This window comes from Actinoplanes awajinensis subsp. mycoplanecinus (assembly GCF_001509495.1).
GTDB classification, from domain to species: Bacteria; Actinomycetota; Actinomycetes; order Mycobacteriales; family Micromonosporaceae; genus Actinoplanes; species Actinoplanes palleronii.
The window spans coordinates 56,764-113,973 of the sequence record NZ_LLZH01000167.1; the positions used below are offsets into that span (position 1 = coordinate 56,764).

Below are 57,210 nucleotides of genomic sequence, written 5' to 3' on the forward strand. Positions count from 1 at the left end.
GACATCGGGCGGTGGCGGCCCGGCACGGACGGTTCGGCGCTCGACCTGGTCGCCGCGGACCGGGCCCTGCGCCTGGTCGCCGACCCGAACACCGGCGACCGGCCGCACGTCGGCACGCAGGCGTGGGCGGCCGGGACCCGCGGGCCGCTGCCGGTCGTGCTGGCCGGGCCGGCGCCGTCCGACTGGCGGTACACCGACGCGCTGCTCGGGTCGTACGGTGAAAAGACGCCTGTCGCGGTGACCGCGAGTGTCGCGGCGCTCCCGGTGGTCGGACGGTCCGGGGTGATGATCGACCTGGATGCCACCCGGCGGCTGACCGCGGTGGCCGAGCCGGGCGGCCGGTTCCAGGTCTGGCTGGCGCCCGGCGCTCCGCCCGGGATCGTCGGCGCGCTGGTCGCGGCGGGCCTGACGGTCGGCACCGACACCACCGCCACGGCCCGTGAGGAGCAGCTCGGCGGGCAGGGACCGGCCGCGGTGGTGCGGTTCGCGCTGCTCGCCGGGGTGGCGGCGCTGCTGCTGGCCGCGGTGACCGTGGCGGTCGGGCTGACCGTGGAACGTCGCACGCTCGCCGAGCAGCTGGGCGCGCTGCGCCACCAGGGGCTGCCGGCCCGGGTCGCGGTCACCGTGGGGTACACCGGACCAGCCGTCCTGATCCTGACCGGCGTCCTGACCGGGGTGCTGGCCACCGTGCTGGGTGTGGCGCTGACCGGCAGCGCGGTGCCGCCGTTCACCGACGGCTGGCGGGTCCTCGCCGCGCCCTCGCCGCTGGCGCCCGGGGTGCTGGTGGCCGCCGCGCTCGGCGCCCTGTTCCTGCTGGGTCTGCCCGCGTGGTCGGCACTGCGCCCGCTGATCGGGGGAATCCGCCGGTGATCATGCTCGTGCTGGCGATGGTCTGGCACCGCCGCGGCCAGTCGGTCACCCTCGCGCTGCTCGCCCTGCTGGCGGTCGCGTCGGCGGTGGCCGCGCCGGCCTACCTGATCGCCGCGGACCGGGCGGTGGCCGCCGGCCAGATCGCCACCGCCGCGACCGGGGAGCTGAGCCTGACCGTCCGCGCCGTGCAGGACGCGATGACCGGCGACGGCCCCGGCGACGACTTCGCCGACCTGGGCGGGACCCTGATCGCGCTGCCCGGCTTCACGTACTACTACTCCGCGGAGACGCCCACGGTCGGGCTGGAGAAGACCGACCGCGACCCGACCCGGCTGGTCTTCCGGCAGGACGCCTGCTCCCACGTGCGGATCGTGGCCGGGCGCTGCCTGTTCGGCGAGGGCGACGTGCTGCTCGGCGAGCGGACCGCGGACCGGCTCGGCCTGGCGCCGGGCGCCGCGATCACGCTGGCCTCGGCCGTGCCGGACAACTCGGGCGGCGTCCCGCGGTTCGTGCCGGCCGGCGAGCCCAAGACCCTGACCGTCGCGGGGATCTACACCCCGCGCAGCCCGGGTGAGACGTACTGGGGGCGGCACGGCTACTTCGTCACCTCTCTCGGCTTCGCCGGCGAACCCGTGCTGACCACCTCGATGACGCTGCCCGCGATGGACGTGGTCCGCACCGAGATGGCGATCGACGGGATCGCCGCGCCCGGCGCCCTCGACGTCGACCGGCTCGACCGGCTGCGCGCCGAGCTGCGGCGCCTGGATGCGTCGGCCGCCGAGCTGGACCAGACCCTGCAGATCGACACCGACATCCCGCGGCTGCTGGACCGGATCGACGAGGGCCGGGCCGGGGCCGCGCTGCTGGTCCCGGTGCTGGCCGTGCCGCTGGTGCTGCTCGCCTGCTTCAGCATCCACCTGACCGTCGGCTACGGCGCCGAGGGCCGGCAGAGCGAGCTGGCCGTGGTCGCCCTGCGCGGCGCCCGGTGGTGGTCACGCTGGTGGCTGGCGACCGGGGAGAGCCTGGTCGCGGTGCTGGCCGGTGCGCTCGCCGGCTGCCTCGCCGGGCAGTTGCTGATCACCGCGGTGGTCGCGTTCCGGTTCCCCGGCGTCGGGCCGGCCGCCGACTGGTCGTCGCTGCGGTACGCCCCGATCGCCACGCTGATCGCGCTGCTCGCCGCGGTCGCGGCCCAGCGACGGCAGCTCACCCGGCCGGTCGCCGGGCTGCTCCGGCGGATTCCCGGCCCGGGCGCCGGGCGGGTGCCGTACGCCGAAGCGGTGCTGCTGGTCCTCGCCGTGGTGGCCGGCGCCCAGCTGGTCCTCTCCGGCGGCTCGCTCACCGGCGTCGGCCTGTTCGCCCCCGCGTTCACGCTGCTCATCCTGGCCCTGCTCGCCTCGCGGACGGTGCTCCCGGTGATCGGCCGGATCGCCGCCGGTGCGCTGCGCCGCGGCCGGCTCGGACCGGCCCTGGCCGGCCTCCAGCTGACCCGGCGCCCCGGCGCGTCCCGGCTGTTCGCGCTGCTGGCGGCGGCCGCGGCGGTGGCCGGGTACGCGGGCTGCGCGGTGGACACCGCGGTGCAGGGCCGGGACGCCCAGGCCCGGCTGAGCGCGGGCGCGGAACGGGTGCTCACCGTGCAGCCGGTCTCCGGGCGGCAGCTGCTCGACGCGGTGCGCGCCGCCGACCCGGCCGGGACGTGGGCGATGGCGGTCACCCAGCTGCCCGGCGGCGGGCTCGCGGTGGACAGCACCCGGCTGGCCGCGGTCGCGTACGGGCCGTTCCCCACGCTTGATCAGATTCGGCCTTCGGTGGTCGAGCCGGTGACCGTGACCGGGCCGGAACTCGCGATCGACGTGACCAGCGACAGCGATCGGCTGCGGCTGAGCGTGCTGGTCTCCTCGTCCGCCGGAGAAGCCTCGGTCGACGTCGGTGAGCTGCGCAGAGGGTGGCAGACGTACCGGCAGCGCCCGGAGGTCTGCCGGGCCGGCTGCCGGATCACCGGTGTCGAGATCGGCGGCTCCGGCCGGGCGCGGGTCACCGGCCGCGTGATCATCCACTCCCTCGGCGACCGTTGGCTCGCCTCCGAGCGCGGCACCCTCTCCGCGGCACCGGAAGGCGTCACGGTCCGGGCCGACGTCAACCCGGCCTACGCGGAGGTGGTCCGCTTGCGGCCCGCGGGAGTGCCGGATCCGCTCCCTATCGCGTACGCCGGGGAAGTACCCGTGGCGATCACCGGGCTGGCCGAGCAGCCGATCCCGGTGGCGGCGGTGGCGACCCTGCCGGTCGTGCCGTCCCTCGGCCGGCACGCGTACGTGGCCGACCTGAGCTACGCCGGCCTGCTCGCCGCCGGCACCAAGCGGGCCCAGCAGCCGCAGGTGTGGCTGAACGCCGCCGCCCCCGCGGACGCGCAGGCCCGGCTCGCCGCGCACGGGCTGACCGTGGTCGACGACACCGGGGCGTCGGCGATCCGGGACCGGCTGGACCGGCAGGGGCCGGCGCTGTCCCTCGGGTTCTACCTGCTGGCGGCGGTGCTGGCGACACTGCTCGGCACGGGAGCGCTGGTGCTCACCGTGGCGGTGGACCGTGGGCGGCGCGCCGAGGACCTGGTCGCCATGCGGGTGCAGGGTTTGCGTCGCGGGGTGGCCGGGCAGGCGACGTTCTGGACGTACCCGGTGCTGGTCAGCGCCGCGGTCCTGGTGGGCATGCTGGTCGGGCTGGCCGGGTGGTGGGCGACCGGGTGGGCGCTGCCGCTGGCCGGGGTGCACCCGCCCGACCTACCGTTGCCGGGCCGGCCGCGCGCCGGGGTGCTGCTCTGGTGGGGCGGGGGGATCCTGGCGCCGTACCTGCTGGCGGCCGTGCTCGGCGGCCGTGACCTGCAGCGCCGCCTATAGTCCAGCCTCGCCATTTGCGCAAGGGTCCAAAGACTCTGGGATTAATTGATCCAATCAGGGGTCCGGATCCGTTCTGTTCCACAACGAAGCTGTGTGAGCGCTGTGGAAGGGGTTCGTGTGCACGCCGTCGAACGTGGGTCACGCTGGCGTCGTCTGACGGGAGTCGCCGTCGCCGCCCTGGCATCAATCCTGCTGCAGCCGCACGCGGCCTCGGCCGTCGAACCGGGTGTGCCCGACCCGCCGAACCAGCTGATCACCGACACCGGTGAGGGTGACCTCTCCGACGCGGACAAGGACTTCGCGACGAAGGTGCGGCTCGCCGGGCTGTGGGAGATCCCGGCCGGCCAGATGGCCCAGCAGAAGTCGAAGGATCCGCGGATCCAGGCGATCGGCAAGGACATCTCCGCCCAGCACGTGATCCTGGACAAGATGGTCCGGGCCGCGTCGCGCAAGCTGGACATCCCGCTGCCCGACAAGCCCAACGCCGACCAGCAGAAGTGGCTGGGCGAGATGCGGGCCGCCGAGGGCACCGATTTCGACCAGATCTACATCGACCGGCTCCGGGCCGCGCACGGCAAGATCTTCCCGGCCATCGCGACGATCCGGACCAGCACCCGCAACGACACGATCCGCAAACTCGCGCAGCGGGCGAACCAGTTCGTGATGACCCACCTGACCCTGCTGGAGAGCAGCGGCATCGTCGACTTCGCCGCGCTGCCGACCGCACCGCCGCCGGCCGCGGCCACCAGCTCGGCCGCCGCGGCACCGGCCGCCCTGTCCGCGTCCGAGTCGTCGAGCCAGTCGACGTCCGCGCTGGTCAGTACGCCGGTCCTGATCGCCGTGGTGGTCGCCGCGTTCGGGATCGCGGCCTTCGCCAGCCGCCGCTTCCTCCCGGACACCCGCCGCCGTCGCCGCTACCGCAGCCCCTTCTGACAACCCGCACCCAAACTCCCCACGCAACCGGCTACCCCCCGTTGCGTGGGGACTTTCGGTTCGCTCCGCACCCAAAGTCCCCACGCAAGCGGTTAACTCCCGGTGCGTGGGGACTTTCGGCGCTGGAACTTCACACGCGGGGGTTGACCGGGACCACACGCGGACGTCGCCCGGAGGGGTCGGCGTTCTGGACGCGTAGCGGCCAGCCGAGCCCGCAGGGTCCCGGCGGGAGCGGCGGTCCGTACCCCGGCGGACGCACGACCGAAAGCTCTTGAATTTGATCTTCAGGGGGTTTCGGAGCCGCCCGGGACGAGCGTGACCTCGCCGTCGACGTGCTGGACGGTGAAGAGCGTGCCCGGCGGGTAGGAGCCGAGGACCTCGGGCGGCAGCTGGACCGTGCCGTCGCCGGCGACCACCGCGAAGTCCTGGCCGTCGCGGCCCTCGGCGCCGACCCGGCCGTCACGGATGGTGACCGCGCGGCCCAGGCGGGAACCCACCTCGTTGTCGTGGGTCACCACCACGATCGTCGTTTCACGTTCCGCGTTCACCGTTTCGAGTGCATCCAGGACCTCGTCGCGGCCCGCGGTGTCCAGCCGGCTGGTCGGTTCATCGACGAGCAGCAGCCCCGGGCCGGTCGCGATGCCGACCGCGAGCGCGGCGCGCTGACGGCCGCCCGGCGTCAGGTCGGCGAGTTTGCGGCGGCCCTGGCCGGGCAGGCCGACCAGGTCGAGGATGCGGTCCGGGTCGTCGAGCTTGATGCCGCGGGTGTGCGCGGCACGGCGCTGGGCGAGCCAGATGTTGCGGTGCAGCGTCGCGTAGGGCAAAAGGTTGCGCGCCGCGCCCTGCAGCACCACGCCGATCTCGGTGCCCCGCAGCCGGGAGATCTCGCTGTCGGCGAGTTTGCCCAGGTCATACGTGCCCACGTTGATCCGGCCGGCGGACGGGCGCATGAGGCCTGCGAGCAGCGCGATCAGGGTTGACTTGCCGGACCCGGACGGGCCGACCAGGGCGAGCGTCTCGCCCGGCGCGATGGAGAGATCGACCCCGGCCAGGGCCACCACGTCACCCGCCTCGGCGCGGTAGATGTGCACCACCCGCCGGCACGCGACTGCCAGTCCGTTCATGCCTGCACGGTAATCAAGGCGGACCGTCCTGACGACCCCACAGCAACGCCTCATACCATGTGCGCCTGTGCGCGACATCGCTGTTTTCACCGGATCCGCCCATCCCGAACTGGCCGCGGAGATCTGCGAGCACCTCGGTGTGCCGCTTCTCCCGACCAGGATCTCCCGGTTCGCCAACGACTGCATCGAGGTGCAGCTCGAGGGGAACTGCCGGGAACGGGACGTGTTCCTGATCCAGCCCCTGGTTCCCCCGACCCAGGAGCACCTCGCCGAGTTGCTCTTCATGCTCGACGCCGCCCGTGGCGCGTCGGCCGGCCGGATCACCGTGGTCCTGCCGCATTACGCCTACGCCCGCTCCGACAAGAAGGACGCGCCTCGCATCTCGATCGGCGGCCGCCTGGTCGCCGACCTGCTGACCACCGCCGGCGCCGACCGGGTCCTCGCCATGACCCTGCACTCGCCGCAGGTGCACGGCTTCTTCAGCATCCCGGTCGACCACCTGCACGCGCTGAAGGAGCTGGCCCATCACTTCCGCGGCTACGACCTGAGCAACACCGTGGTGGTCTCACCGGACCTGGGCAACGCCAAGGAGGCCGCGGCGTTCGCCCGGCTGCTCGACATCGACGTGGCGGCCGGCGCCAAACAGCGGTTCGCCGACGACAAGGTGGTGATCAGCTCGGTCATCGGTGACGTCAACGACAAGGACGTGATCGTCCTGGACGACGAGATCGCCAAGGGCAGCACGGTGTTCGAGCTGCTCGCCCGGCTGCGCGAGCGCAACGTCCGCAGCGTGCGGGTGGCCTGCACGCACGGGCTGCTCACCAACGACGCGGTGCAGCGGCTGGCCGCCGAGAAGGAGATCGAGGAGATCGTCTGCACGAACACGGTGCCGATCCCGCCGGCCAAGCGGCACGAGAAGCTGACCGTGCTGTCGGTGGCTCCGGCTCTGGCCGAGGCGATGCGGCGGATACACAACGGCGAGTCGGTCAGCGCCCTTTTCGTGTAAACCGTGGCCGGAATCCGGCTCGGTGATGAACTACCGGGCCGGATTCCGCCGAACACCCCTCACGCACGTCCCGTAACACGAAAAATGTGCACATGGGTGTCATGGCTTACCCCCTCCGGTACGCGCTCGCCGACCTTGCCCTCGCGCTCAGCCGCGCGGTGGCGGATCCGGCCGAGGTGCGGTCCACCGCGGCTCACGTCGCCGCCGACATGATCGGTGACGGCGCCGGCGTGCAACTGCTCCGCGACGACGGGCGGTACGAGGAGATCTCGTACCACCACGTGGAGGACGACCGCTCCGGTCCGCTGGCGCGGGTGCTGGACCGGGCCGGTCAGGCGCCCGACGACGAATACTCGACCACGCTCGCCGCCAGCCGTCGCCCGATCGTGCTGGCCGGTGACTCCGCGGCGGCCCTGGCCACCCCGGAGCACGGTGTGACCGCGGCAGTGCTCTGCCCGGTGATCGTGGACAACACGTACTGCGGGTATCTGATCCTGACCCGGCACACCCCGGACGCGTTCTACTCGACCCCGGAGGTCGAGCTGGCCCGGGACATCGCCGGTGAGCTGTCGCTCGCGGTGTCCAGTGCCCGCGCCCAGGAACGGCTGCGCGCCTCCGAGGAGCGGTACCGGCGGGTGCTGGAGACCATCCCGGAAGGGGTGCTGCAGCTCGACCCGGAGGGTGTCGCGACGTACGCGAACGAGCCGATCGGCGTGGTCCTCGGCATGCCCCGCAGCGAGCTGATCGGGGTGTCGCTGCGCGGCTTCCTGGACAACGTGGGGCAGAAGGAGCTGGAACGCCGGATCACCGAGTGCCGCCAGGGCCGGTCCACGGTCGGCGCCACCCGGATGATGCGCGCCGACGGCTCCCGGCGCAGCGTACGGATGAGCATGATGCCGATCCGGGACGACCACGGCGACTTCGCCGGTGTGCTCTGCATGATCACCGACACCACCGACCACATCGACGCGCGCGGGCTCAAGCGGCAGCTCGACCACCTGCGCCGGCTGGACAGCCTGGGCCAGCTGATCGGCGGCCTGTCACACGACTTCAACAACCTGATGACGGTGGTGGCCGGCTCGGCCGACATGATCCTGAGCAGTGTCGGGGAGGGCTCGCCGGAGGAGCAGCTGGCCAAGGACATCCTCGACGCGGTGTCCACCGGGCGGACCCTGACCCATCAGCTGCTCGCGTTCGGCCGCAGCGAGGGCAACCGGCCCGAGGTGATCCCGATCCCGGACCTGCTCACCGACGTGCAGTCGCTGTTCAGCCGGACATTGGGGGAGCGGATCGGCCTGGACCTGACGTTCGGCCCGGACGTCTGGCCGGTCAAGGCGGAACGCGGCCCGCTCGAGCAGGCCCTGGTCAACCTGGCCGCGAACGCCCGGGACGCGATGCTGCACGGCGGCATGCTGCGGGTGGCCGCCACCAACGAGATGGTCGCGCCCGGCCAGCTCGCCGAGGGCGCGCCGAACGGCAAGCTGGTGCACCTGGTGGTCACCGACACCGGCACCGGCATGGAGGACGAGGTCCGCAAGCGGGCCCTGGAGCCGTTCTTCACCACCCGGCCCACCGCGGCCGGGCTGGGCCTGGCCACCACGGCCGGCATCGTGCAGAACCTGGGCGGGCACATCGCGCTGGAGTCGAAGCCGCGGATGGGCACCACGGTGCACATCTACCTGCCGGCCGCCGAGGAGCGTCCGCAGCCGTCCGGCGAGCGCAAGGACAAGTCCGCGGTGATCGGCCGGGTGCTGATCGTCGAGGACCAGCCGGACGTGGCGCAGCTGGTCCAGCGCCTGATCGCGCCGGCCGGCTACGAGATCAGCGTGGCCACCGACGCGCTCACCGCGGTCACCCAGGTGGCCTCCGGCGCCCGCCCGGATCTGCTGATCACCGACGTGGTGATGCCGACCATGACCGGCCCGGAGCTGGCCGGGGCGCTGCGCACGCACCAGCCGGACCTGCCGGTGCTCTACATGTCCGGGTACACCGCGGCGTCGCTCGGCCCGCAGCTGCAGCTGGACGAGAACAGCATGCTGCTGGAGAAGCCGTTCACCAGGTCGACCCTGCTGGGTGCGATCCGCTCGCTGTGCGGCCCGCAACCGATGCCAGGAGCTGCGGCGAGCTGAGCAGAAGAGCGGAACGAGATCCACTGGGATCCGTGACGGTCGGGGTGTCGCTCGTGCCTGAGCGTGCGAATCTACGTCGGGGGACTTGCCAGACCTTCTGGACAAAACGCAGGATTCCGGGGCATTGCCGTCAGGCGAGAGGACCCCGGAGTGATGGAGGATCCCACGCAGGATCCCACCGACAGCGCTGAACTTGCCGGACGCTGGGTCGGAAATTCGTACCGCCTGGTCAGACCGATCGGGCAGGGTGCGACCGGCACCGTCTGGCAGGGCGAGGACCGCGCCACGAAGGAGAAGGTCGCGGTCAAGCTCCTGCACGAGAGCCTGTTGCGCCAGCCCCGGCTGGTCACCCGGTTCGTGCAGGAGCGGACCATCCTGCTGATGCTCCGGCACCGCAACGTGGTGCGTGTACGTGATCTGTTCAGCGTCGGGGAGACCCTCGGGCTGGTGATGGACCTGGTGGCCGGCGGCAGCCTGCGCGACCACCTGGAACGCGAACGGACCATGGCGCCCGCGGAGGCCGCCCGGCTCGCCGCGCAGGTCGCCGACGCGCTGGCCGAGGCGCACGAGCTGGGCATCATCCACCGGGACCTGAAACCGGACAACATCCTGGTGCTGGAGAAGAACGGCAAGCTGGAGACCCGGCTCACCGACTTCGGCATCGCCCGGATCCTCACCGTCCCGAGCATGACCACGCCGAACGCGGTCGTCGGCACCCCGCACTACATGGCGCCGGAGGCGTTCCACGGCGTCACGCCCAGCCCGGCCACCGACGTCTACGCGCTCGGCGTGCTGCTCTACGAGCTGGTCTCCGGGCAACCGCCGTACCTGAGCGACTCGGTGCCGGAGCTGATGCGGATGCACGCCGAGAGTCGCCCGTACCGGCGCAGCGGGGTGCCGGACGAGCTCTGGCGGATCATCCGCGCCTGCCTGTCGGCCAAGCCCAAGCAGCGTCCGGCCGCCCCCGCGCTGGTCCGGGAGCTGCGGATGCTGTCGCGCAAGCTGGCCGGGATCGCCCCGCTGCCGCCACCCCCGCCGCCGAGCCTGGCGGTGGCCGATCCGGACGACATGGCCGTCGAACCGCCCGAGCTGCGGTCCGCGATCCAGTTGCCCCGCGGCGGGCGGCACGCGGTGCCCCGGGCCCGCAAACGCAACGACGTTCCCGGTCATCGCTGGGCGCGGCCCGGTGCGGCGGTCGCGGTGATCGCCGGGGTGCTGATCGCCTCCGGCGTGGCGACGTCGGTCTGGCGCCGGCCGCCGCTCCCGGAGACGTTACCGAATGTAACCGCGATCTCCGTTCCTCCGCGCCCGGCCGCGGCTTCGGCCACGCCGCGCAAGACCAAGAAGAAAGTCAAACCCGCTCCGGTACGGACGAAGCGCGCCGTCCAGCCCCACCGCACCCGATCGCCCCAGCCCGAGCGGCAGGCGTACGGCCCCTGGGAATGCGCACAGGGCTTCGTCTTCGACCTGTCCACCCGCAGCCCGCTCGTGCCGCGCTCGTGCCACTCGGTCGGCCGGGGTGTGCAGTTCCAGGCCTCGCTGACCGCGCCGGCCGGTGGCCACGCCCGCATCGAGGTGACCCTGCGTGACGCCGACACGGGGCGTACCGTGGGCGGCCCGACCACCTGCGCCGACCTGACGTTCACCCCCGGCGCGATGACCAAGGCGTGCGGCCCGGGCGGCGCCAGACCCCGCAAAGGCCGCAGCTACACGGTGGTGATGGCGTACCGGTACGAGCGCGGCGGACGCACGTCGGCGAGCACAGCGCGGGGTCGAGTCTTCACGTGGTGACACAGCCCACTAAGATCCGTCGATACGCCGGGAGGGGGCTACCCGTCATGAGCTTCGATCTGTACGTCTGGCACGAGCCGGACCCGATCACACCCGTCATCGCCGAGAACAAACTGCGCCGGTGGCGCGAGGGGGAGGCCGGCGTCTTCCGGCCGCACCCCGCCGTACCGGAAATGCTCGCGGCCCTGCAGGGCCGATTCCCACCGAACGCCGGGGCGTGGACCGTCGCGCCCACCCCGTCCGACGCGATCCTGGCCCTGGCGGTCAGCTGGTCGCGAGCCGGCGAGGTCGGCGCGGCCACCGTCGCGCTGGCCCGCGAACACGGCCTGATCTGTTACGAGCCGCAGAGCCACCTGCTCAACCCGAACGCGGCCGGCCACGCGCCCGGCTTCACCCTGACGTCGGCGACCGGACCGGACATCCCGGACCCGTCGCCGGAGCGGATCGAGGCGCTGGTCGCCGCGCTCGGCCCGGAGAACCACTTCCTGATCCTGGAACGCTCGGACGGCTGGTTCGTCCAGGTGGGCTACGGTCCGGCGGCCGGCGCGGAACCCGGCTGGTACGCCCTGGAATACCGGGAGAGCGTGCCGGAGAAGCACTTCCGCACCGAGACGGTCGACGAGGTGGAAGCGGCCCGTCTGCTGATCGATTTCCAGGCCGGCTCGGACGCGTGGAAACGCCGCCACAAGTGGCGTCCGCTGTTCTGAGCTGCGCACACGCCGAAGCGCCTGTCCCCGGTGGGGGCAGGCGCTTTCGCTGTGCGCGGGGGTCAGCGGTTGCGGACGGCCTCGGCCAGCATCCGGACGAACTCCGGGTCGTCCTCGGGACCGATCGGCGCGGTCCGGGCGGTCCGGGTGGTCCGGGTGGTCCGGTTCACGGTCGGCGTGGCGCTGGCCCGGCCGGCCCGGAACCAGGCGATCGCCCCGGCGATCGGGCAGATCACGACGAGCACCAGCCAGGCGCCCCGCGGGAAGTGCCGCACCGCGGACCGCTCGGTGAGCAGGCAGTCGATCAGCGCGACGACGGAGAGCGCGACGGTCACCAGGAAGAAAAGCGTGTTCACTCGGGCCATGTGCAGGAATCCTGCCGCCGCCCGGCAGCAGCCCGGTTCCCCACGGGTTGCCGCTACGGTGCCATCCTTGCGGTTGGCGTGGCACGGACAGGGGGAGATGTGCCGCAGAATGAACGGCCGGGCTCGCCGGATCTTGCGTGGGGTACGACGCCCTCCTCGGCGGAACCACCCCTGATCCGGGACGCGCTTCACCGCCTGCACGCCGGCGAAGAGGCCGCGGTCCATGAACTACGTCGGCTCACCTGCGGTGACGGCCACACCCGGGCCTTCGGCGCCGCCGTCGTGCCGGCCCTGCTGGCGTTCGTGGAGAGTGGCCGATCACCGCTGCGGGGTGACATCCTGCAGCTGGTGGGCGATCTGGCGTGTGCCGACAGCGCCCGCTTCCCGCGCCGCGGCCACGTGCTGCGCCGGACTGAAGCCACGATCATTTTCGACGGGTGGGGAGACGTCGTGAACCGGGCGGTCGAGGAGGTTCGCCGGACCCTCGGGCGGCACGCCGACCGGCTGACGGCCTTCTTGGAGGATCATGACCCCGCGGTGCGGAGCGCCGCCGCGTACGTGGTCGCTGCCGCACTGCCCCCGCGATCGGCGATCACCGGTGCGGTCAGGGCCGGGCTGGACGTCGAGGGCGACACCGTCGTACAGATGAGTCTGGTCCTCGCCGTCGCGCAGCACGACCTGGAGCGTGGCCGGGCCGATGAAGCAGCGGCCTGGGCGTCGACGCTGTGGCCGGAACTCTCCGCGCCCGCCGGTGTCCGCGTCGGCGGAGCCCTTGCCTGGTTCGACCTGACCACGGAGCCCGCGCCACCGGCCCTGCGGATCCTGCTGGGCGACCTGCCGCCGCCGGTCACCGTCCGGATGCTGGAACAGCTGCCCTGGATCCAGCACGCGAGCCGGACCTGGTGGCGCGACCTGACCGCCGGCAACCATGCGCCGTCCTACCAAGGCCCCGAACCGTTCTGACCTGAACTCCCTCGCCCCTGGCCGGCTCGCTCGGGCCGTGCGGACGATGAGAACCCGCTCCGGCTTTCAAGCAGGCCTCGATACCGCCGCCAGCACCAGCCGGGGCCGCATCGCGGACTGCCACCGCCCCGGGAGCGCGGAACATCACGTGGCCGATGCCGTATCGGAGCCGCGCACCGCTCCCGGCATCCCGGAGCGGACCACCTGCCGGGACGACCGTGCCCGGCCGTGGGCCTTGCTGGCGTAGCGGCCCGCAACCGACCGCCAGCCCCGCCTGGCTGCCCGCCCGGCCACCCGCCAACCGCCAGCAGCGCCGGCCGGCCACCATTCGCGATCAGCTCAGGCCGCCCCGTGCCGTGCCGGTACCCGAAACCACCGCAAGCGCTCGCCGAATCAAGGCCCCGGCCGGCGAGCACCCACGGTCGGTATTCCGCCTCCGAAACCACGATGGCGGCTCGCCGGGCAGGACCAGCGAGCACCCATCGTTGTTAAACCGGCCGTGAGACGACCCTGAACGCCAGCCGGAACCTTGACCCACCCGCTAAATTGCACCCCGTGAACGGATCCGACGCGACCCGCGACCTCACCCAACCCCGAGAACCCCAACCACTCCTGCCCAACCAGCGCGGACTACGCCACTTCCAGCCCGTCCGCTGCGTGGTCACCAAGCACCGGGGTCGTTTCGGTCTCGAGGTCATGATCGTCGAGCCGGACCTCGGCCTGCCCGCGTTCATCGACTTCGTGCTGCTGGGCGACGGCCGGGACCACGTGGCCCCCGAGGACTTTCCCGCCGTCAGCACCGTCATGGACGCCGTCGCACTGGACGTCATGCCGAACGGCGAACTGCGCCTCTCGCCCCTGGGTCAGGGGCGAGAGGCGTAGCTCAGGGTCAGGCCGCGCTGGTAAGCGCCGGCAGATAGCCGTTCGTGTAGCCGCTCGAGTTCGGGTGGTAGGAGTTCTGCGGCGGGATGATGGTCAGCCCGTTCAGGTAGGGCTTCGCGGCGCACACCCCGTGCCCGCTGAAGTTGTCACGGACGTCCGAGAAGGTGAACCCGGCCGCCGCCACCCGCGATTTGATCATGTCGTCCAGCACCTGGGCGCCGCTGTTCAGCGCCTTCCGCTTGGTCGAGCTCATCTCGCAGATGACCGCCGACGTGTCGAAGATGTTCGGATACGACAGGACGACCACTTTCGCGCCCGGCGCCTTCGCCTTGATCGCGGCGTAGGTGCTGTCCAGCTTGCCGGGCAGGGTGGTGGCGACGTAGGTCTTGCCCGCGTTCACCTTGGCCGTACACGTGGTGTCGCTGCCGGTCAGGCAGGTCAGCACGGTCGAGGCGAACCCGGCGTCGTTGCCGCCGATGGTGATGCTGATCAGGTCGGCGGCGCTGCTCATGGCCGGCACCTGGGTCTTCACGACGTCGTCGGTGACGGCGCCGCTGCAGGCCAGGAACTGGAACGTGGTCGGGCTGTTCTTCGCCGCCCACTGCGCGGCGTAGCTGTAGTTGCTCCGCAGGCACGTGCCGGACTGTCCGGGTGCGCCGACCCCGGACGAGTAGGAGTCGCCGAGGGCGACGTAGTCGACGCCGGCCGCCTGGGCGGGGGAGGCGGTGGCGACGGTGAGCGCGAGAACGGACGTTGAGACGAGACAGGCGAGGACGGTAGCCCTACTCATCATCGATGGCCTCCGATATCCGCGGGGGATTTCTGGGGCCGAAGCGCTTCGGTTACCGCACAGTAAGTCAAGGCTCCGAGAAATGGAATCCGGTGACTTTCCTGTTACAGGGGAGTAACATGCATCGATGTGACCTGGGGTTTTGACCTTGGGTGATGTTACGTGTGCGGTTCTCCGCAAGCACCGAGCCGGTCTTCAGCGTGTCCCCAGAATGCCGGGCTACGGTCGGCGGTATGGAAGAGAACCGGGCCCGCCGGGTCGTCGACCGGCTTCGCGAGCGCAACGTCTTCGCTCATCTGAAACTCCCGCACGCCGGCCTCACGCAGTTCGGCATCCGCGTCGTGCTCCCCGACGGCCGCGAGGCGATCTGGGACAACGACGGCACCGCCGGCCTCGAGGCCCAGGTCATGCGGGACGGCATCCTCGTCGGGTTCGTCCCGTCCATCCCCGGCTCGGAGTCCTTCGGCGAGGAGCAGATCATCGACGCGATCTCCGCCGCCGACTACGACCGCCCGATCGGCCGCTCCACCGCCACCGCGGGCCGCCGCCCGACGCCGCCACCCCCGCCCCCGAGCCTGGCCCAGCGCCTCCGCACCACCTTCGGCAGCTGACCCGCGACCGCCGAAGCCCACCACCACGCGTTCCACTCACGGCCGCTCCGAGTCCCGGTCCTTCTACGGTACGAATACTCCAGCGCCCGTCCGTAGGCTACGAGCCGAGTCCCGCCCGTGAGGCCACCGCAAGACCGTGCCCACCCCGGACCGCAGCGCGCCCCACGGTCCCGGCTGGTCGTGAGGGGTGTCTCCGGCACCCCGACACACCCCTGAGCACCAGCCCGGACCCGCCGCGTGTCCGCGGTCTCCGGCTGGTCCTGAGGGGTGTCTGCTGGCCCTCGAGGCACCCCTCAGAACCAGCCGGGGGACCGCAGCGCGCGGCCGGGGCGGGGGTCAGGCGGAGTCGCGCCAGATGATCGGGGTGGGGAGCAGCTGGCCCTCCGGGGTGATCTGCTCGCCGCTGAGCTGGCGCAGGATGAGCTGGGCCGCGCACGACCCGATCTCCTTCGCCGGCTGGTGCACGGTGGAGAGCTGCGGCTGCGTCCGTACCGCCCACGTGCTGTCGTCGAACCCGACGATCCCCACCTCCCGGGGCACGCTGCGACCCGCTTCGCGAAGCGCTTCGAGAGCGCCGGCGGCGATCGCATCCGACGCGGCGAACACCCCGTCGATCGTGGGGTCGCGTTCCAGGAGCAGGCGCATGCCCTTGACCCCGGAGCCGTAGTCGTAGTGCGGGACGTCCGCGACCAGGTCGGCGTCGAAGCGGTCGCCGAGGGCGGCACGGAACCCGGTCAGACGGTCTATTCCCGAGTCCCGGTCCAGCGCCGCGGCGATCATGCCGACCCGCCGGCGACCGGTGGCCAGCAGGCGCTCGGTCACGGTGCGGGCGGAGCCGACGTTGTCGATCCCGACGTACGGAATATTTTGGTCTAAATCTGGCGGATGGCCGACGAACGCCGCCGGTAGCCGCAGGTCGCTGATCATCTTGATGATCGGGTCGTGGGTGCGCGCCGACACGACGATCGCGCCGTCCACGAAACCGCCGCTCAGATAGCGCCCGACCCGCTCGGTGTCGCGCGCCGACTCGACCACCAGGCTGACCATCTGGTGGTCGGCCAGGGAGAGCGCGGCGTTGGCGCCGAGCATGATCGCGCCGATGTTGGGGTCGTCGAGGAAGAGCGAGTGTGGCTCGAGGGCGACGAAGCCGACGGCCTGGGAGCGGCGCATCTTGAGCGTGCGGGCGGCCGTGTTCGGCACGTAGCCGACCTCGGTGATCGCGGCCTCGATCGCGGCGCGGGCCTCGGTCGAGACGTATCCGCCGTTCAGGACACGGCTGACCGTGCCCCGGGACACGCCCGCGGCAGCCGCGATGTCGTGCACCGTGGCGCGTTTGCGGGGTTGCGGCATGCGATCACGATATCCCCGCCAACGCTATTGACCTTGTGTCAGCCCGGTCATACTGTGTGCACGTTCACACATCCGTAACGCCCATTTAGGCGCTAGGAAATGTGTGCACGTGCACACACCCGTGACCAGGAGTTTTATGAGCACCCTGCGTTTGTCTATACCCGGGATCAGCCTGGGCTGTGATTACAACCCGGAGCAATGGACGCCGGATGTCTGGCGCGAGGACGTCGCGCTGATGAGCGAGGCCGGCGTCGACCTGGTCGCGGTCAACATCTTCGGCTGGTCGAGCGTGGAGCCGGCCGCCGGCCAGTACGAGTTCGACGACCTCGACGAGGTCATCGGCCTGCTGCACGCCAACGGCATCAAGATCAACCTGGGCACCGGCACGTCGTCCCCGCCGCCGTGGCTGACCACCCTGCACCCTGAGGTGCTGCCGGTCGCCGCCGACGGGACCACCCGCTTCCCGGGTGGCCGCCAGGCGTGGTGCCCGAGCTCGCCGGTCTTCCGCGACCGGGCCTACGACCTGGTCCGGCACGTCGCCGACCGGTACGGCGACCACCCGGCGCTCGCCCTCTGGCACGTCTCCAACGAGCTGGGCTGCCACAACGCGCTCTGCTACTGCGAGACCAGCGCCGAGGCGTTCCGCTCCTGGCTGCGCCGCCGGTACGGCAAGATCGAAACCCTGAACGAGGCCTGGGGCACCGCTTTCTGGAGCCAGCGGTACGGCGACTGGGCCGAGATCCAGCCGCCCCGCGCGGCGCTGTCGGCCCGTAACCCGGCGCAGATCGTGGACTTCCACCGGTTCAGCTCGGACGAGCTGCTCGACTACTACCGCGGCGAGACCGAGATCCTGCGGGCCCGCTCGGCCGCACCGGTCACCACGAACTTCATGGTCACCGCGCACATCCGCAACCTGGACTACTGGTCCTGGGCGCCGGAGATGGACGTGATCGCGAACGACCACTACCTCGACCACCGCCTCGGTGACCCGGTCGCCGAACTGGCCTTCGCCGCGGACCTCACCCGGGGTCTGTCCGGCGGCGCGCCGTGGATGCTGATGGAGCAGGCAGCCGGCGCGGTCAACTGGCAGCCGCACAACCTGACCAAGGCGCCCGGCGAGATGCTCCGCAACACGCTGACCCACGTCTCGCGGGGCGCCGACTCAGTCTGTTTCTTCCAGTGGCGGGCCTCCGCGCAGGGCGCCGAGAAGTTCCACTCCGCGATGCTGCCGCACGCCGGCACCGACACGGTGGCCTGGCGCGAGGTGCTGCGGCTGTCCGCGACGCTGGACCGGATCGGCGAGGTGGCCGGCACCCGGGTGGAGTCCCGGGTCGCGGTGCTGTTCAGCTGGGACTCGTGGTGGTCGTCGGAGGGTGAGGCGCGGCCGTCGCAGGAGGTGAAGTACCTCGACCAGGTGCACGCCACCCACCGGGCGCTGCGTGAGCTGGGCATCACCGCCGACGTGGTGTCACCGGACGCCGACCTGAGCGCGTACCGGCTGGTGGTCGTGCCGGGCCTCTACATGGTGGGTGACCTGGCCGCGGTCCGGATCGCCGACTACGTGGCGGACGGCGGGCACCTGCTCGTCACGTTCTTCAGCGGGATCGTCGACGAGCGGGACCGGATCCGGCTGGGCGGTTACCCGGGTGCGTTCCGTGACGTGCTCGGCGTGCTGGCCGAGGAGTTCGCGCCGCTGAAACCGGAGCAGGAGGTCGCCCTGACAACCGGGGGCACCGGAACGCTCTGGACCGAGCGGCTGCGGACCACGTCGGCCGAGACGATCGCCAGCTACGCCGACGGGCCGATGCCGGGCACACCGGCGATCACCCGGAACACGTTCGGCGCGGGGACGGCCTGGTACGTGTCGACCGCGCTCGACGCCGTCAGCCTGCGGGACTTGACCGGAGATATCGCGAAAAATGCGGGTGTGGAACTCCTCGCCCTCCAGCCCAGCGGTGACGTCGAGATCGTCCGCCGCACCGGTGACGGCCGCAGCTACCTCTTCGTGATCAACCACGGGGCGGCGCCGGTCGAGTACCCGGTGACCGGTTTCGACCTGGTCGCCGACCAGGACATCCACGGCCTGCTCCGCGTCGAGGGCGGCGGCACCGCGGTGGTCCGGGAGAACACGAACGCCGAGGGCGGCGGCACCGCGGTGGTCCAGGAAAACACGAAGCGGGGGGACCGGTCATGACGAAGAAGAAACACCTGCTCGTCTTCATCCTGCCGTTCGGGCTGCTCTTCGCCGCCTTCTACGTGGCGCCGATCGGGTACGCCATCAAGCAGTCGCTCTACAAGGTCACCCGCACCGGCACGTTCGGCCCGGCCCACGAGGTCTTCGGCGGGCTGGAGCAGTACCAGCGGGTGTTCGAGAACGGCCCGTTCTGGGAGTCGGTCGGCCGGGTGCTGCTGTTCGGCCTGGTCCAGGTCCCGGTGATGCTCGGGCTGGCGCTGCTCCTCGCACTGCTGCTCGACTCCGGCCTGGTCAAGGGGCGGCGGTTCTTCCGGCTGGCGTTCTTCGTGCCGTACGCGGTGCCCGGTGTGGTCGCCGCGATCATGTGGGGCTTCCTGTACTCGCCGAATCTGTCGCCGTTCACCGCGGTCACCAAGAACTGGGACCTGCTCTCCGCCGACCTGGTGCTGTGGGCCATGGCGAACGTGGTGACCTGGGTCTACGTCGGCTACAACATGCTGATCATCTACTCCGCCCTGCTGGCCATCCCGCAGGAGGTGTACGAGGCCGCCAAGATCGACGGCGCCGGGCCGTTGCGGACCGCCTGGTCGATCAAAATCCCGCTGGTGATGCCGGCGATCGTGCTGACCACTGTCTTCTCGATCATCGGCACCCTGCAGCTGCTCGCCGAACCGCAGGTGTTCCGCACCTTCAGCTCCGCGGTGTCCAGCACGTACACCCCGAACCTGACGGTGTACTCCACCTCGTCGATCCCGAACTTCAACCTGGCCGCCGCGTTCTCCGTGGTCCTGGCGCTGGCGACGTTCGCCCTCTCCTTCACGTTCCTGAAGTTCACGCAGCGAGGAGCGGACAAGTGACCAGCGTCAAGTTCACGCAGCGAGGAGCGGACAAGTGACCAGCGTCAAGTTCACGCAGCGAGGAGCGGCGAAGTGAAGTCCAAGACCGCCGCGATGGCCATCATGGGCCTGAGCACCCTCTACTTCCTGGTCCCGATCTGGTGGTTGTTCGTCGGCGCGACCAAGTCCCGCGGCGACTTCTCCAGCACCGCCCCGCTCTGGTTCGCCGACTTCCACCTCGGCCAGAACCTGCACGAGCTGGTCAGCTACCGCGACGGCGTCTTCCTGCGCTGGATGCTCAACAGCATCCTCTACACCGGCGGCGCCGCCCTGCTCGGCACGGTGCTCGCCGCGATGTGCGGGTACGCCCTGGCCAAGTACCGCTTCCGCGGCCGGGAGCTGATCTTCAACATCGTGCTCGGCGGTGTCCTGGTGCCGGCCACCGCGCTGGCCCTGCCGCTCTTCCTGATCTTCTCCCAGCTGAACGCGACGAACACCTTCTGGTCGGTGTTCCTGCCCAGCCTGGTCAACCCGTTCGGGGTGTACCTGGCCCGGATCTACGCCACCGCGAGCGTTCCGGAGGAGCTGCTGGAGGCGGCCCGGCTGGACGGCTCCGGCGAGGTCCGCACGTTCTTCAAGATCTCCACCAAGCTGATGTTCCCGGCCCTGGTGACGATCTTCCTGTTCCACTTCGTGGCGGTCTGGAACAACTTCCTGCTGCCACTGATCATGCTCGGCAACGAGCGGCTGTTCCCGGTCACGCTCGGTCTCTACTCCTGGAACACCCAGGTCAACCAGCTCCCGGAACTGCGGATGCTGGTCCTCACCGGCGCCCTGGTCTCGATTCTCCCGCTGGTCGCCGCGTTCCTGCTGCTCCAGCGCTTCTGGCGCAGCGGCCTCGGCTCCGGCGCCGTCAAGTAACACATCCCTCCCCGTTGGAACGCTCTCAAAGGCGGAAAGAAATGAAAAAAATACTCAGCGTCCTGCTGACTTCCACCCTGGCCCTGACCGCCTGCTCCTCCGGCGGTGACGACGACACGACCGCCACCACCGGCGCGGCGAGCTGCGCGCCGTCCAGCGGCGGCCCGGTCACCCTGAACTTCACCTCGTGGATCCCGAACATCGAGGACGTCGTCAAGGTCTGGAACGACTCGCACCCGAACATCCAGGTCAAGGTGCAGACCGGCCCGAACGGTAACGGCGGCACGTACCAGAACTTCTTCAACCAGCTCAAGGCCGGCAACGCCCCCGACCTGGGCCAGATCGAGTACGACGCGCTGCCCAGCTTCCGGGTCCAGGACGGCCTGGAGAACCTGGCCGCCTGCAAGCCGGTGAGCGAGGCCAAGGACCAGTTCATCGACTGGACCTGGAACCAGGTCAGCTTCGGTGAGCAGAACGCGGTTTACGGTGTGCCGCAGGACGCCGGCCCGATGGCGCTGTTCTACCGCAAGGACCTGTTCGAGAAGGCCGGCATCGCGATCCCGACCACCTGGGAGGAGTACGCCGCGGCCGCCGCGAAGGTCAAGGCCGCCGGTGGTTACATCACCAACTTCTCGCAGAGCGACATCAACCAGTTCGCCGGGCTCGCCTGGCAGGCCGGTGGCCACTGGTTCGCCAACGACGGCAGCAAGTGGTCGGTGAACTTCCAGGACGAGGCGACCACCAAGGTGGCCACCTACTGGCAGGACCTGATCACCAAGAAGCTCGTCTCCACCGTGCCGCCGTGGACCACCGAGTGGGACAACGCCTACAACAAGGGCAACGCGTGGACCTGGGTCTCCGCGGTCTGGGGCGCCAACTCGATCTCGTCCGGCGCGCCGGACACGTCCGGCAAGTGGGCGGTCGCCCCGATGCCGCAGTGGACCGCCGGTGGCAAGACCGCCGGTAACTGGGGTGGCTCGTCCACCGCGGTCTTCAAGGGCTCGAAGCACCCGTACGAGGCGTCCGAGTTCGCGATCTGGCTGAACACCTCGCAGGAGGCGCTTACGCTGCTCAACGAGAAGGCCAACCTGTACCCGGCGACCAAGTCCGGCGCCACGCTGCCGGCCCTGTCCAAGGGCGTCGCGTTCTACGGCGACCAGAAGATCTACGACGTCTTCGCCGAGGCGTCCGGCCAGGTCGCGCCGGACTTCACCTGGGGACCGACGATGACCTCCACCTACGCCACCGCGTCGGACGGCTTCAAGGCCGCCGTCTCCGGTAACGGCACGCTGCTCGACGCGCTGAAGAAGGCGCAGACGACCACCGTGGACAACCTGAAGTCGCAGAGCATCCCGGTCGCCGAGTGACCCTGCACCACCTCCGTGCCGCGGGCGCCAGCTTCGTGCTGGACGCCCGCGGCGTCGTGCTGCACTGGGGCCCTGACCTGGGCGAGCTGCCCGCCGACTTCGCCGACACCCAGGTGCCGGCGATTCCGCCCAGCTCCATCGACGTACCCCTGCAATTGCCTTTGCTCCCGACCGTGCGTGACGGATGGAGCGGGCGGCCCGCCCTGTCGGGCCACCGCGACGGCAAGACCGCGGGAACGCTGCGGGTCACCGACATCCAGACCACCGAAAACACCATTTTTGTACGATCGGAAAGCGCCGACAGCGGCCTGCACGTGACCACCGAGGTCGTCCTGTCGCCCGAGGGTGTCCTGCAGTTCCGGCACGCCGTGGAGAATCGCGGGCCGGGCGATTTTGAATTGGCCGCCCTGGATGTGCTGCTGCCGATCCCGGCCGAGGCGTCCGAACTGCTCGACTTCACCGGCCTGTGGGCGCACGAGCGCCGTCCGCAGCGGTCCGCGCTGCGCTCCGGCACGTGGAGCCGGGAGAGCCGGCACGGCCGCCCCGGTCACGACGACGCGTTCCTGCTGATGGCCGGCGAGCCCGGCTTCGGTTTCCGCCGTGGCCGGGTCTGGGCGCTGCACCTGGCCTGGAGCGGCGACAAGCGGATCTGGGCCGAACGGTCCGCGCTCGGCCCCTCGGTGGCCGGCGCCGGTGAGTTGCTCGCGCCCGGCGAGATCCGGCTCGCGCCCGGCGAGTCCTACCGCACGCCGTGGGTGGTCGCGGTCTTCTCCGACACCGGCATCGACGGCCTCTCCGACCGGCTGCACCCGTGGATCCGTGCCGGACGCCGGCCCGCCGCGCCCCGTCCGGTGGTGCTGAACACCTGGGAAGCGGTCTACTTCGACCACGACCTCACGAAGCTGTCCGCCTTGGTCGACGCGGCCGCCGAGGTCGGCGTGGAACGGTTCGTGCTCGACGACGGCTGGTTCACCGGCCGCCGCGACGACCGGCGCGCCCTCGGCGACTGGTACGTCGACCCGGACGTCTGGCCGGACGGCCTGCACCCGCTGATCACCCGGGTGCACGCGGCCGGGATGGACTTCGGCCTCTGGGCCGAACCCGAGATGATCAGCCCGGATTCCGAGCTGGCCCGGGCCCACCCGTCCTGGATCCTGGGCCCGCCGTCCGCGCCGACCTGGCGTTTCCAGCGCGTCCTCGACCTCGCCGACCCGGGCGCGTTCGGCTACGTGCGGGACCGGCTGATCGCGCTGCTCACCGAGTACCCGATCGCGTTCCTCAAGTGGGACCACAACCGGGACCTGCTCGAGCCGGGCGCCGCGCACCGGCAGACCACCGCCCTCTACCGGCTGCTGGCCGAGCTGCGGGCGGCGTTCCCGGACGTGGAGATCGAGAGCTGTGCCTCCGGCGGGGCCCGGATCGACCTGGGCATCCTGGAGCACGTCGACCGGTTCTGGACCTCGGACACCAACGACCCGCTGGACCGGCAGCTGATCCAGCGCTGGACCGGCGTGCTGATCCCGCCCGAGTTCCTCGGTGGCCACCTCGGTGCCGGGGCCGCGCACGTCACCGGGCGTACGTCAGCTCTGGGTTTCCGTCTCGCCACGGCCCTGTTCGGGCACGCGGGCATCGAGTGGGATGTCTCCCGGGCCTCCGCCGCGGACCGTGCGCTGATCGCGGCCTGGACCGCGGAGTACCAACGCCTGCGCCCGCTGCTGCACTCCGGCGTGGTGGTCCGGGCGGACTCACCGGACCCGGCGGTGCTGGTGCACGGCGTCGTGGCCCAGGACCGTTCCGCGGCGGTCTTCGCCCTGGTCACCCTGGACGCCCCGGCCGCCGCGCTGCCCCCGCCGCTGCGCTTCCCGGGCCTTGACCCGGACCGCTCCTACACGGTCCGCCCCCTGGGCCATCCACCCCGCACGGTCCAGGACGCCCCACCCCCGTGGCTGGCCGCAGGCTCGGTCACCCTCCCCGGCCGCGTCCTGACCGAAATCGGCCTCCCGGTCCCCCTGCTGACCCCGGAGCAGGCCGCCCTCTTCACCCTGGACAGCACCCCGTAGCTGTGGCTCACGCGAGACCGCGCTCGCTGCGGACCGTGCCGCGCCTCCCGGCCTCGGCTGGTGCTCAGGGGTGCCTCAACACCCTTGAGGCACCCCTGAGCGCCAGCCAAGGTCCGGGTGGGGACTGCCTTGCGGGGGTGCTGGAGCGGGGCTGGGTGCGGTGGTCGTACCGAAAAAGTCAGGCGCCGCCGAAGCGCTCGGTGCGGATCTTTTTCGGGTCGTGGCCGAGGGCGACCAGGATGTCGGCCGCGGTCTCGACGAACGAGCTCGGGCCGCAGACGAAGACGTCCGGGGCGAAGTCCGGCGGCCAGCCGTGGCTGTTGACCGTGGCCACGTCGATCCGTTTCGGCGGGGTGGGCCAGCCGGCCGGCGCCGTGCGGGTGTAGACCATGTGGACGTCGAGACCCGGGTCGTCGCGGACCCGGCGCTGGAGCTCGGCGGCGTAGCAGGCGTCCTCGGGCGAGCGGACCGAGTAGATCAGCCGGAACGGCTGGCGGCCGCGGACCTGGCCACGTTCGCGGATCATCGCCATCAGCGGGACGATCCCGGAGCCGCCGGCGACCAGCAGAACCGGGGCCGGCTGTGCGGAGCGCCAGACGAACCAGCCGCCGATCGGCCCGCGCAGCTCGATCCGGTCGCCGGTCTCGACGACGTCGGTGAGGTACGGCGACACCTCACCGTCCTCGAGGCGCTGGATCGTGATCTCCAGCGGGCCGCTGCCGGCCGACGCGATCGAGTAGCTGCGCTGGGCCGAATAGCCGTCCTCGGCGGTCAGGCGCAGGTCGACGTGCTGGCCGGGGAGGTGACCGGTCCAGTCCGGTACGTCCAGGACCAGGGTGCGGGCCGACGGGGTCTCCTGGCGTACCGCGGTCACGGTGCCGGCCCGCCAGGTCAGGGTGCGCGGCTTAGTCACCCGAGTAGCGCTGTTCCGACCAGGGGTCGCCGTACATGTGGTAGCCGGCCGCCTCCCAGAACCCGGGCTCGTCCTCCAGCAGCATCTGCAGGCCGTTGACCCACTTGGCGGACTTCCAGAAGTACAGGTGCGGGATCAGCAGCCGGGCCGGGCCGCCGTGCTCCGGGTCGAGCGGCTCGCCGTCGAACTCGTACGCGATCCACGCCTTGCCGTCGAGCAGGTCCTCGAACGGCACGTTGGTGGTGTAGCCGCCCTTGCTGTGCGCCATCACGTAGTCCGCGGCGGTCTCCACCTCCTCGAAGAGCGTGTCCAGCGAGACGCCCTTCCAGGTGGTGCCGAGCTTCGACCACTTGGTGACGCAGTGGATGTCCTTGGTGATCTCCTCGGCCGGCAGCGCGGTGAACGCCTTCCAGTCCCAGGTGTGCTTCTGCCCAACCTCGGTGGCGATGGTGAAACTCCACCGGTCGAGCGGGATGCGCGGGGTCGGCCCGGCCGAGAGGACCGGGAAGTCGTGTGTCAGGTACTGGCCGGGCGGCAGGTCGGGTGCGGAGTCACGCCGCCGCCCGCCGAAGCCTCGGGAGATGATGCCCATGCCGACGAGTAAACCGCATGATCGTTACGGGGTGGCGTCCCCGGGTCAGGCCTTCACGGTCGCGCTCGTCACGCCGGTCACGCTCGTGGTGGAGGACAGCACCACCCGGTAGCTGCCGCCGCTGACCAGCCCGGTGACGGTCCGGCTGCTGGTGGCCGGGTAGCTCTTCACCGTGGTCCAGCGCTTGTTTGCGTACCGCTGGACGGTCAGCTGCTGCCCGGCGGCGCCGGTCACCCGTACCGTCAAGGTCTTCTTGGCGCTGCGCCGGACCGCGACCGCGGCCTTGACGGTGTAGCTGCTGGTCGCCACCGCGGTGGTGTTGGTGCTGCTGGCGGGCACGGTCAGCCGGATCCGGAAGGAGGCCGTGGCGGTGCGGGTCACGGTGTACGTGCCGGTCGCGCCGGTCGTCGCCGAGCCGCAGGACCAGCTGCCGCCGCCGACCGAGACGCAGACCGAGACCGGCCGGTTCGCCCAGGGCGCGCCGTCCGCGGTCACCCGGAACGCGGTGCTGGTGCGGGCCTTGTAGGTGACGGTCCGGGTGGCCGGGCTCGCGGTCACGACCGGCGTGGCGACCACCGGCGCGGCGGTGGGTGCCGGTGACGGGGTGGTGGTCGGTGCCACCTGATCGAGAGCGGCCACCGCGTCGATCCGGCCGTACCCGAAGTCGTTGTCCCTACCGGCCGTCCCGAGATCGATCGCGGAGTCTTCGAGCGCGGCCTCGACCTGGTCCGGGCTGAGGCCCGGACGCGCTGCGAGCAGCAGTGCGGCGACCGCCGCGACGTGCGGCGAGGCCATCGAGGTGCCGCTCATGGTGGCGTAGCCGGTGGCGGCCAGCGCGGTCGGATAGGTGTTCAGGATCAGACTGCCGGGAGCGGCCACGTCCACGTAACTGCCCGCGTTCGAGTAGGACGCGACCGCGTCCGACGCGTCGGTGGCGGCCACCGCGATCACGCCGGGGTCGGCGCCCGGGTAGCTGGTCGGGCTGCCCTTGGCCCGCTCGTTGCCGGCCGCGGCGACCACGACCACACCCTTGCCGCGGGCGTAGGCGATCGCGTTGGTGAGCGCGCTGGACTGCTTCGTCCCGCCCAGCGACATGTTGATCACGTCGGCGCCGTGGTCGGCGGCCCAGATCACGCCCTCGGCGGTGTCCGAGGTGTCCCCGGCGCCCTCCGCGTCGAGCACCCGCACCGGCAGGATGGTCACGTTCGGGGCGATGCCGGACACGCCGAGTCCGTTGCCGGTGAGCGCGGCGACGGTGCCGGCCACGTGGGTGCCGTGCCCCTCCGGGTCGGTGTTCCCGCCGGTCGTGCCGGCGACCGCGTCCCAGCCGGTCAGCACCTGTCCGGCCAGGTCCGGGTGGCTCGCGTCGACCCCGGTGTCCAGGACCGCGACGGTCACCCCGGCGCCTGTCGACCGCTGCCAGGCTGCGGGCACGTGCATGGTCGCGAGATCCCACTGCTTGCTTCGGTACGGGTCGGAGCCACCCGGCGCCTCCAGCGCGTGCACCGTCCCGTCGATCTCCACCCCGAGCGCGTTCGGGGCCTGCTGGGCCTGCACCACCAGCCGGGCGGCGGTCACCCGATCGTGGGCCTCGCGCACCGTGATCACCGGGCGCCCGTCGGCGTCCAGCGTGGTGCTGACCACCCGGGCCGGCTTCGCGGCGGACACCTCGGCCGGCAGCACCTGCTCGGGGCTCGCGGCCAGGGCGTACGAGATCGGTTCCCAGCCCGGGCCGCCGATCGGCAGGACCAGAGCACCCACCGTGGCGAGCGCCGCCGCCGTCACCATGCCCGCGAAAGTCCTCGGCCGCATCAAGTCCACCCCTCGTCGGCGGCCGCCCCGGTGACCAGCCCTACGTGAAAGATCGGGCCACCGGAGTGCGATCGAGGGCCGTGCGGGGTGCGGTTGCGGTGCGGTGATCGCCGTAGACTCGGGCGTATGCCGCTGACCGGTGAGTACGAACCGAGCACATCCGACTGGGCCCGCAAGCAGGCCGAGAAGTACGACGCGACCGACGGCGCCCAGGCCAACGACATCCAGGGCAAGCCGATCGTGGTGGTGACGAGCGTCGGCGCGAAATCCGGCAAGCTCCGCAAGACCCCGTTGATGCGGGTCGAGCACGAGGGGGAGTACCTCGCGGTCGGCTCCCTCGGCGGCGCCCCGAAGAACCCGGTGTGGGTCTACAACCTGCGCAAGAACCCGCAGGTCGAGGTGCAGGACGGCCCGGAACGGCACGACTACGAGGCGCGGGAGCTGTCCGGCGCCGAGCGGGAGGTCTGGTGGCAGAGGGCGGTCGAGGCGTTCCCGAACTACGCCGGCTATCAGACGAAGACGGACCGTTTGATTCCCGTTTTCGTCCTGACCCGGCGCTGAACGGCGGGGCGATCCGTCCGGTGGGTGCGGATGGGGCTGGAAAAGGGGATGCCACCAGGCCGCCCGCCCGCGATCATGGGGGCATGCGGACCCCCCACCAGCCCATCGACCGCACCAACGGCACCGCGGTTCCGGCCGCGCGGCCGGCCGGTGTGCTGCCGACCAGCCTGCCCGCCGGGCTCCCGGTGGCCGGCGCCGTCGACGACGGTGACCGCCTGGTGGACCTGGTCGACCTGATCGCGCTCGACCCGTTCGTCAGTGGCCGGGAGCCGTTCGGCCGCACCACCTGGCTGGAAAATCTGCGGGCCGACGCGCCGCTGACCCTGCCCGGCGCGCACGTGATGCGCGACGCCGTGGAGGACGACGGCCACGGCCGGCTCAGCGTCGGCGACGGCTGGTCGCTGCACGTGATGCGCTGGAAGCAGAGCCGCCGGGCCCGGGTCACGGTCACCGCGACCACCAGCGAGCTGGCCGAGGCGACCCTGGCCGCGGTCACCGCCGGCGCGGTCGAGGAGCCGGCCCCGGCCGACGACAGCGTGCCGGTCGGGTTCTGGCACTACGGCCCGCACGGCCCGCGCCGCACCCAGCGGGAGATCGGCGCCGCGCCGTGGGACACCATCAAGCCGAACTACGCCCGGCCGGTCGCCGACACCCTGGAACGGCTGATGGCCGTCGACGCGGCGAACGTCACCGGCCGCCTCCTGCTGCTGCACGGCGAGCCGGGCACCGGCAAGACCACCGCGTTGCGCGCCCTCGCCCAGCAGTGGCGGTCCTGGTGCCAGGTGGACTGCGTGCTCGACCCGGAGCGGCTGTTCGGCGACCCGGCGTACCTGATGAGCGTGGCGCTGGGCAGCGGCGAGGAGGACGAGCCGAAGTGGCGGCTGCTGATGCTCGAGGACTGCGACGAGCTGATCAGCGGGGATGCCAAGGCGAGCGCCGGGCAGTCGCTGTCCCGCCTGCTCAACCTCACCGACGGGCTGCTCGGGCAGGGGCGTAACGCCCTGATCGCGATCACCACGAACGAGGACCTGTCGTCGCTGCACCCCGCGGTGGTCCGGCCCGGGCGCTGCCTGGCCAGCATCGAGGTGGGGCGGTTGCCGTACCAGGAAGCGGTCGGCTGGCTGGGCACCTCGACCGGGATCGGCCCGGACGGCGCGACCCTCGCCGAGCTGTACGCCCTGCGCACCGGCGCCCAGCCGGTGACCGTCCCGAAGCAGTCCGGCCCGACCGGAATGTATCTGTAGAACTGATGCAACCCCCGGTGCGTCCACCCGCGACAGAAGGGTGACGGACCACTGACGGGGGAGCGGGATGCGTTCTGACCTCGAGCGGGAGTACGTCGACTATGTGGCCGGGCGCCTGCCCCGGCTGCATCGGGCGGCGTATCTGCTGTGCGCGGACCGGTACCAGGCCGACGACATCGTCCAGGCCACGGTCACCGCGCTGTACATGAATTGGAAGTCGGCCGTCCGGGCGGACAACCTGGACGGCTTCGTGCACCGGATCCTGGTGCGGCGCTATCTCGACGAGCGTCGCCGCCGGTGGAGCCGGGTGCTGCTCGGCGACCACCTGCCGGAACGACCCGGCCCGGCCGACACCCGGGTCGAGGCGCGGGACGAGCTGCTGACCGCCCTGCGCGCCCTGCCGAAGGGGCAGCGGGCCGTGGTGGTGCTGCGCTACTTCAGCGACCTCTCGGTCGAGGCGACCGCGGCGGCGCTCGGCTGCTCGGTCGGCAATGTCAAGAGCCAGTGTTCGCGTGGGCTGGCCGCGTTGCGCGCCGAGCTCGGCGCCTTCCAGGAATCGAGGTAGCGGGGTGGATCAGGAACAGGCTCTGCGGGAGCGGCTGGCGGCGATCGCCACGCCACCGAGCCGGATCTCGATGGACACGGTGCTCCCGGCCGCCCGGCAACGGGTCCGCCGGCGGCGTGCGGTCTGGGCCGGCGCGGGCGCCGCGCTGACCGTGGGCGCGCTGCTCGCGGTGCCGAAGGTGCTGCTCAGCGACGCCGGTCCGGACAACCGGCCGGCCCTGCCGGCGGCGACCAGCGCCCCGGTGGCGCACCCGGCCGGCTGCCGGCCGCGCACCTTGCCGGTGCCGGACGGGATCACCGACATGGAGGCCGAGTCGGTCGACCCGACCGGCCGGTACATCGTCGGCAATGCCACCGTGAAGCACGTCTTCCGGCCGGTGTTGTGGACCGACGGGGTCCCCCGGCTGTTGCCGGTGCCGGTCGGGTCGGTGCAGGTGACCGGGGTGAACGCGTCCGGCGTGGTGGTCGGGCTGGTCAACGACGGCGCCGGCGGCGGTTCGGTGTTCCGTTTCGAGGACGGCCAGTACACCGTTCTCGGGATGCCGGCCGGGAACTGGTCACCGTATCCCGGCGCGATGATCAACACGGCCGGGGACGTGCTGGTCAACGCGGAGCCGGCCACCGCGGGGGAGAACAACGGCAAAGGCACGATCGTGCTGCTCTGGAAGGCCGGTGCGACCACGCCGGTGCGGCTGCCGCTCCCGGCCGGCGCCACCGTCGACGACCTGGCCGATGACGGGACCATGGTCGGCGGGCTCTACCGCGACGGCGCCGGTGTGGCCGGGTACCGCTGGGACCAGCGGGGCGGGGCCCGGAAGCTGTCGGCACCGGCCGGGAAGGTCACGCTGGCGAGTGCGTCCCGCGGCGACTGGGTCACCGGCAGCGTGTGGGGTCAGGGCGAGGCGGCTCGATGGAATCTGCGGACCGGCGAGTTCCGCCAGTTCCCCCAGCGATTCGGGCCGGGCATCGCGGTCAACGACGACGGCTGGGTGGTCACCCAGCAGGGCGCGCTGATCCGGGACGGCGCGGTGGCCGACCTGCCGGTCGGTGGCGGCGGCCGGACCGCCAAGGCGAGGGCGCTGACCGATGACGGCCTGGTGGTCGGGTCGATTGCCGTGGAGCCCGAGGCCGGCCGGTCCGGCTCGCTCGCCTTCCTGACCGCATCGGGCCAGACCCTCCCGCAGATCTGGCAGTGCTGACCTGACCGGTCCGCGCCGGGCGTTGCCGCTCGGCGCGGACCGCTCTCACTCCGGGGTGTTGCCGCTCGGTCCGCCGACCTGGAACGAGCTGCGCACCCCGGCGTAGGCCAGGTGCGCCACCAGGCCCTCCGGCACGTGGTCCAGGTTGTGGCAGTGGTCGGCCCAGATGCCCGGGTTGTCGGCGCGGAACGCGATCTCGTACGTGTCGCCGTCCGCCACGTCCAGCGAGTCGGTCCACCACGGACTGCCGGTCGCGGCGGTGCCGTTGCGGCTGAGCACCACCACGTGGTGGCCGTGCAGGTGCATCGGGTGCACCTCGCCGCTGCCGTTGTGCACGGTCATCCGCACGACGTCACCGGTGGTCACCATGAACATCGGCACGTCCGGGAACAGGTGCCCGTTGACCGTCCACCACAGGCCCGGCCGGCCGTCGAGGAACCCGAACCGGCGCCCGATGTCGTAGGAGAAACGGCGGTCCGGCCGGTCCGGGTCAAAACCGAGAAAACCACTTTTTCCGTACGAGAGGAAGTCGAGCGTGTCCCGCGGCAGCGCGGCCTGGACCGCACCGGCGGCCGTGAGCGCCGCCCCGCCGCCGACGTCGACCCGGGCCGGACCGGGACCGTCGAGCCGCAGGTCGACCCGGCCGCCCGCGGTGACCAGCACGGCCTGATCCTTGATCACACCCGGTTCGTGGACGTCACGTCCGTCGATGGCGGTGACCCGGAACGCCGTGCCGCTCACCCAGATCCGGATCGGTCCGGCATCCGTGTTGATCACTTTGACTGTCGGCGACGAGATGTCGGATATGCCGGGCACGCCGTTGACGGTCCGCTTGCCCTGATACGTGTGCACCATCGCGACCTGATCACTCCCGGTCGCGCCGCGCGGGGTGATGATCAAAGCGCCGAACAGGCCGTTCCTCACCTGCTCGTGCGAGACCTGGTGCGAGTGGTACCAGTACGTGCCGGCGTCCTTGACCACGAACCGGTACACGTGGCTCTGCCCGCGCCCGACCGCGTCCTGGGTCACCCCGGCGACGCCGTCCTCGGCGTTCGGCACGTCGACGCCGTGCCAGTGCAGGGTCACGCCGTCCGGCACCGACTCGTTGACCAGCGTCACCTGGATCAGCTGGCCCTGAACGGCGCGGATCTCCGGACCGGGGGAGACGCCGTTCAGCGTGTAGCGGCTGCCCGCTCTACCCGCGGTGAGCGTGACCGCGACGTCCGGCGTGCCGCTCGGCCCCTTGAGGTCGGCGACCGCGATCCCGGTGCGGTGATCGTGATCGGTCGCCGGGCCGCCGCCGTAGTCCGGATAACCCATCGCGGCCATGTCGTAGGTGCCGGGGACCAGGCTGTCGTAGCAGAACCAGCCGACCGGGCCCAGCACGGCGAGGGCCGCCACCACGGCGACGGCGGCCCGGGTCGAGGTGCGCATCAGGCGACGGCGACCGGCGGGGCCGGTTTCGCGTCGGCCTCCCGAGCCTTGCGCATGGCGACCGAGGCGAGCCCGGCGACCACGAGCGCGTTGAGCCCGTGCAGGGCGCCCACGCCGGGCACGCTGTAGCCGGCGAACGCCAGGACGACCTGCAGGACCACGGCGCCGAAGGTCAGCGCGGCCCACTTCACCCCGCCCGGGATCCGGGCGAAGAACGAGACCACCAGCAGCGCCAGGGCGAGCAGCGGGATCACCTCGGCGCCGACCACGGCGTGCACGATGTGCGCCCAGTTGCGGGTGTTGTTGTCGAAGACGCCGCCGTCGTCGACGTCGTTGAGGACCTGGAACCAGGCGGCGGCGATCGCGGCGATCTGCACGACGAAGCCGATCAGGATCAAACCGGATAGTGCACGGTAGACGGAGCGCATCGGGCTTTCCCCCTTCAAATCCGATGCTCTCAGCGTTCTCCCGACGGTCAGACCAGGCAATACGCCGGGAGTCGTATGTGCGACGGCCCGCGTACGCCATCGGCGACAAAACGCTTGTCGGCGGCGCGCGGGCCGTACGACTCCAGGGTTACCGGTGCGCCCAGCAGCGCGCCGATCTCGGCCGGCCAGTCACCGGGCCGGTACAGCCCGGCGGGCGTGGCCCGGTGCAGCCGGGCGGTCAGGCGCTCCTGGTGGGCCAGGTCACGGTGCGGTCCGGGCTCGATCCGGTCCCAGACCGCCCCGTCCACCCGGTACGACGTGCAGATCCCCAGCCCGGTCTCCCGCGCGGCCACGTCCAGGTGGGTGACGGCCAGCTCGTCGACGCCGCCGGCCACCTCCACGGCGTACCGGTGGGCGACCGCGTCGAAGTGCCCGGTCCGGAACCGGCCCTGCCACTCGTCGTGCCCGTTGTGCTGTTCCGGCAGGTCCAGCGCCGGGTCCTCGGTGACGAACGGCCCCGACCCGTGCCGCGTCGTGTACGTCCGCACCACCCCGAGCCGCCGGAACGACGGGCACAGCTCGGCCACGTTGTCGAACGTCGTGGTCGACCAGGTGGTGTGCGGGTGCCACCCGCGCCACTCGTCGAGCAGCACACCCTGGGCGCCCTCGAACACGCACGGCCCCTCGGCGAGCAACCGCATGGTGTAGCTCTCGTGCGTGATCGTGACCGCCCGGCCGAACGCGACGAACGCGTCCAGCACGTCGTCGAGCGGGGTGTCGGTGTAGCCGTACGCCTCCTGCACCGCGGCCAGCCGGCGCCGCAGCCGCGCCGGTGAGAGCACGTCGGAGACCCGGGGCGCCTCCGGGTGCTCCAGGGCGTACGCCATGGTCTCGCCCACGCCCATCCCGCACGAGCCGTGCCGGTTCACGCGTTCCTTGCGCCGGTTCGCGGCCCGGTGCCACGGGGTGGCCAGCAGCGCGTCCCCGTCGACGGTGAGCAGGTGGAACGGGTTCTTCAGGGCGAACGCCTCGGCGGACAACGCGAGCGGGTCGACCACCGTGAACCGGGTCAGGTGGGTCGGCACCCCGCGCAGCGTGCCCGCCCCGAACTGGGCGAACGTGTGGTGCCGCCCGTCGTCGGTGACCACGTTGTGCCCGGCCTGCGCTCCCCCGTTGAAGCGCAGGACGGCCCGCACGCGGTTTTTCGCGCAGAGCGCGTCGACGACGGTGCCCTTGCCGGCGTCCCCGTACCCGAGGTCGACGACCGCCACGTGATCCATCACAGCCTCCGGAGACGACCGGGCCTGTGCAGCGGGGCGAGCGCCTGCCCGACCGAGTGACCGGCCGCCGACCCGTAGGCGGCCAGGTCGTCCAGGCCCTCCTCCAGGTCGACGGTGTCCTCGCCTAGGCCGACGGTCAGCGCGATCGTCTCGCAGACCGCGTCCAGGTCGTCGAGCTCCAGGACGTTCTGCCCGAGCAGGCCGCGCCAGGCGGCGAGGACCTCGCGGTCCCGGCCGTACGTCGCCGAGGTGGGCAGGATGAAGAACACCTCGAACTTGCGCTGCAGCTCGGCGACGATCGACGCGACCGGGATGGCCTCGCGCAGGTCGTCGCCGATCACCCGGCGGACCTCCTTCGGCTTGACCATGGCGTAGGGCAGCTCGTCGCCGATCAGGAACAGGTAGCCCTTGCGCTGCCGCTTGACCATCGAGTCGGTCAGCACGTGCCGGGCCAGGAAGTACATCGCCAGCTCGTACGACTCGCGCTTCTGCCCGCCGCCACCGCCCTCCAGCACGATCCGGGACAGGTCCTCGTCCATCCGGTTGTCCGACTCGAACTGGCCCACCTGCAACGGCACCCGGTCGCAGGTGGCGTCACCGATCGCGCCGAACATGATCTGCGGGTCGGTCGCGTAGCCCTTGCGGGTCAGCAGGCCGAGCAGCTGCGGCAGCTTGGTCTGCAGCACCCGCGGGACGTTCCGCATCGAGCCGGTCACGTCGAACATCACCACGATCGGCGTGCTGTCCGGGTGTTCCGAGCTGTCCCGGCTCTCCCGCATGAACACACCCTGCGGGTCGAGTTCCGGGTGGGCCTGCCGGGCGCCGCCGTCGCTGTACGCGAAGGCGCTCTCGCCGGTCGCCGCCCGGAAGTTCTCGGCAGCCGTGTAGACATCGGTGGACCAGCGTCCGCTTCCCATGGTCGTGTTTCCTCTCAGATCCGGTAACGCGGGGGGACCAGCTCGTCGAGCTCGGCCAGGAGGTGCCACGCGTTCTGCGGGCGCATCCTCGGCGCGTCGTACAGGCAGCCGTCGGCGAACCGCCGCAGCGGGTGCGGCATGTCCGGCCCGAACAGCCGGGTGATCAGGCCGGTGGCCAGGTGGATGTCGGTGGCCGGGGTGACCGGGCGCCCGGCCGGCACCTCCGGCGGGTACTGCGCCTCGCGCTTGGCGATCAGCGCCTTCGGCCGGCCGCCGACCGGCGCGGCGTAACACCAGTCGATCAGGACCAGGCCGCGCTGCCGCCGGTCGACGAGCACGTGCTCCTCGAAGACCGCTCCATGCACGATGCCGGCGTGGTGCGCCCAGCCCAGGCCGGCCAGCAGCCGGCGCCAGATCCAGATCAGGTCGGCCGGGTCGAGACCGCCGGGAACGGCCAGGTCGCGGAACCCTCGCTGCCGCATCAGGACATTCACCGTACGACGGTGATGGTCGCCGTCGACGTGGATGAAGCTGTCCAGCAGCCGCGGAGCGTACGCCTGGAAATCGGGCCTTCCGTGCCGACGGAGCCGGCGCAGAGCGGCGGCCTCGACCACCATGAGATCGCTGTCCGCGGGGTCACGGGGCACCTTGAGCAGCGACTCGCCCTCTTCGAACAGGTCGGCCACGTCGCCCTCGGCGAACCGGCGGTCGAACCGCGACCACGGCTTGGGATGGGCGACCGGGTCCGGGCCTCCCCGGACCCGGTCTCGGGCCGTTTGCCGCCGGCCCGTCGAGTAATGCTGCTGGGCCTTCCGACTGTGCTGCTTCGGGGTGATCACGCGGTCGTCGCACTCCGCGTAGAGCGCGCCGAGCTTGGCGAACGCCCGAGTCGCGGACGCCCACAGCGCGGGTCCGGCGGTGTCCGGGTGAACGATCTTGGCGAGTGTCCGGTAGGCGAGCCGGACGTCGACGAACGTCGCCTTCCGGGTGATGCCGACGCCGGTGGTGTCGATCAGCTCGGCGAACGTGCTCGCCGCCGCGATCCGGGCCTCGGCCTCGGCGAAAGAGATCCGGAAACGGGTCTGGGTGTCCTGCTCGGAAGTCGCGTACCCGGCTTTCATCTGATCCTGTCCTCCCGTGTCGGCCGCAACAGCGCGGGGTGCAGCAACCTGGCGTCACCGGCCCGGTAGAGCCGGGCCTTGGGCCCGCCGCGCTCCCCGCCGCGCGCCGCGGTCTCACCGGTGCTCTCCACGAAGCCCGGCACCGACAGCACCTTGCGGTGGAAGTTGCCGGCGTGCAGCTCCTCACCCCAGACCGCGGCGTAGACCTGTCGCAGCTCGCCGATGGTGAAGGCGGTGGCGACGAACGCGGTCGCGAGCGGGGTGTACTCCAGCTTGTCGCGGGCCCGTTCGAGCGCGTCGGCGAGGATCTGGTCGTGGTCGAAGGCCAGGTCCTTGGCCTCGTCGACCGGGACCCAGAAGGCCCGGGCCGCGTCGGTCCCGGCGACCGGCTCCGGCAGATGCGGTGCGAACGCCAGGTAGGCGACCGACACGATGCGCATCCGGGGGTCACGGTCCGGATTTCCGTACGTCCGGAGCTGCTCCAGGTGCACCCGGCCGAGCGTCTCGTCCTGCTCGGCGCCCGGGGTCAGGCCGGTCTCCTCGGCCAGCTCCCGCAGCGCCGCCTCGTCGAGCGTCTCGTCCCGGACGAAGCCGCCGGGCAGCGCGTTCTGCCCCAGGTGCGGGGCCTGGCCACGCTCGACCAGCAGCACGCAGAGCGTGCCCTCCCGGATGGTCAGCGCCACGACGTCCACGGTCACGGCGGCAGACGGGTAGTCCCGGGGGTTGTAGCCGGCCAGGAAACTCGCCTCGTCCATGATCGCGTCCTTCTCACTATGAGTACTACTCGATGTGAGATGAACCTAGCGCGCTCGATCGTCACGTGTCAACGGGTGGCGGGGGCCCGCTTTCCCCGGCCGCCGTGCGGACGCAAAAAACCCGCCACCTCGGTGGGTGGCGGGTTCCCTGAACGGATTCGGTCAGCTACTTCTCGTATGTCAGGCAGTCTGCTCGGTCCAGGGATGCGCCCACGGTAATCGCCGGCGCCTGACACTCAAGATTGGTGTTGTACTTGCATTCGGCCCGCTTGCAGGCGCCCACCTGAGCGGTGGCCACCCCCATGCCGCCGGTCACGCCGGAGCCGATGAACGTGTCACACTCCGAGTTCATGTCACCGATGGTGATCGCGAAAGCGGTGCAACCGTCGTGGTTGTAGCCACAGTCCGTAACCGTGCAGGTCTGGACCCGCGGCATGTTCATCATCTGAGTCATCGCGCGTGCTCCTTCTGGTTACCGGGTTTGTCGCCTCTTGAATCTAGTCATTGGTGCAACGGTTCGCACATTTTCCCGCTTAAGATTTTTAAAACCAAGAATGGTAAGGCAAGCCTTTCCTTTGCCATTAGGTTAGGCGGGCCTTACCGATGCTGATCGCTTTTATGTATGTCGTCGCCCGCATGTTTGGCCGTGGATCTTAGTGGTGCGGGAGCGGAGTGTCTGACATATGAGGATGTTTCTGACTCTAGGTAAACGAACCGCCACGAATAGCTACGCTTCCGGCGAGACGGCCCGCCGGCTTCAGTACTGCAAGCACGTGCGGGCCCACCCAACATCACCGAAGCGGTCGCATGACCGTAGGAGGACCACGCATGAGCAAGTCGAAGAGCGGATCCCGCACGCGGCTGAGCCGCCGCGTCGGGATCGTGGCCGGCGCGGCGACCGTTGCCACCCTGGGCCTCGTGACGCCGGCGTACGCCGAGGCGAAGCTGACCCTGAGCGCGACCTCGGGTCCGTCCGCCACTGCCACCGCCATCACGGCGACGGCGACCACTGCTGTCTTCACCGGTATCACCCCGGTCGTCCAGTTCGTGACCACGGGCAGCGGCTCGACGGTCTGCCCGCTCAGCTACTCGAACCCGGTGGAGCGAGTGATCTCCGTAGCCGGCGTGCAGAGCGCCGGCATCGTCGGTGTCCCGGCGGCCAACGTCCGCAAGGTCACCGAGAGCAAGATCGTGATCACGACGCCCACCACGGCGCTGAACCCGGGTGGCGCGGGCGCCGAACTGTTCAACGCCACCGGTCTCGCGCTGGCCGTCAACGGTTCGACCACCCAGACCACGGCCAAGTACAACGTCTGCGTGTACGCGGGCACCACCGCCGGCAACGCCACGACCAGTGGTCTGCTGGCCTCGGGCACCTACACGATCGCCGCCTCGCCGACGATCACCAACATCACCCCGGAGAGCGGACCGTCGCTCGGTGGCACCAAGGTCACGGTCACCGGGACCGGCTTCACCACGGGCACCACCGCGTCGATCGGTGGCAGTGCCCTGTCCAGCGTCGTGGTCAACGCGACCGGCACCCAGTTCACGGCGATCACGCCGGCCCGCACGGCGGGCGCCGACCTGAAGCTCGTCGTCACCGCGACGGGTGGCTCGGTGGACAGCACCGCCGACGTGCAGACCGACGACGACTACAGCTACCTGAACGGCATCACGGTCCAGCCGAACACGAACGCCGGTGCGGACTCGGTGACGCTCGACATCAGTGGCGTCGGCTTCTCGGCCTACACCTGGCTCACGCCGACCAACACGCTGGACGCCAGCCCGCACATCTTCCTCGTCGAAGGTACCTACAACGGGGCGAACAGCGCCGCTCAGGTCACCGCGTTGGAGGCGGACACCCGGACGAACGGCCCGGCCGCCGAGTGCACCGACGTCCTGGTGATCGGTGACACCGAGCTGATCTGCAACCTCGACATCACGAAGAGCGTCGACCCGGTCGCCGGTACCAGCGTAAGCACGCGGATGAACGAGGGCGCCTACGTGGTCACGGTGGTCAACACGGGTGCCAACAACGCCACCCCGACCTTCCAGACCAAGGTGACCAGCGGCTCGATATTCACCGTCGCCGCTTACTGATCCTGATCCTGGTCTGCTCAGTCAGTCCTGCCATTGCTGCGGCCGGTTGCCTTCGGGTGGCCGGCCGCGGCTGCTTTTCCGCTTCGCCCCTGGCTTTATTCGTTTCCTTAAACGTCTGATTTCTTGAGGCGGACCTTGGGTTTCATCGAAGTCCTGAAACCGTGGTAATGGTGTGATAAGTGCCCGTGGTGTTGTTGCCAGGAAACTTTCAGCGGACTTCGCGGCTCGGCGGATTTGCCCGCTTGCAGGCAGTTACGATTTCTCGCGAGGCGGCCCGAAGTGCCCATCCGGTCCGGGCCCACAAACACTTACCCAACGCGGTCACTGATGACCGTAGGAGGCCCCACCCATGCAAATGGAGAAAGCATCATCCCGCCGCAGGAAGGCCCTGCAGTTCGGGGCCGTGGTCGGCGTCACCGCGGCTGCTGTCCTGTCTGCCAATCCGGCGATGGCGGCGGTAGAAGTGGCGACGGTCAGCCCCTCTTCCGGTCCGACTGCCGGCGGCAACACCGTCACCCTCTCGGTGGCCACCCTGTCGGACCCGGCGCAGTCGTTCATCCAGGGATCCACTGCGGTGACGCTGGAGAATGCCGCGACCTGCAGCGCCTCCCTGACTGCGGCGCCGAGCTTCCCCCTGGTGGCCCCCGCCGCCGTCACCGTGGTCAGCGCCACCAAGCTGGCGTTCACGGTTCCCTCGGGTGCCACGACCACGGGCGGTATCAGCGCGGCCAACGACTACAACGTCTGTGCCTATAGCGCTCCGGGCGCCGTTCCCGGGGCGAGCACCGCCGCGTGGACGCTGATCGGCAAGGCTGAGGCCGCTGGTGGCACCTACCACGTCGGTGCCAGCCCGACCATCACCAGCATCACCCCGCGGGCCGCGGGAACCCAGGGTGGTGGCACGCTGATCATCTCGGGTACCGGCCTGGACTCCACCGGCACCTGGTCGCTCGGCGGCACGACCGTCACCCCGACCGTGAACGGGGCGTTCACACTGGCCACGGTCACGATCCCGGCCCATGCAGCAGGTGGCCCGTTCGCTCTGGTGCACACCAAGAGCGAGGGTGGCACCGCGATCTACCCCGCCGCCTTCACCTATGCCGCCGGCTTGAACGTGACGCCGAACACGGCATCGAACACGAAGGCGCGGACCGACGTGTCGGTCACCGGTACCAATTTCTCCAGCATCAACTTCACCACGACGACCGGTAAGACGCCGGACGACGCGAACGGCCACGTGTATCTGGTCAAGGGAAACTACGACCCGGCCAAGACCGGTCTGGTGAAGGCCAACCCGCAGACCACGGAGTGCCTGAACGTGGTGCCGATCAGCGACAGTGAGCTGCTCTGCTCGCTGTACCTGGCCGGTGGCGGTTACTCGATGTCCACCGCCCGGACCGTCTCTGCCACCGTCACCGGCACCACACTGACGGCCGCCGCGGGTGCGTTCGGTCCGGCTGACGTCGGCATGCTGGTGACCGGCCCGACCACCATCACGGCCGGCACCTACATCACGGCGATCATCGATCCGACCAAGGTGATGCTGTCCAAGGCGCCGACCGCCGCGATCACCACCGCGACGAACATCGTTCTGTCGCCGAGCCGTTCCTTCTCCGACGCCACCCTGACCGCCAGTTCCACGGCTCTCACCTCGGGTGGAACCGCTGCCTTCGCGGCCTCGGACGTCGGTCGCCCGATCAGTGGTGTCGGCATCCCGGCCGGCACGACGATCTCCGCGGTCGGTTCCGCCACCGGTGCCACGCTTTCCCAGGCGGCCACCGCCAGTGCGAGCGGCACCTACGTCATCGGTGCGGCCCCGCTGAACGAGGTTCCGATCGGCGTCTACACGGTGACCGTGGTCAACAGCGGTGCTGTCGACGCACAGAACACCCCGGCCTACCAGCGGTCGGTCATCAACAGTGGTTCGACCTTCACGGTCGCCGACTTCTGATCCTGGCTCTGAGCACGGCAAACTAAAAAGAAGCAGCCGGTCCGTTCATCGGGCCGGCTGTTTCTGTCCGTCGTTTCGAACCGCTCGACCCAAGCAAACAGCCCGGCGGACATTCGCTGTCCGCCGGGCTGTGTCCTGTCAGGTCAGATCAATGCAGCTTGGCCCACTCGCGATCGATGATCGAGATGTTGTCGTCCGCCGACGGCTTGCCGTCCGGCGCCGCCATCATCGTCACCACGCTGCGCGACGAGGACGTCTTCCAGCACATCAGCAGCGTGGGCCGCTCGGTGACCGGTGCGTCCCGGGTGAAGCGGACCTTGTTCGTGCAGTTGACACCCGCGCCGACCGACTTGCCGCGATCGCCGGCCAGGAGCAGGGTCGAACTGTCCGTCAGGTCATGACGGGCGGTCGTCACCCGCACGCTGCCGTTGTCGGTGGGTTCCGTCCACTCCTTGATCGCGTCGCCGGCCTTGGCGGCGGATTCGCCCTTCGCCTTCGGCGGGCGCTGCAGGTCGAAGCCGTCGGCCTCGGCCTTCGCCCGCGCCTCCTCGATCTCCTTGCGGATCTCCTTGGCCGATTTCTTCGTGACCTGGTTCTCGTGGTCGTCGTCCGAGGACTTCTTCGCCGGCTTCTCGTCCGCGGCGCTACCGGCCGCCGAGCCCCTGCCGGTGGACGCGGCGACGGAAGCCGGTGCCGAGCCCGAGCCCGAGGCGACCGCGGACGAAGGCCCGCCGGCCGATGCGGAAACCTCCGGCGTCGACGGGACCGGAGCCGTTTCGGTCGCGGCGGCCATCGGTGGTGGTTCGGGCAGGCTCTCCTGCTGGGTGCCGCGGGTCTGCAGCGCCAGAAAGGCGCCGCCGGCGAGCACGGTAGCCGCCCCGGTGACCCCGATCAGGGTGCGCCTGCGGCGGATGTTGCGAAGCTCCGGCGTGAGATCTCCGCGCTCGGGTGTGGGTTCCTGGTGCTCTGGGTTCCCCATGTTCCCCGTCCTTAGAATGTGCCGGTTTCTGCGAACCCCTATGGTCTCAAGGGTTCCGGATGTATCGCATGGCAATAGACATGAGCCGCTTTACTGCTAACCCATGCTTTTCCATTTCTTATTGAGTTCCCGCACGGCTTTCGCCCGAGAGGGCTTTCCTTTCGGATCGACCAGAACAGTGACGACACTCTTTTCCGCGCTGGTACGCCAGCAGAGCAGCAGATTTTTCTTCCGCTCCGCTTTCGGATCGTTGCCGAGCTGGAAGGTCTGCGTGCAGTCGGCGTTCCGGTAGGGCTTCACTCCACCGGCCACCCAGCGGAGCTCGCGCTGACCGGACAGGTCGCCCCGGGCGGACACCACCCGGATGATGCCGCCCGATTTCAGCGAGCCCCGTTGGGTCATGCGCACGGAGTCCAGCACCGAGTTGGCCCGCTGCGGCCCCGGCATGATCGCCTGGGCGTGCCCGGCACTGCCCTCGGCGAGGGCCGCCGGCGTGGCGGAGGCGGAGCTGGCGAGAGGTTCCGGACCGATCGCGGCGGGCTCGGCGGAGCCGCATCCGGCGAGACAGGCCCCGCTGCCGAGCACGACGGCCAGGCCCACCGCCCTGGCTGCGGTCCGTGCGCGGTGCCCCGTCCGATCGTCATGGCGACTGGTCATGCTGGCTGTTCCCCTCGTGATCTCGGCGGTGAGCCGCACCGGCTCCCGACTCAATCGTCCCAATGATCACGAAATAACATGCTGAAACGGACGAGTGGTCGCTGTGAGTTCCCTTAACGGCGAGCCTCCGCGGGATCTTTCACGTTCTCCGCGAATCGGCAGCAATCCGGTCGTTACGCTGCGGTGGAAGCGCGGAGGTGACCCGGGACCGGCGCTCTGCCGCCCCAGCTGCCGAAGGATTGCGGGTACCCATGTCTCAGCGCGTGACCCGGGCCGGCCTGGCCTCGATCGCCGTCACCGCCCTGGTCCTGGCCGGAGCGAGCTCGCCGGTCTGGGCCGCCACGCCGGCGATGACCCTGAGCAGCGTCACCGGCCCCAGCGGCGGCGGCACCATCATCACCGGCACGGTGGCCAGCCCGTTCGTGGTGTTCCCGGCCGGCACCACGCCGGCGGTCCAGTTCCAGTACGTCGGAACGGGCTCCACGACCTGCAGTGCGACGGCGGGGGCGGTCGCGCAGATCGCCGTCACCGGTACCACCGGCACCGACGGGGTCCAGACCGTCGACCCGGATCAGGTACGGCGGGTCTCCGCCACGAAGGTGCTGTTCACCGTGCCGTCCCAGGCGTATCCGGTGATCGGTGAGGACGGCTACCCGAGCACGATCAATCCCACCGGGGTGGTCCTGGCCGGCGCGCAGACGTGGGCCAAGTGGAACGTCTGCGTCTACGACACCGACTCCACCGTCTCCAGCACGCTGCTGGCCACCGCCTCGTACACGGTGACCGCCCGGCCGACCATCACCTCGATCATCCCGGCGAGCAGCCCCGCCGGCGGCGGCCAGTCGATCACGGTGAACGGCACCGGCTTCAGCGCCGTCACCACCGCTACCACCGGTGCGATCGGCGATGTCCCGCTCGTCGACATCAAGGTCGCGCCGAACGGGAACAGCCTCACGGCGACCACCGGTCCGCGAGCCTCGGGTACTGGTCTGGCACTCACCCTGACCACCCCGGGTGGCACGGTGAGCAGCCTCGATCCGGACAACAACGACCAGCCGGAGGACGCCGACCCGGACACCGACGACGCTCCGATCGGCTTCCTGTACAGCAACGGCATCACGATCGCGCCGAGGACCGCTCCGGCCGGGACGACAGTCGTGGTCGACGTCAACGGCGCCGGGTTCTCCGGGCTCAGCTTCAGCGCCGCCGGTGATCCGCAGAGCACCCAGGCGCACGTGTTCCTGGTCAGGGACGCCTACGTGCTGGACAGCAACCGCGGGGTGGCCGAGTGCGTGGTGCAGGCGGTCATCGGTGACACCGAGCTGATCTGCACGCTGGACCTGTCGGCGGACCAGTTGAGCCTGACCGACAGTTCGACCCTGCCGTCCACGCCGATCACCGACGGGGCCTACTTCCTGACGGTGGTCGCGGACGGTTCCACCACGGCCCTGAACCCGAATTCCAGCATCGTCAGCAGCGGGGCCGCGTTCATCGTCGCGCCGTACTGACCCGCTGCGCCGGGGCGCACCGTTCTGCTCCTGGGCGGCACCGGATCCGCACTGTCGGCTTCCTCAAGACGGCCGAACCTCCTTGTGCAAGGGCCGCCGGGGAGAGGACGTTGTCGATGAAGGTTCAGCTGCGCCGTTACGCTGCCGGGGCCGTTGCCGCTGGTGCGATCGCTGCCGTTGCCGCGTTTGCGCTGCCCGCCGGTACGCCGGACTGGGCGCCGGTCACCTACGGCCTCACCGAGAGCGCCGACCAGCTGCTCCCCGCGACGGTCTCCGAGGCGAAGCCGGCCAGGGTCGTCTCCACCAAGCTCGACAGGCACGGCCGCCCGGTCGTCACGGTGAAGCAGGCCACCGACAAGGCGAGCGCCGTCAAGCTCGTCGAGGACGCGCAGAGCGCCGACGGCGCGATCGGTGTCGAGCTCGACGCCAAGACCTACGCCTACGGCGCGCCGACCGGAACTGATCTCTACCGGGGCAAGCAGTGGGGCCTGGCCACGATGCACGTCGCCGACGCCTGGCAGAAGTCGACCGGCGCCGGCGTCACCGTCGCCGTGATCGACACGGGGGTGGACGCGACCAACGTCGACCTGGCCGGACAGGTGCTGACCGGGTACGACGCGACCACCGACAAGGTCGGCGGCAACATCGACCCGCACGGGCACGGCACCCACGTGGCCGGCACCATCGCCGCGGTCACCGGCAACACCATCGGTGTCTCCGGTGTCGCCCCGGACGCGAAGATCCTGCCGGTGCGGGTGCTCGGCAACGACGGCAGCGGCTACATGTCCGACGCCGCCGAGGGCATCCTCTGGGCCGCCGACAACGGCGCCCAGGTGATCAACATGTCGCTGGGCTCGTCGGAGAAGGTCGCCGCGGTGACCACCGCGATCACGTACGCCCGCAGCAAGGGTGTCACCGTGATCGCCGCGGCCGGCAACGAGCGCAAGGAGGGCAGCCCGGTCAGCTACCCGGCCGCCGAGGCCGGTGTCATCGCGGTCGCCGCGACCGACTCCGCCGACCAGGTCGCCGAGTACTCGAACGCCGGCAGCTTCGTCGACGTGGCCGCGCCGGGCAGCGCGATCCTGAGCACGTACCCGTCCGCGCTGGGCAAGAGCTACAGCACGATGAGCGGCACCTCGATGGCGTCGCCGCACGTCGCCGCGGTGGCCGCGCTGCTCAAGGCCGCGAAGCCGAGCCTGACCCCGGACCAGATCGAGCAGGCGCTGGAGACGTCCGCCGTCGACCTCGGGCCGTCCGGCAAGGACAACGACTTCGGGTACGGCCGGATCGACGCCCTGGCGGCCCTCGCCACCGTCGGCACGCCGACCAGCGCCCCGACCACCGCTCCCGCCAAGCCCACGGCCCCCGCCCCGACCGCGCCGACCACCGCGCCGACGACCAAGGCCCCGACCACCGCGCCGACCACCAAGGCGCCGACGACCGCCCCGACCAAGGCGCCCACCAGCGCCCCCACCACCGCGCCCACGTCGAAGGCGCCGACCGCCGCGCCCACCTCGGCGGCTCCGAGCCCGAGCACCAGCTCGGCCACGAAGGTCACGCCGGTGATCGTCGCCGACACCACCGCGGCCGACGTCGCCTACAACGGCAGCACGGTCACCACGTTCACGGTGACCGCCGGTGGCCAGGCCTGGACCCGGAAGAACGCCAAGCTCTGCATCGCCGAGACCGGCAAGTCGTTCCAGTGCGTGGACGTGGTCACCTCGGCCGCCGGCGTGATCTCCCTCGACCGGGTCGCCACCGCCGGGTACCAGTTGCAGCTCCGGGTCGCCGCGACCGACGTCAACGAGGCCGCCACCGCCACCGCGACCTACACGGTGCACAGCACGGCGTCCGCGTTCCGCAGCGGCAACCGCACGATGGGTGTCGAGCTGGCCTCGCCGGCCGGGCTGACCGTGCAGGTGCAGCAGCAGGTCCGGGGCACCTGGAAGACCGTGTTCTCGTTCGTCACCAAGAAGACCGCCACCCAGGTGACGATCGGCGGGCTGGCCCCCGGGCAGCAGTACCGGGTGCTGGTCCCGGGCACCGCCGCGGTCGCGGGCGCGACGAGTGGCATCGTGGCCGGCTGACCGTTCGACTGATCGACCGCGGCAGGGGCAGCACGCCCCTGTCGCGGTTTTTCGTCAGTCCAGCGCGGCCCACTCCCGTTCGATGACGGCGACGCTGTCCGCGGTGTCCGGCACACCCTGCTTGACGATCGCCATGGTCACCACGCTGCGCTGATCCGAGGTGCGCCAGCAGAGCAGCAGGCCGTCACGGACGACAGCTGTCTCGCCCTCCTCGAACCGCACCCGGTTCGTGCAGTGCACACCGTCCGCGACGAGGCGCCCCTGATCGGCGGCGAGTCGCCGGTCACCCTTGTCGCTGAGGTCGAACCGCGCGCTTGACACCCGTACCGTGCCATTGCGGACCGTTTCGACGCGGCGGGTGACCGGACCGCTCTGGCCCTGCGCCGCCGAAGGCGACGCGGCCTGCGGAAATCCGCCGGCCGCGACCGAAGCGTCGATCTCCGTCTGGAGATCCGACGGCGTCGGCGAGGGGGTGCGCCGGGCCGGATCCGCCGGGTAGGTGGTGCGCGGCGCCGGAAGATCCCCGGGTACGACGGACTGGCCGGTCCCCTCGATCCCGGGCGTGGCCACCGTGGCCGGCGGTGCGAGCGCGGCCGGTTCGGGCAGCGTCTCCTGCTGCGGCTCCATCAGCTGCGCGGCCAGGAAACCGGCGCCGGCCAGCAGGGCGGCGGCGCCGGCCACCCCGACCAGGGCCTGTTTGCGCCGCAGGGCTCGGCGGTGCGGAGCGGCAGCCGCCGCCGAGACGTACACGTTGCCCGCGGGTACGTGCTCGTGCTGGTCGTCGCTCATGTCACCGTCCTCACTCTCGTCTTCCGCGACAACCATGATTTCAAAGATCAGGACATATCGGGTTCGAATCTGTTTAAAGGCGGTATTCCACCGATTCCGGTAGGCATTCCGGGGCAGTCATAACTGTCGACTTTCGGTCGCTCACGTCACCTGGAGGGGGAGCCCGGCCCCTACCTGGTTGACCGCGGAAACCGGCGCGCGCATCGTGTGGTGCACGGATGCGTTGGCGGGCGGATCCGGGGTTGTCCCGCCGTGTCCGGAAGACGGAAGGGGGCCCTGTGCGGCGTGACGAGGTGCGATTCCGCGCTGGTCCGGACCGCCGGCGATGACCGGGAGCGTCGAGCATCTTCCGGCCCGGCCGTCCTGGGACTGCCGGGTGTGCGGCCGGCCCTGGCCGTGCGAGCCGGCCCAGGTGGTGCTGGCCCGCGGTCACGGCCGGGTCGATCTGGCCCTGGTGATGTGGGACTACCTCGAGGAAGCGGCACGCGACATGCCGCAGACCCCGGCGCCGGAACTGTTCAACCGGTTCCTGCGGTGGACGCAGTGACTCCGCAAAGCCTCGAAAAGCGAATGGCAAACACGTTTCCTGACTAGGGTCGAGATGTCCAAGTCAAGGAGATTAGTATGCTTTTCCGCCGTATTTCCATGGCGCTCGGCATGGCCGGGCTCTTGATTCTTCCCGCCATCGCCGCACAGGCCGAACCGACCGCGGCGGACGCGGCGTTCCTGAAAGCGGCGCACCAGGTGAACCTCGCCGAGATCGCGACGGGGCAGATCGCCTGGAAGAAGACCACGGACCCGCAGGTGAAGAACGTGGCCGCCGCGATCATGCGCGACCACATCCACCTGGACGCGGCCCTCTACCGGACGGCGCGGTGCTCCGCGTCTACCTGCCCGGCTCGCCGACAGCGGAGCAACAGGCCCTGGCCGACCGGTACGAGGCCGCCGGGGCGGCGTCGTTCGACAAGCTCTACCTGTCGACACAGCTCGCCGGGCACCGCAAGGTCTTGCGGATGATCCGGTCGGCGGACATCACCGAGCCCTCGATCAAGGAACTCGCCGAGAAGGCCGAGCCGGTGATCGCCCGCCACGTGGAAATGATCCGCAAGGCCGACTGACGGTGTTGCACCTGGCCACCGGGCGTCCCGCTCTCGTGGGGCGCCCGGCGGCATGGTGGCTCCCGTGCCTCTTCCGTGCCGCTCTGTCCTGCGGCGCCGCGCGCGTTGTTCAGCCGCGCGGTCGGGTCAGCGGACGCCGATGACGGCGGCGTCGGTGCCGCCGCGCCAGAGCAGGCCGGTCTCGGTGTAACCGGCCGCGCGGAGGGCGTCGAGATGCCAGCTCGCCGGCGGAAGCCACCCTTCGGCGTGTCCGTCCGGGTAGATCTGCTGCCGTTCCACGGCCTTCGGCGCCAGCTGCTCGTCGGCGGCCGCCCGGGCCCACCAGTCGCTCCAGGAGGTTGCGGCACCCGAGTCGTACCGGGCGTTGCGCTCGTCCCGGGCCTGATCCCGCAGCCGGGCGGAGAACGCGGCCAGGCCCTCGTCCTCCATGTGATCGGCGTTCACGAAGATCCCGCCGGGGCGCAGCACCGCACGGACCTCGGCGTAGAGTGCGGCGGTCCGCTCGGCGGGCAGCCAGTGCAGTGCGGTCGCGGTGAGCACCGCGCCGAACTCCTCGTGCGGCAGCTTGGCCCGCCAGCCCGGATCGCCGAGATCCGCGTCGACGACGGTGGCCCGGCCGGCGAGCGAGGCGGCCGCGATGGTCAGCAGCACCGGATCCTGGTCGACCAGGGTGACCTGCGCGGCCGGGAACCGGGCGAGGGTCCGCAGAGAGATGGTGCCGGTGCCCCCGGCCAGGTCGAGCAGCCGGGGCGCAGCGCCACCGGTCGCCGCGGCGACGGCGGTGAGCATCGCGGCGAACCGCTGCTCGCGGTCCGGCATGAAGGCCTCTTGTTGCTTGTCCCAGCTCTCCTGCCAGATCCGGGGGTGCTTCAGGTAAGCAGTCATAGGCTCCACGGTAGTTACATTCCGCGCTCCGGTCACCCCTCGTTCCGGCGCCGAGGGTGGTCAGCCGGCGGGGTGGGAGGCTTGCTGGTCCTTGAAGCGCTCGGCGAAGGCCTGCAGGTCGCGGCGTTCGATCGCGGCGGCCATCAGGTCGGGGAACGCGTCGGGTGTGCACGCGAAAGCCGGCACACCCAGCGCCGCCAGCGCGGCCGCGTTCTCGTGGTCGTACGCCGGAGCACCCTCGTCGGACAGCGCCAGCAGCACCACCACCTGCACGCCCGCCGCGGTCATCTCGGCGACCCGCCGCAGCATGTCCTCGCGGACGCCACCCTCGTACAGGTCGCTGACCAGCACGAAGATGCTGTCCCGCGGCCGGCTGATCAACTGCTGGCTGTACGTGATCGCCCGGTTGATGTCCGTCCCGCCACCGAGCTGGGTGCCGAACAGCACCTCGACCGGGTCGCTGAGCTGCTCGGTCAGGTCCACCACCGCGGTGTCGAAGACGACGAGCGAGGTCCGCAGCGACCGCATCGACGCCAGCACCGCCGCGAACACTCCGGCGAACACCACCGACGCGGCCATCGACCCGGACTGGTCCACGCAGAGCACCACGTCCCGCTGCACGGCGGTGCTGCGCCGGCCGTACCCGATCAGCCGTTCCGGGATCACGGTCCGGTGCTCGGCCTGGTAGTGCTTGAGGTTGGCGCGGATCGTGCGGTCCCAGTCGATGTCGGCGTGCCGGGGCCGGTTGATTCGGGCGGCCCGGTTCAGCGCGCCGGCCACCGCGGCCCGGGTCTGCTGCGTGATCCGCCGTTCGAGCTGGTCGACCACCGTGCGCACGACCTGCCGGGCGGCGTCCTTGGTGGCGTCCGGCATCACCCGGTTGAGGGAGAGCAGCGTGCCGACCAGGTGCACGTCGGGTTCGACCGCGGCGAGCATCTCCGGCTCGAGCAGCAGCCGGGTCAGGTCGAGCCGCTCGATCGCGTCGGCCTGCATCACCTGCACCACGGTGCTGGGGAAGTACTCCCGGATGTCGCCCAGCCAGCGCGCCACCTTCGGTGCGGACCCGCCCAGTCCGGCGGACCGTTTGCCGGCCGTGCCGTCGGCGTCGCCGGTCGCGTCGTACAGCGCGGCGAGTGCCGCGTCCATCGCCCCGTCGTGTCCCTCGACCTTGCCGAGCGACTCCTCGGCCGGCCCGCCGAGGACCAGCCGCCATCGGCGCGAACGTTCTCGCGCCGCCTCCTCCGGCTCAGCCATCCGTTCCCCTCGATCGGGTGCCGCGGCCCGGGTCCCGCCGGCGGCCGTCCTTGCTCTGAACAGCGCCATTCGCCCGGCCAGACCGGTCACCTCCGCTGGTTCGCCGGTGCCGGCCGTCCCGGCTGCCGGTGCTCTCCGGTCCGCTGTCGAACTCCCCGCCCCGTGCGCCCTCCGCGCCGCGCGGGTGGGAGAAGAGCCGCCCGGCGGACGCGGCCGGGTGTGCACCCGGCCCGTTCGGCGCCTCCATGGTCGGGTGCGAGAACTGCAACGCCGCAGGCAGAGCGCCGGTGGCGCCCGCCGCCGACGGTTCCGCCGAATGCGAGAAGAGTTCGGAAACTTCGTCGCTCATGGGTCCTCCCGGATCCGGATCTCGCGCCCCAGCAGGGCGCCCAGTGCGGGCAGCACCATCACCGCCCGCTCCTCGTCGATCGATGCCGCATCGGCCGTGGCCACACCGGCCCGTGGCCCGGCCACCCGTTCGCCGATGGCTCGCCGCTCGCCCGGGTCGAAACTCCCGAACGTGCGTCTCAGCAGCGGCAACACGTCGTCGAACGCGTCCGCCGGCACGTCCGCCAGCCACTCGTCGACCAGCCCGAGCAGCGCGTCGTCGTGCACCAGCAGCAGTCCGCCGCCGGCCAGGAACCCCTCCACCCACGCGGCCGCGTGTGCCGGTGGGGTTCCCACGGTCAAGGGCAGCCGCAGCCGCCGCCGCACCTCGGCGGGGTCCAGCCGGCCCGCGTCGGACAACAGCCGGGTGATCCGCCCGGCGGGCAGCCCGTGCAGGTCCGGCCGTCGGGCCAGGGATTCCACGGTGGCCAGCCACAACTCCCGAAGGTCGTTGTCGGCGAGCAGGCTCACGGCCTGGTGCACGCCGTCCATGCCGTCCCGCAACTGCTTGGCCGCGTCGTCGGAGAGACTACCGGCAGCCGAGGGCAGGCCGGCGCAGATCCGCTTCAGCAGGCTCGCGGTCACCGTGGCGAGTCCGGCCACGTCGGTGTGCCGGACATCCCCGTACCTCAGCGTACGGGCCAGGGCGGGCAGGGCCGCCATCAGGTGGTGCACGTCCGCGTCCAGCGCCGCCCGGGTGTCGAGCGCGGCGAGCACCGCGGGATACGCCTCGCCGAGGTCGGCCAGCAGGCATGTCTCCAGCAGCCCGGTCACCTCGGCCAGCGTCCGCGCGGCCCGGGCCCGCCGGATCGCCCGCGCGGTCGCGGCGGCCAGCACGGTGGTGCCCCACATGCTGCCCTCGACCAGCCGCACCGCGAACTCCGGCTGCCAGCGGAGCACCCACTCCTCCCGGAACGTCCCGGTCCCGCGCCGCCCGGCGGCCGGTTCGCCCCACGGCAGGCCGAGCGTGCGCAGCCGGTGCAGCAGCCGGCTGCGCCGCAGGTCGATGTCCTTGCGCAGGTCGAGGTCGAGGCCGCGCTCGGCGGCCTCGGGTTTGAGCCGCAGGGTGCGCTGCTGTGCGGTCAGGTCCCGGGCGAGCGGCACGGCCGGCATCTCCTCCGGCACCGCGCCGAGGCGTTCACCGACCACCAGCCGCCGGGCGATCAGCTCGGTCCGCAGCGGCTCCCCGTCACACATCACCGCCTCGGCGGCCTCGGTGACCTCGGCCAGCCCGGCCAGCGGCCGCCCGCGCAGCGTCGCGAGGGCCTCGGCCAGCCGGGTCGCCTCGATGACGTGCGCCGACGAGGTGGGCACGCCCTCCGCGCGCAGCACGCCGGCCGCGGCCACCAGCCAGCGCGGCACCACCGCGTCGGTGCTGGTGAACAGGTGGTGGTACCACCCCGGCGAGCTCACCCCGGCGCCGTAGCCCGACCAGCTCGCGAGCCGGCCGTAGGTCCACGGCACCCAGGTGAACGTGACCTTGCCCTTGCGCCGCCCCTTGAGCAGCGCGGCGTCGTCCTTGACGGCCACCTTCCGAGTCAGCGCCGGCACGTGCCACGCTCCGCAGACGACCGCGATGTTCTCGTGCCGCCGCCGGACCTCGCGCAACACCGTGCGCATGTAGGCCTCCCGCAGCAGATCGTCGGGATCCTCCGGCGCGCCCTCCCGGATCGCCGTCATCGCCTCCGCGATCGCCTCGAACACCGGCACCCCGCGATGCTCGACCACGTCCTCCCACCAGCGCTCCGGATCGTCATACCCGGCGGCCGCCGCCAGCTCCCCGATCGGATCCACCGGCCGCGCCGGCTCGGCAGGGGCCTCGCCACCACCAGGCGTCCCCTCCGGAATCCCGCCGCCGCCGGCCCCGTCCGCCGCCAAACCCCCATCCGGTACGCCGGGCCCGCCGCCCCCCGGCCCGTCCTCCGGAATGCCGGGCGCGCCGGGCTTGCCGTCCTCCGGGCCGGGTTTCGGGGTGGTGGCGGCGCCCACCCGGTAGGCATACGGCAGGTCGAAGAAGCGGACCGGCACCTCGTTGGCCACCGCCCAGCGGATCGCCTGCCACTCCGGTGAGAAGACCGCGAACGGCCAGAACGCCGCCCGCCCCGGATCGTCCGCCGCATAACCCAGCAGGGCGACCGGTGGCTCCAACCCGCCAGCGGCCACCCAGCGCACCAGGTCGTCGGCCTCCGGTGGCCCCTCCACCAGCAGGATCTCCGGCTGCTGCTCGGCCAGCTCCCGCACCACCGCCCGGGCCGAGCCGGGCCCGTGATGGCGGACGCCGTAGAACCTCTCAGGCATCGCGGGAGGCCCGATAGAAGTCGAGCCAGTCGGGTCGCTCCCGGACCACGGTCTCGAGATACTCCCGCCAGACGACCGCGTCGGAGACCGGGTCCTTGACCACCGCGCCGAGGATCCCGGCGGCCACGTCACCCGGGTGCAGCGTGCCGTCGCCGAAGTGTGCGGCCAGCGCCATCCCGTTGGTGATCACCGAGATGGCCTCGGCGGTGGAGAGCGACCCGGTCGGCGATTTCAGTTTGGTCCGGCCGTCCTCGGTGAGGCCGCCGCGCAGCTCGCGGAAGATCGTGACCACCCGGCGGATCTCCTCCAGCGCGGCCGGCACCTCGGGCAGCTCCAGCGACGCGCCGAGCTGGGCGACCCGCCGGGCCACGATCTCGACCTCGTCGTCGGCGTTGGCCGGCATCGGCAGCACCACCGTGTTGAACCGCCGGCGCAGGGCGCTGGACAGCTCGTTGACCCCGCGGTCCCGGTCGTTGGCGGTGGCGATCAGGTTGAACCCGCGCTCCGCCTGGACCTCGGTGTTCAGCTCGGGGACCGGCAGCGTCTTCTCGGACAGGATGGTGATCAGCGCGTCCTGCACGTCGGACGGGACCCGGGTGAGCTCCTCCAGCCGGGCGACCGACCCGGTCCGCATGGCCCGCATGATCGGGCTGGGGACCAGGGCCGCGTCGGTCGGGCCCTCGGCGAGCAGCCGGGCGTAGTTCCACCCATACCGAATGGCTTCCTCCGGGGTGCCGGCGGTGCCCTGGACCAGCAGCGTGGAGTCGCCCGAGACGGCCGCGGCCAGGTGCTCGGAGACCCAGGTCTTGGCGGTGCCGGGGACGCCGAGCAGCAGCAGCGCCCGGTCGGTGGCCAGGGTGGAGACGGCGACCTCGATCAGGCGGCGGGGACCCACGTACTTCGGGGTGATCTTGGCGCCGTCACCCAGCAGATACGTCACGACGGCCTGCGGGGACAGCCGCCAGCCAGGAGGGCGCGGCCGATCGTCGGCGGCCGCCAGCTGGGCGAGCTCGTCGGCGTACTCATCCTCGGCGTGCGGTCGCAGGGCGGTCACGCGAACTCCTGAATCTCGTCAGCTCGGTAGGTGGCTCGAACAGCAAACTACTGCGGGGGTGTGACATTTTCGGTGGCGAGCTCGTCGAGCATCTCCGCCCGGAATGTCAGGGTGCGGGCCAGGTCGGCGACCGGCCGGACCCGGCTCGGGTCGACCTCCGGCTCCAGCTGGGCGGCGAGCCGGCCGGTCAGATCGGCATACGCCGGTGGCATGGCCAGCGCGGCGGCCCGGCACAGCTCGCCCAGCTGCCAGGTGTGCCGGTCGTTGCGCGCCCGGGTCACGACGGTCTCCAGCACGGTGACGCTGAGCGGCTCCGGCCACGGCCCGGGATGCAGGGCGAGCAGCCGGTGCGCCGCGCCGTCCTCGGTCCGCAACGCCTGAGCGGCCAGCCGGGCCAGTACGTCCGGCGGGAGCACCAGGTGCAGATCCCAGCGCACCGCCTCGCGCAGCATCCCGGCGTCGGCGGCCAGCAGGGCGCGCGCCCAGCCCGGGTTGTTCTGCGCGGTGGCCGCTTTTGCCCAGCCGTGCAGCAGCGGGGCGGCCCAGTCGTTACCCCGGGCCAGGGCGAGGTAGCCGCTCGGCTCCAGCTCGGACCAGGACTCCAGCGGCGCGCCCGCGATCACCTCCTCCAGCAGCCAGGCACTCGTGCCGGTGCCGTGCGCCGGGGTGGCGGCGACCCCGTCGCGCCGCAGGGCGGCGTCGAGCTCGCCGGGCGGCCGGACGGCGAGCCGGGGCGGGTCGCTGAGCTCGAGGCGCACCGCGGCGTGCGCCCGCTGCCGCATCCGCCGGCCGAGCGCGGCCCCGGGCAGTTGCCGCAACAGCTCGACGGCGGCCTGCCGGACCTCCTTGCGGCGGTCGTCCAGCCCGCGCTCCAGCAACTCCTCGTCGTCGAGCGAGAGCCCGTTGGTGAAGGTGCCGAGGAACCGGGCGCGGTTGTCCGAGGACTCGGTGTCCCAGGTGCTCTCCACCAGCTGACGGGCCCGGGCCGGCGCGGACCGGCGCAGCGTGGTCAGGTGGCCGAGGCGTTCCGCGCTGGTGGCGGTCGTCCAGTCGGTGACGGTGACCGGCGCGGCCTCGTCGAGCAGCCAGCGCCAGTCGGCCCGCTGCCCGGCCAGCCAGGCCCCGCGCCGCCCGGCGACCCGGGCCACGTCGGCCCGGACCGTGGTGTTGCGCCGGGCGGCCTCCAGCAGCGCCGGCAGCAGCACCGGCGGCACCACGCCACCCCGCGCCACCGCCGCGGCCAGCCACTGCGCGAGCAGCTCCTGCTCCAGGTGGGCGCCGCCGGGCGCCCCACCCCGCAGGATGCGCGCCAGCCGGACACCGGCCGCGACCGGCAACCCCGGCGCGGTCTCGACCGGCGCCGCGGGGACCGGCGCCTTCACCGTCGACGGCAACACACCGGCCCGCCGCGTCGCCAGCGCCACCACAGCCGCGTCCAGAAGTGCGCCCGCCGCAGATGTGGGCGCCGAGGAGGAAGCAGACGCCGACAGAGAAGCAGGCGCCGACAGAGAAGCAGACGCCGACAGAGGAGCAGGCGCCGAGGAAGAAGCGGGCGCCGGGGAAGCCAGCGCGACGACGCTCGCACCGACCCGCACCGTATCGCCGCTCCACGGGCGCCGCGCCGTCCCCACCAGGGCCGCTGCCAGCAACTCAGGTGGCAACTCGGCCTCCCGGGGCGCTCCCGGATCGGGCACCGCAGACCCCGCCGGCACGAACTGCCCCGCCACCCACGCGGCCAGCGGACGCAGCCCGGCCGGCGACCACTCCGCCGCCACCGCCGCCGGTCGCCCGCCCGCGGCCGCCAGCAGCCACCACGGCTCCCGGTGCCCGGCAGCGAGGGGGAGCGCCGCGCCCTCCTCGTCGACCAGGAAACCGTCGGCCGTCGGGGTGACGGCCGCCAGGAGCATCGGTCCGTCGTACCGAAAAGGCTCATCGGCCAGAAGCCGGGACCACCGGGAGAGGGCGGCGCGCACGGACCCGGCGCCATCCGGTGTGCCGAATGGCTCGGTGGCGCTCAGGCGCTCGGCGACCAGCGCCCGCAGCGGCGCGGCACCGGGATGAAAACACAGGTCGCCGCGGAACTCGGTGCCCGGCACCAGGTCGGCGGCGAGCGTCTGGCCGGGCGCGGCGAACGACAGCACCAGCGCGAACCGGGACGTCGACGCACCGTGCAACCAGGTCCGCCGGGTGGTCAGCACGCCGTCGTCGGAGTCGTGCTGCCCGAGGACCTGCCAGCGGTCGGTGACCCGGGGGCCGGCCAGCACCTCCTCGGCCGAGGTGGGGAAGCCGATCCGGGAGCGGACGGTGGCCGCGGTGGCCGGGTCGAGCGCGTCGAGCCGGTCGTGCCCGGCAACCAGCAGGTGCAGCACGGCCAGCTCGCCGAGCAGGCGGTCGGCCCACTGCGGACCGATGCCGGCGATCTCGCCGAGCCGCCGGACCGTGCTCGCCACGCCCGGCGCCTGCGCGTCGACCAGCCGGGCGGCGACCGGCTCGAAGGCCTGGTGCCCGCGCCGGCCCAGCCCGGCCAGGCCCTGCTCGACCTGGTCGTCGAGCCAGCGGCGCAACTCGGTCATGCCGCTCGCCACCCGCTCGGCGCGGTCCTTGGCGCGTTTCGCGGCGGCCACCGGGTCGGGCGGGGTCAGCCGTGCCTTGGCCCGGGCCGCCCGGGCGGTCTGCCAGGAGATCACCCAATCGGGTGCGGTGGCGGCGCCGAGGCCGGTCTCGGCCCAGTGCAGGACCAGGCCGACCGCGTGTTTGCAGGGCGCCTGGAACGTCGGGCAGGAGCACTTGAACGCCGGGCCGGCCAGGTCGACGGCGACCTGATAGCCCCGGCAGAGTCCCCAGAGGAGGGTGTCGTCGTGCGCCCCGGTGACGCTGAACTGCCCGGACACGCTGCGGGCGCGCTTGAGCGCGGCCGGGTCGGCGGCGAGCGACTCGGCCTGGGCGAGGGACCAACGTTCGGCGGGCACGGGACGACCCTAGGCCCGGGGTACGACGTTTTCGACGGTGATTCAGGGCAGACTGAGAACCCGGCGGATCAGTGGAGGTAGCGACATGCGGGTGATCGTCTTCGGGGCGACCGGGATGGTCGGGCAGGGTGTGCTGCGGGAGTGTCTGCTCGCCTCGGACGTGACCGAGGTGCTGGTGGTGACCCGGTCACCGACCGGCGTGCGGCACGCCAAACTCCGCGAGGTGACGGTCGCCGACTTCGCCGACCTCAGTGCGATCAAGGGCGAGCTTTCCGGGTACGACGCCTGCTTCTACTGCCTCGGCGTCTCCTCGGTCGGGATGGACGAGGCCGCGTACACCAGGGTGTCGTACGACTTCCCGATGGCCGCCGCGCGAACCCTGGCCGAGCTGAGTCCGGAAATGACCTTCGTCTACGTCTCCGGGGCCGGCACCGACGCGGCCAGCCGGACGATGTGGTCGCGGGTCAAGGGCCGCACCGAGAACGAGGTGATGGCGCTCTTCCACCACGGTTACGCGTTCCGCCCCGGCTTCATCCAGCCCACGCACGGCGCCCGCTCCAAGACCGG

General features: G+C 71.4%; 47 protein-coding genes and 1 pseudogene (2 of these 48 cut by a window edge). 26 read left to right on the forward strand and 22 right to left on the reverse strand.

The window, feature by feature from the left end; genetic code table 11:
- The 3 genes from ADL15_RS19100 to ADL15_RS19110 form a co-directional block, all read left to right on the forward strand.
- Window positions 1-870 carry the 3' end of a hypothetical protein gene (locus ADL15_RS19100; RefSeq protein WP_067693046.1) on the forward strand. 2,169 nt of this gene lie to the left of the window's left edge, so the window shows 870 of its 3,039 coding nt (coding positions 2,170-3,039); its start codon lies off the left edge, out of view; it ends in the stop codon at window positions 868-870.
- A gap of 2 nt (window positions 871-872) precedes the next feature.
- Window positions 873-3,758, forward strand: coding sequence for an FtsX-like permease family protein (locus tag ADL15_RS19105; protein WP_232344220.1), 2,886 nt, complete (start codon window positions 873-875; stop codon window positions 3,756-3,758).
- Between the two features lie 93 nt (window positions 3,759-3,851).
- The gene (locus ADL15_RS19110; protein ID WP_232344214.1) at window positions 3,852-4,691 is read left to right on the forward strand and encodes a DUF4142 domain-containing protein; all 840 of its coding nucleotides are present in this window, start codon (window positions 3,852-3,854) and stop codon (window positions 4,689-4,691) included.
- Between the two features lie 284 nt (window positions 4,692-4,975).
- Here the strand turns inward: ADL15_RS19110 and ADL15_RS19115 are convergent, their stop codons facing one another.
- On the reverse strand, window positions 4,976-5,815 hold the full coding sequence (locus ADL15_RS19115; RefSeq protein ID WP_067692633.1) for an ABC transporter ATP-binding protein: 840 nt from the start codon (window positions 5,813-5,815) through the stop codon (window positions 4,976-4,978).
- A 67-nt stretch (window positions 5,816-5,882) separates the two neighbouring features.
- Between ADL15_RS19115 and ADL15_RS19120 the strand changes: the two genes are divergently transcribed.
- From ADL15_RS19120 to ADL15_RS19135, 4 genes are all read left to right on the forward strand, one after another.
- Window positions 5,883-6,821 carry a ribose-phosphate diphosphokinase gene (locus ADL15_RS19120; RefSeq protein ID WP_067692636.1) on the forward strand — a complete coding sequence of 313 codons (939 nt, stop codon included), beginning with the start codon at window positions 5,883-5,885 and terminating at the stop codon, window positions 6,819-6,821.
- A 101-nt stretch (window positions 6,822-6,922) separates the two neighbouring features.
- A complete protein-coding gene (locus tag ADL15_RS19125; protein ID WP_232344215.1) occupies window positions 6,923-8,950 on the forward strand; it encodes a hybrid sensor histidine kinase/response regulator in 2,028 nt (675 codons plus the stop codon).
- A gap of 153 nt (window positions 8,951-9,103) precedes the next feature.
- Window positions 9,104-10,741: a serine/threonine-protein kinase gene (locus ADL15_RS19130; protein WP_067692641.1), complete on the forward strand. Its 1,638-nt coding sequence runs from the start codon at window positions 9,104-9,106 to the stop codon at window positions 10,739-10,741.
- Between the two features lie 47 nt (window positions 10,742-10,788).
- Window positions 10,789-11,448 (forward strand): hypothetical protein, encoded by a 660-nt coding sequence (locus ADL15_RS19135; protein ID WP_067692644.1) that lies wholly within the window; start codon window positions 10,789-10,791, stop codon window positions 11,446-11,448.
- A gap of 62 nt (window positions 11,449-11,510) precedes the next feature.
- Here the strand turns inward: ADL15_RS19135 and ADL15_RS19140 are convergent, their stop codons facing one another.
- Entirely contained in the window at window positions 11,511-11,813 is a 303-nt protein-coding gene (locus ADL15_RS19140; protein WP_067692647.1) for a PLD nuclease N-terminal domain-containing protein, read from the reverse strand.
- Between the two features lie 99 nt (window positions 11,814-11,912).
- Here ADL15_RS19140 and ADL15_RS19145 point away from each other — a divergent pair, with 99 nt between their 5' ends.
- Together ADL15_RS19145 and ADL15_RS19150 are read left to right on the forward strand one after the other, a co-directional pair.
- Window positions 11,913-12,776: a hypothetical protein gene (locus ADL15_RS19145; protein WP_067692650.1), complete on the forward strand. Its 864-nt coding sequence runs from the start codon at window positions 11,913-11,915 to the stop codon at window positions 12,774-12,776.
- Window positions 12,777-13,331: 555 nt separating this feature from the next.
- Window positions 13,332-13,658 (forward strand): hypothetical protein, encoded by a 327-nt coding sequence (locus ADL15_RS19150; protein ID WP_157441462.1) that lies wholly within the window; start codon window positions 13,332-13,334, stop codon window positions 13,656-13,658.
- Window positions 13,659-13,665: 7 nt separating this feature from the next.
- Here ADL15_RS19150 and ADL15_RS19155 read toward each other — a convergent pair whose 3' ends face one another.
- A complete protein-coding gene (locus ADL15_RS19155) occupies window positions 13,666-14,448 on the reverse strand; it encodes an SGNH/GDSL hydrolase family protein (protein ID WP_083971445.1) in 783 nt (260 codons plus the stop codon).
- A gap of 233 nt (window positions 14,449-14,681) precedes the next feature.
- Here ADL15_RS19155 and ADL15_RS19160 point away from each other — a divergent pair, with 233 nt between their 5' ends.
- Entirely contained in the window at window positions 14,682-15,059 is a 378-nt protein-coding gene (locus tag ADL15_RS19160; RefSeq protein ID WP_067692659.1) for a hypothetical protein, read from the forward strand.
- A 336-nt stretch (window positions 15,060-15,395) separates the two neighbouring features.
- Here the strand turns inward: ADL15_RS19160 and ADL15_RS19165 are convergent, their stop codons facing one another.
- Window positions 15,396-16,409 carry a LacI family DNA-binding transcriptional regulator gene (locus ADL15_RS19165; protein WP_067692663.1) on the reverse strand — a complete coding sequence of 338 codons (1,014 nt, stop codon included), beginning with the start codon at window positions 16,407-16,409 and terminating at the stop codon, window positions 15,396-15,398.
- 136 nt (window positions 16,410-16,545) lie between these two features.
- Here ADL15_RS19165 and ADL15_RS19170 point away from each other — a divergent pair, with 136 nt between their 5' ends.
- The 5 genes from ADL15_RS19170 to ADL15_RS19190 all read left to right on the forward strand — a co-directional run bounded on the left by ADL15_RS19170 (window position 16,546) and on the right by ADL15_RS19190 (window position 23,787).
- Window positions 16,546-18,603 carry a beta-galactosidase gene (locus ADL15_RS19170; protein WP_067692666.1) on the forward strand — a complete coding sequence of 686 codons (2,058 nt, stop codon included), beginning with the start codon at window positions 16,546-16,548 and terminating at the stop codon, window positions 18,601-18,603.
- Window positions 18,600-19,460: a carbohydrate ABC transporter permease gene (locus ADL15_RS19175; RefSeq protein WP_067692669.1), complete on the forward strand. Its 861-nt coding sequence runs from the start codon at window positions 18,600-18,602 to the stop codon at window positions 19,458-19,460. The genes ADL15_RS19170 and ADL15_RS19175 overlap by 4 nt, the downstream gene beginning before the upstream one ends.
- A 72-nt stretch (window positions 19,461-19,532) precedes the next feature.
- On the forward strand, window positions 19,533-20,360 hold the full coding sequence (locus tag ADL15_RS19180) for a carbohydrate ABC transporter permease (protein WP_232344216.1): 828 nt from the start codon (window positions 19,533-19,535) through the stop codon (window positions 20,358-20,360).
- A gap of 41 nt (window positions 20,361-20,401) precedes the next feature.
- Window positions 20,402-21,727 carry an ABC transporter substrate-binding protein gene (locus ADL15_RS19185; protein ID WP_067692673.1) on the forward strand — a complete coding sequence of 442 codons (1,326 nt, stop codon included), beginning with the start codon at window positions 20,402-20,404 and terminating at the stop codon, window positions 21,725-21,727.
- Complete coding sequence (locus ADL15_RS19190; protein WP_067692676.1) at window positions 21,724-23,787, forward strand: alpha-galactosidase; 2,064 nt, start codon at window positions 21,724-21,726, stop codon at window positions 23,785-23,787. Before ADL15_RS19185 ends, ADL15_RS19190 begins: the two co-directional genes overlap by 4 nt.
- A 178-nt stretch (window positions 23,788-23,965) precedes the next feature.
- On the opposite strand, the gene ADL15_RS19195 is transcribed toward ADL15_RS19190, so the two are convergent.
- The 3 genes from ADL15_RS19195 to ADL15_RS19205 are packed head-to-tail and all read right to left on the reverse strand — an operon-like array spanning window position 23,966 to window position 27,104.
- A complete protein-coding gene (locus ADL15_RS19195; RefSeq protein ID WP_067692683.1) occupies window positions 23,966-24,700 on the reverse strand; it encodes a ferredoxin reductase in 735 nt (244 codons plus the stop codon).
- Entirely contained in the window at window positions 24,693-25,292 is a 600-nt protein-coding gene (locus ADL15_RS19200; protein ID WP_067692685.1) for a sulfite oxidase-like oxidoreductase, read from the reverse strand. Before ADL15_RS19200 ends, ADL15_RS19195 begins: the two co-directional genes overlap by 8 nt.
- A 45-nt stretch (window positions 25,293-25,337) precedes the next feature.
- Window positions 25,338-27,104 carry a S8 family peptidase gene (locus ADL15_RS19205; protein ID WP_067692687.1) on the reverse strand — a complete coding sequence of 589 codons (1,767 nt, stop codon included), beginning with the start codon at window positions 27,102-27,104 and terminating at the stop codon, window positions 25,338-25,340.
- Window positions 27,105-27,230: 126 nt separating this feature from the next.
- Between ADL15_RS19205 and ADL15_RS19210 the strand changes: the two genes are divergently transcribed.
- The 4 genes from ADL15_RS19210 (at window position 27,231) to ADL15_RS19225 (ending at window position 30,672) form a co-directional block, all read left to right on the forward strand.
- Window positions 27,231-27,665 (forward strand): nitroreductase family deazaflavin-dependent oxidoreductase, encoded by a 435-nt coding sequence (locus tag ADL15_RS19210; protein WP_067692699.1) that lies wholly within the window; start codon window positions 27,231-27,233, stop codon window positions 27,663-27,665.
- Window positions 27,666-27,748: 83 nt separating this feature from the next.
- A complete protein-coding gene (locus tag ADL15_RS19215; RefSeq protein WP_083971446.1) occupies window positions 27,749-28,909 on the forward strand; it encodes a DUF5925 domain-containing protein in 1,161 nt (386 codons plus the stop codon).
- Between the two features lie 67 nt (window positions 28,910-28,976).
- Window positions 28,977-29,474 carry a SigE family RNA polymerase sigma factor gene (locus ADL15_RS19220; RefSeq protein ID WP_067692704.1) on the forward strand — a complete coding sequence of 166 codons (498 nt, stop codon included), beginning with the start codon at window positions 28,977-28,979 and terminating at the stop codon, window positions 29,472-29,474.
- A 4-nt stretch (window positions 29,475-29,478) separates the two neighbouring features.
- Window positions 29,479-30,672: a hypothetical protein gene (locus ADL15_RS19225; RefSeq protein ID WP_067692707.1), complete on the forward strand. Its 1,194-nt coding sequence runs from the start codon at window positions 29,479-29,481 to the stop codon at window positions 30,670-30,672.
- 45 nt (window positions 30,673-30,717) lie between these two features.
- Here the strand turns inward: ADL15_RS19225 and ADL15_RS19230 are convergent, their stop codons facing one another.
- From ADL15_RS19230 to ADL15_RS19260, 7 genes are all read right to left on the reverse strand, one after another.
- Complete coding sequence (locus ADL15_RS19230) at window positions 30,718-32,106, reverse strand: multicopper oxidase family protein (protein ID WP_067692708.1); 1,389 nt, start codon at window positions 32,104-32,106, stop codon at window positions 30,718-30,720.
- Window positions 32,106-32,534 carry a hypothetical protein gene (locus ADL15_RS19235; protein ID WP_067692709.1) on the reverse strand — a complete coding sequence of 143 codons (429 nt, stop codon included), beginning with the start codon at window positions 32,532-32,534 and terminating at the stop codon, window positions 32,106-32,108. Before ADL15_RS19235 ends, ADL15_RS19230 begins: the two co-directional genes overlap by 1 nt.
- A 47-nt stretch (window positions 32,535-32,581) precedes the next feature.
- Window positions 32,582-33,814 carry an adenylosuccinate synthetase gene (locus ADL15_RS19240; protein WP_067692710.1) on the reverse strand — a complete coding sequence of 411 codons (1,233 nt, stop codon included), beginning with the start codon at window positions 33,812-33,814 and terminating at the stop codon, window positions 32,582-32,584.
- Complete coding sequence (locus tag ADL15_RS19245) at window positions 33,814-34,731, reverse strand: hypothetical protein (RefSeq protein WP_067692713.1); 918 nt, start codon at window positions 34,729-34,731, stop codon at window positions 33,814-33,816. Before ADL15_RS19245 ends, ADL15_RS19240 begins: the two co-directional genes overlap by 1 nt.
- 14 nt (window positions 34,732-34,745) lie before the next feature.
- Window positions 34,746-35,852 carry a hypothetical protein gene (locus tag ADL15_RS19250; RefSeq protein WP_067692716.1) on the reverse strand — a complete coding sequence of 369 codons (1,107 nt, stop codon included), beginning with the start codon at window positions 35,850-35,852 and terminating at the stop codon, window positions 34,746-34,748.
- Window positions 35,849-36,607, reverse strand: coding sequence for an NUDIX hydrolase (locus ADL15_RS19255; protein WP_067692719.1), 759 nt, complete (start codon window positions 36,605-36,607; stop codon window positions 35,849-35,851). Before ADL15_RS19255 ends, ADL15_RS19250 begins: the two co-directional genes overlap by 4 nt.
- A gap of 166 nt (window positions 36,608-36,773) precedes the next feature.
- The gene (locus tag ADL15_RS19260; RefSeq protein WP_067692721.1) at window positions 36,774-37,061 is read right to left on the reverse strand and encodes a DUF1540 domain-containing protein; all 288 of its coding nucleotides are present in this window, start codon (window positions 37,059-37,061) and stop codon (window positions 36,774-36,776) included.
- Between the two features lie 374 nt (window positions 37,062-37,435).
- Here ADL15_RS19260 and ADL15_RS19265 point away from each other — a divergent pair, with 374 nt between their 5' ends.
- Complete coding sequence (locus ADL15_RS19265; protein ID WP_067692724.1) at window positions 37,436-38,707, forward strand: IPT/TIG domain-containing protein; 1,272 nt, start codon at window positions 37,436-37,438, stop codon at window positions 38,705-38,707.
- A gap of 448 nt (window positions 38,708-39,155) precedes the next feature.
- Window positions 39,156-40,658: an IPT/TIG domain-containing protein gene (locus ADL15_RS19270; RefSeq protein ID WP_198170889.1), complete on the forward strand. Its 1,503-nt coding sequence runs from the start codon at window positions 39,156-39,158 to the stop codon at window positions 40,656-40,658.
- Between the two features lie 148 nt (window positions 40,659-40,806).
- Here the strand turns inward: ADL15_RS19270 and ADL15_RS19275 are convergent, their stop codons facing one another.
- The gene (locus ADL15_RS19275) at window positions 40,807-41,637 is read right to left on the reverse strand and encodes a hypothetical protein (RefSeq protein WP_157441463.1); all 831 of its coding nucleotides are present in this window, start codon (window positions 41,635-41,637) and stop codon (window positions 40,807-40,809) included.
- Between the two features lie 96 nt (window positions 41,638-41,733).
- A complete protein-coding gene (locus ADL15_RS19280) occupies window positions 41,734-42,333 on the reverse strand; it encodes a hypothetical protein (protein ID WP_157441464.1) in 600 nt (199 codons plus the stop codon).
- 212 nt (window positions 42,334-42,545) lie between these two features.
- On the opposite strand from ADL15_RS19280, the gene ADL15_RS19285 reads away from it, so the two are divergent.
- Together ADL15_RS19285 and ADL15_RS19290 are read left to right on the forward strand one after the other, a co-directional pair.
- Window positions 42,546-43,802, forward strand: a complete 1,257-nt coding sequence (locus ADL15_RS19285) for an IPT/TIG domain-containing protein (RefSeq protein ID WP_083971452.1) — start codon at window positions 42,546-42,548, stop codon at window positions 43,800-43,802.
- Between the two features lie 116 nt (window positions 43,803-43,918).
- Window positions 43,919-45,889 (forward strand): S8 family peptidase, encoded by a 1,971-nt coding sequence (locus ADL15_RS19290; RefSeq protein WP_067692739.1) that lies wholly within the window; start codon window positions 43,919-43,921, stop codon window positions 45,887-45,889.
- A gap of 54 nt (window positions 45,890-45,943) precedes the next feature.
- On the opposite strand, the gene ADL15_RS19295 is transcribed toward ADL15_RS19290, so the two are convergent.
- Window positions 45,944-46,714 carry a hypothetical protein gene (locus ADL15_RS19295; RefSeq protein WP_067692742.1) on the reverse strand — a complete coding sequence of 257 codons (771 nt, stop codon included), beginning with the start codon at window positions 46,712-46,714 and terminating at the stop codon, window positions 45,944-45,946.
- Between the two features lie 289 nt (window positions 46,715-47,003).
- On the opposite strand from ADL15_RS19295, the gene ADL15_RS19300 reads away from it, so the two are divergent.
- Both ADL15_RS19300 and ADL15_RS19305 read left to right on the forward strand, forming a co-directional pair.
- The gene (locus ADL15_RS19300) at window positions 47,004-47,225 is read left to right on the forward strand and encodes a hypothetical protein (protein ID WP_067692745.1); all 222 of its coding nucleotides are present in this window, start codon (window positions 47,004-47,006) and stop codon (window positions 47,223-47,225) included.
- A gap of 110 nt (window positions 47,226-47,335) precedes the next feature.
- Window positions 47,336-47,796 (forward strand): annotated as a pseudogene (locus ADL15_RS19305) (DUF4142 domain-containing protein).
- 126 nt (window positions 47,797-47,922) lie between these two features.
- Here ADL15_RS19305 and ADL15_RS19310 read toward each other — a convergent pair.
- The 5 genes from ADL15_RS19310 to ADL15_RS19330 form a co-directional block, all read right to left on the reverse strand.
- On the reverse strand, window positions 47,923-48,681 hold the full coding sequence (locus tag ADL15_RS19310; RefSeq protein ID WP_067692748.1) for a class I SAM-dependent methyltransferase: 759 nt from the start codon (window positions 48,679-48,681) through the stop codon (window positions 47,923-47,925).
- Between the two features lie 60 nt (window positions 48,682-48,741).
- The gene (locus ADL15_RS19315; protein WP_067692749.1) at window positions 48,742-49,935 is read right to left on the reverse strand and encodes a VWA domain-containing protein; all 1,194 of its coding nucleotides are present in this window, start codon (window positions 49,933-49,935) and stop codon (window positions 48,742-48,744) included.
- Window positions 49,936-50,280: 345 nt separating this feature from the next.
- On the reverse strand, window positions 50,281-52,620 hold the full coding sequence (locus ADL15_RS19320) for a DUF5682 family protein (protein WP_067692751.1): 2,340 nt from the start codon (window positions 52,618-52,620) through the stop codon (window positions 50,281-50,283).
- Entirely contained in the window at window positions 52,613-53,674 is a 1,062-nt protein-coding gene (locus ADL15_RS19325; RefSeq protein ID WP_067692753.1) for an ATP-binding protein, read from the reverse strand. Before ADL15_RS19325 ends, ADL15_RS19320 begins: the two co-directional genes overlap by 8 nt.
- Before the next feature lie 47 nt (window positions 53,675-53,721).
- Window positions 53,722-56,643, reverse strand: a complete 2,922-nt coding sequence (locus ADL15_RS19330; RefSeq protein ID WP_067692755.1) for an SWIM zinc finger family protein — start codon at window positions 56,641-56,643, stop codon at window positions 53,722-53,724.
- Between the two features lie 85 nt (window positions 56,644-56,728).
- On the opposite strand from ADL15_RS19330, the gene ADL15_RS19335 reads away from it, so the two are divergent.
- Window positions 56,729-57,210, forward strand: the 5' portion of a protein-coding gene (locus tag ADL15_RS19335; protein ID WP_067692758.1) for an NAD-dependent epimerase/dehydratase family protein. Its footprint extends 160 nt past the window's final position; the window shows 482 of its 642 coding nt (coding positions 1-482); the start codon lies at window positions 56,729-56,731; the stop codon falls past the right edge of the window.

Excerpts from the sequence above, each read along its gene's own strand:
- ADL15_RS19260 (WP_067692721.1), bottom strand. The coding sequence starts at position 37,061 with ATGACTCAGATGATGAACATGCCGCGGGTCCAGACCTGCACGGTTACG.
- ADL15_RS19125 (WP_232344215.1), top strand. The coding sequence starts at position 6,923 with ATGGCTTACCCCCTCCGGTACGCGCTCGCCGACCTTGCCCTCGCGCTC.
- ADL15_RS19285 (WP_083971452.1), top strand. The coding sequence starts at position 42,546 with ATGTCTCAGCGCGTGACCCGGGCCGGCCTGGCCTCGATCGCCGTCACC.
- ADL15_RS19165 (WP_067692663.1), bottom strand. The coding sequence starts at position 16,409 with ATGCCGCAACCCCGCAAACGCGCCACGGTGCACGACATCGCGGCTGCC.
- ADL15_RS19130 (WP_067692641.1), top strand. The coding sequence starts at position 9,104 with ATGGAGGATCCCACGCAGGATCCCACCGACAGCGCTGAACTTGCCGGA.
- ADL15_RS19235 (WP_067692709.1), bottom strand. The coding sequence starts at position 32,534 with ATGCGCTCCGTCTACCGTGCACTATCCGGTTTGATCCTGATCGGCTTC.
- ADL15_RS19230 (WP_067692708.1), bottom strand. The coding sequence starts at position 32,106 with ATGCGCACCTCGACCCGGGCCGCCGTCGCCGTGGTGGCGGCCCTCGCC.
- ADL15_RS19135 (WP_067692644.1), top strand. The coding sequence starts at position 10,789 with ATGAGCTTCGATCTGTACGTCTGGCACGAGCCGGACCCGATCACACCC.
- ADL15_RS19290 (WP_067692739.1), top strand. The coding sequence starts at position 43,919 with ATGAAGGTTCAGCTGCGCCGTTACGCTGCCGGGGCCGTTGCCGCTGGT.
- ADL15_RS19115 (WP_067692633.1), bottom strand. The coding sequence starts at position 5,815 with ATGAACGGACTGGCAGTCGCGTGCCGGCGGGTGGTGCACATCTACCGC.
- ADL15_RS19215 (WP_083971446.1), top strand. The coding sequence starts at position 27,749 with ATGCGGACCCCCCACCAGCCCATCGACCGCACCAACGGCACCGCGGTT.
- ADL15_RS19300 (WP_067692745.1), top strand. The coding sequence starts at position 47,004 with ATGACCGGGAGCGTCGAGCATCTTCCGGCCCGGCCGTCCTGGGACTGC.
- ADL15_RS19170 (WP_067692666.1), top strand. The coding sequence starts at position 16,546 with ATGAGCACCCTGCGTTTGTCTATACCCGGGATCAGCCTGGGCTGTGAT.
- ADL15_RS19265 (WP_067692724.1), top strand. The coding sequence starts at position 37,436 with ATGAGCAAGTCGAAGAGCGGATCCCGCACGCGGCTGAGCCGCCGCGTC.
- ADL15_RS19220 (WP_067692704.1), top strand. The coding sequence starts at position 28,977 with ATGCGTTCTGACCTCGAGCGGGAGTACGTCGACTATGTGGCCGGGCGC.
- ADL15_RS19240 (WP_067692710.1), bottom strand. The coding sequence starts at position 33,814 with ATGGATCACGTGGCGGTCGTCGACCTCGGGTACGGGGACGCCGGCAAG.
- ADL15_RS19250 (WP_067692716.1), bottom strand. The coding sequence starts at position 35,852 with ATGAAAGCCGGGTACGCGACTTCCGAGCAGGACACCCAGACCCGTTTC.
- ADL15_RS19310 (WP_067692748.1), bottom strand. The coding sequence starts at position 48,681 with ATGACTGCTTACCTGAAGCACCCCCGGATCTGGCAGGAGAGCTGGGAC.
- ADL15_RS19315 (WP_067692749.1), bottom strand. The coding sequence starts at position 49,935 with ATGGCTGAGCCGGAGGAGGCGGCGCGAGAACGTTCGCGCCGATGGCGG.
- ADL15_RS19185 (WP_067692673.1), top strand. The coding sequence starts at position 20,402 with ATGAAAAAAATACTCAGCGTCCTGCTGACTTCCACCCTGGCCCTGACC.
- ADL15_RS19245 (WP_067692713.1), bottom strand. The coding sequence starts at position 34,731 with ATGGGAAGCGGACGCTGGTCCACCGATGTCTACACGGCTGCCGAGAAC.
- ADL15_RS19140 (WP_067692647.1), bottom strand. The coding sequence starts at position 11,813 with ATGGCCCGAGTGAACACGCTTTTCTTCCTGGTGACCGTCGCGCTCTCC.
- ADL15_RS19160 (WP_067692659.1), top strand. The coding sequence starts at position 14,682 with ATGGAAGAGAACCGGGCCCGCCGGGTCGTCGACCGGCTTCGCGAGCGC.
- ADL15_RS19295 (WP_067692742.1), bottom strand. The coding sequence starts at position 46,714 with ATGGTTGTCGCGGAAGACGAGAGTGAGGACGGTGACATGAGCGACGAC.
- ADL15_RS19320 (WP_067692751.1), bottom strand. The coding sequence starts at position 52,620 with ATGCCTGAGAGGTTCTACGGCGTCCGCCATCACGGGCCCGGCTCGGCC.
- ADL15_RS19275 (WP_157441463.1), bottom strand. The coding sequence starts at position 41,637 with ATGGGGAACCCAGAGCACCAGGAACCCACACCCGAGCGCGGAGATCTC.
- ADL15_RS19155 (WP_083971445.1), bottom strand. The coding sequence starts at position 14,448 with ATGAGTAGGGCTACCGTCCTCGCCTGTCTCGTCTCAACGTCCGTTCTC.
- ADL15_RS19200 (WP_067692685.1), bottom strand. The coding sequence starts at position 25,292 with ATGGGCATCATCTCCCGAGGCTTCGGCGGGCGGCGGCGTGACTCCGCA.
- ADL15_RS19255 (WP_067692719.1), bottom strand. The coding sequence starts at position 36,607 with ATGGACGAGGCGAGTTTCCTGGCCGGCTACAACCCCCGGGACTACCCG.
- ADL15_RS19210 (WP_067692699.1), top strand. The coding sequence starts at position 27,231 with ATGCCGCTGACCGGTGAGTACGAACCGAGCACATCCGACTGGGCCCGC.
- ADL15_RS19270 (WP_198170889.1), top strand. The coding sequence starts at position 39,156 with ATGGCGGCGGTAGAAGTGGCGACGGTCAGCCCCTCTTCCGGTCCGACT.
- ADL15_RS19175 (WP_067692669.1), top strand. The coding sequence starts at position 18,600 with ATGACGAAGAAGAAACACCTGCTCGTCTTCATCCTGCCGTTCGGGCTG.
- ADL15_RS19105 (WP_232344220.1), top strand. The coding sequence starts at position 873 with ATGCTCGTGCTGGCGATGGTCTGGCACCGCCGCGGCCAGTCGGTCACC.
- ADL15_RS19205 (WP_067692687.1), bottom strand. The coding sequence starts at position 27,104 with ATGCGGCCGAGGACTTTCGCGGGCATGGTGACGGCGGCGGCGCTCGCC.